Genomic DNA, 56731 nt, shown 5'->3' with positions numbered 1-56731 from the left:
GGCCTCCACCATCGCCGACACGATGCGCCAGACGATCGCCCGCATCTTCCGCGTGCCGCAGGACGGCCGTCCGGTCTGCGTCTTCCAGCTTTCCGGCCTGCCGTCGGAGGTCGTCAATGCAGTAGCCTCGGTGCTCTGCCGCCTAGCGTTCGACCTCGCCACCTCGAGCGACGGCAAGATCCAGACGCTCGTCGTCTGCGAGGAAGCCCATCGCTATATCCCCGCCGACCCGGACGCCGGCTTCTGGCCGACGCGCCAAGCCATTGCCCGCATTGCCAAGGAAGGTCGCAAATACGGCGTCTATCTCGGCGTCATCACCCAGCGTCCCGGCGAACTGGACCCGACGATCCTGTCGCAATGCAACACCGTCTTCGCCATGCGGCTCGGCAATGAGCGCGACCAGCAGATCATCAGGGGCGCAATATCAGGCGCGGCCAGGAGCATGACGAATTTCCTCGCCTCCATCGCCAACCGCGAGGCCATCGCCTTCGGCGAGGCTCTGTCGACGCCGATGCGCATGACCTTCGAGACCATACCCCCGGGCAAGCTGCCGGGCGCGCATATGCAGGAACAGCAGCAATTGATGCGCATGGGCGACCGGCGGATCTCGCTCGAAAGCGTGATCGAGCGGCTGCGCCATTTCGACAATGCCGCTTCCGACACTCCGGAGACTTTCGGCTACCAACCGGCCGTGGAGCCGACAGAAGAGCAACGCCCGTCCATCCCGCCGATCCTGCCGCTCGATCCGGGCCAGCGGGCGCCTGTACCGGAGGCGGAATCCGACTGGCGGATGCGTCACGCCGAAACGCGGGAAGACCATCTCAGAATGCTGGACAAGCAGCAGCCCCGCGCCAACGACCTCGTCCGGTCTTTCCGTAACGACAGGAGCTAGGCACTCCGCCGACCGAGGCCCTCTGCTAGCAATGTGGTCACAAGCATATTGAGCGATACGCCTTCACGCTCGGCGCGGCGGGCCAGGGCAGCGTGCAGCGATTTCGGAACACGCTGACGCCATTGACCACCGTAGACTTCGCCGCTGGCAGGAACCGGACGACCGAGTTCCTGTAAGGTGGCCAGATAGGATTTCAGTGCGTCAACGCCCTCTCTTATAGCCTCCTCCGGCGTTTCCCCGTCCGCAATGCAGCCGGGGTAATCCGGAAACTCAATGAGATAACCTCCGCCTTCCTCTTGCGTCAGCGGGCGGATTTCAAAGCGGGGCAATGTCATTTCAGTTGCCATCGTCTTCTCCTGCGCGGTCTATCAGCTCGAGAAACTTTTTCACGTAAACCGGCTTGATCGGCTTGTGCGCTGGTACTGTCAGCGGCACGTGGCCTGGATAGCTGAATGTCACATGGCTGGTTCCCGGCTGCCGCCAGTCGATTCCTTTCCTGCTGGCCAAGGTTGTAAGATCGTCGATGCTCCAATCCCGAGGATTGTTGCGCATCCGGTCGATCAGTTATCTATCCGCGTCATACCAATATGGTATCATATAAGGAACCATCAAGATTCAATAGAACTGAATATGGCGTCCATTATGGGTCGTCCTCACACACAAACCCGGTCGCGGCCCAGATTCTTGGCGTTATAGAGCAGCTTGTCCGCCCGCCGGTAGAACTCCTGCCAGCTCTCACGCCGGTCCCATACGGCGACGCCGATGCTGGTCGTCACTTTCAGTTGCGCGTCCTCGATCGTGATATTGAGCTCCGAGATGGCCTTGCGGATGCGGTCGGCGAGCTTGGCCAGCAAATCCTTGTCCATATTGGGGGCGACGACGGCGAACTCCTCGCCGCCGAGGCGCGCCACCACATCGTGGTAGCGGGTATAATCCTTCAGACACCGGGCGACCGCGCGCAGCACCGCGTCTCCAACATCGTGGCCGTAGGTATCGTTGATCGATTTGAAATGGTCGAGATCAAGGATCATCAGCCCGACCGGCTTGTTGATGCGGCCGAACTGCGCCAGATATTCCTTCAGCGCCTCGTCGAAATAGCGCCTGTTCTGCATGCCGGTCAGGCCGTCGGTCAGCGCCGCCTGCGCCAGCGATTCGGACCGCGCCGAGAGAATCTGCGTCATCTCCTGCAGCTTGCCATGGTCCTGCGCCTGAATGCGGATCAGCGGATAGATCAGGAAAATGCCGCAGAGCAGCGCTGCAATCAGAAAGAGAGCGGCGAGAGAATTGGCTTCTATGACATAACGAATCAACGCGGTGACGTCCGAATCCACCGAGATCGGCAACAGCATGTCCAGCGCCGTCCTGGCGCGATAGAGCATGATGCCCACGCCGCCCAGGAAGACGATCAGGATAAAGAATGATGTCTCCGACTTATGAAAACGCATGTGCAAGCGCCACCCCCCTGAGCCGCCATATTCAACCTACAGGCGTTTCGGCCCCGTTAATCGCGTCATCCGAATAATCGTTGTTTGCCGCGGCGTCAGGAAAAAGATCGCGTCTGGTTTACATCGCGTAAAATCTGCCAGCCGGAATCGAGCTGATTGCGGAACCAGGTCATCTGCCGCTTGGCATATTGCCGTGTCGCTGCCTTCGTCCGCTCGCAGGCTTCCTCGAACGAGATATCCCCGGCGAGTGCCGCGCCGATCTCGCGCACGCCGATGGCCTTCATCGCCGGCAGCTTGTCGGAGAGCTCCAGTGCTAGCAACGCCTTGACCTCCTCCACAGCACCTTCCCGCATCATCATGTCGAAACGCTGCGAAATGCGCGCCGCAAGCCACGCCCTGTCCGGCAGGATCACCGCCCGATGCGCACTTTCGGCACCGATGAGCGCCCTGCCCCGCTCCTTCTGCCAATCATAAATCGACCGTCCGGAAGCCTCCATCACCTCCAGCGCGCGGACGATCCTCTGCCCGTCCGAAGGCCTGAGGATTTCGGCCGCAACGGGATCCATGTCCTTCAGCGCCCGGTGCAGCGCCGGCGCACCTTCCGCATCGAGGCGCGCCCGCCAATGCTGGCGTATCGCATCCGGCACATCAGGCATCTCCGACAGACCTCCAAGCAGAGCGCGGAAGTAGAGCCCCGTGCCGCCGACGAAGACGGGCACGCGGCCCTGGAGCTCCGGCCGGGCCAGCACCGCCTCGACATCCCTGAGCCAGCGCCCGGTCGAATAGAGCTGCGACGGCGGCACATGGCCGTAGAGATAGTGCGGAACCGCCGCCAGATCCGCGGCCTGCGGCCGCGCCGTCAGGAGGTCGAGCACGTCATAGACCTGCATGGAATCGGCGTTGACGACGTACCCCTCCCGCTCCCTTGCCAGACGCAGCGCCAGAGCCGACTTGCCGCTCGCCGTCGGTCCGGCTATCAGGATCGCGTTCTTGATCGTCACCTTACTCACCTTGCCGGGAATTGTTGTTCATGTCTCTCGTCGCCACGCTGATTGCCAATCCGGCCCGTCCTGTCCTGTCGCCGTCGCTGGGGATTAAAGCCTGCGCCGCGGTGAATGCAACCGGACTTTACTGGCTGGCGGACGGCATCGCCTGCGATCTGGCCCTGAAAGACGGCGCAGTTCCCGCCGAAGCCGCCCAACGCCTGCGGGAGACGATAGATGGCGAGCCGATCGACATCGTCGTGCAGGAACAGGACACGCGACGCAAGAAGATGCTGATCGCCGACATGGATTCCACCATGATCGGGCAGGAATGCATCGATGAGTTGGCCGAGGAAGTGGGCCTGCGCGACGCCGTGGCTGCGATCACCGCCCGCGCCATGAACGGCGAGATCGCCTTCGAGCCGGCGCTGCGCGAGCGTGTAGCGCTGCTGAAAGGGCTCCCCCTATCCGTCATCGACAAGGTGATCGCCAGCCGCGTCACGCTGACGCCGGGCGGCGTCGAGCTGGTGCGCACCATGAAGAAGCATGGCGCCTATACAGCGCTGGTCTCCGGCGGCTTCACCGTCTTCACCCGGCGCATCGCCCAGATGATCGGCTTCAACGAGGACCGCGCCAATCTGCTTCTCGACGATGGCGAGATGCTGACCGGCGAAGTGGCCGAGCCGATACTCGGACGCGAGGCGAAGGTGGAACGGCTGATCGATATCTGCGCCAGGCTCGGAATAACCACCGAGGATGCCATCGCCGTCGGCGACGGCGCCAATGATCTCGGCATGCTGCAGCTCGCCGGCACCGGCGTCGCGCTTCATGCCAAGCCCGTTGTGGCCGAGCAGGCGAAGATCCGCATCGACCACGGCGACCTTTCGGCCCTGCTCTATATTCAGGGCTACCGCAAGACGGATTTCGTCCCATGATCGTCGCGGAAACCAAGCGGCTGATCCTTCGCAACTGGCGGGACGGCGACCGAGTGCTCTTTCATGAGATCAATTCCGACACTGAAGTCATGGAGTTCTTCGGTTTTGTCCGCGATCGGGAGCAGTCGGACGAATTGCTCGACAGATTGAAGCGCGATATCGAGGCGACGGGCTACGGCTTCTATGCGCTCGAAGAGCGCGCCACAGGCATCTGCCTCGGCTTCGCCGGCCTGGCTCTCACGGACCTCGAGCCGCATTTTTCAAAGGGAACCGTCGAGATCGGCTGGCGCCTCGCAAGACCTCATTGGGGCAAGGGCTATGTAACGGAAGCCGGGCGCCGGCTGCTTTCACTGGGTTTTGACGAGCGCGGGCTGGACGAGATCGTCTCCTTCGCCGTCTTCAACAATCACCGCTCCACCGCCGTCATGGAACGCCTCGGCATGAAACGCGATCCGGCCCGTGACTTCGACCACCCGAAGGTGAGCGCCGCCACCCCGCATCTCAAGCCGCACGTCACCTACAGCATTACGCGGCAGGATTGGGCTGGAAACAGAGAGTGAGCATCCGGCGATAAGTGATTCGAAGCGCTGACTAAAGCGTTTCAGCGTCTGACAGAAGCAGCGCTTTTATGCCGAAGCAGCGCTTCTATGCTCCGGCGACAGGCCTCAAGGTGATGGCGGCCTTGGCACTTAGGTCAAGACCTCGCAATTGCGTCATCCTCGGGCTTGACCCGAGACCCCATTCCGAACCGTCGAAACCACATCCATCGTCTGACATGCAGGCGTTACGCCACCGTTCCGGAATGGATCATCGGATCAAGTCCGATGATGACGTCTGTGTGCGTATTCACCGTCTTCTCAACTGCGTCGGCTGCGCGCAATAGCCTGAAGATCGAGCGCTTCCATCAAAACATGAAACGCTCTAAGCTGTCCTTCTCCCGCCTACTCCATCCGCACGGTAACAAAGCGTAATTCGCCGGTCTTCGAGGCGAGCATCAGGAGCGCGTTCTTGCGGCCTTCCTTGCGCAGACCGTCGACGCGCTTTTCCACATCGTCGGGCGACTTAACCGTCTGCTGGCCGATATCGACGATCACCTCGCCTGGCGCGATGCGCTTTTCCGCCGCCGCTGAATTGGGCTCGACTTCCGTCACCACCACGCCCTCGACATCGGACGCGATCTCGAACCGCGTCCGCATCTCCTCATCGAGAGCGGCGAGCTTCATGCCCAGCACATCGACCGATGCGGGCTTGGCCGGCTGTTCGGTGTTCTGGTTGCTTCCTTCGTCGTCGGAGCTGCCCTTCGTTTCCTGCTTCTCGAATTCCTCCAGGCGTCCGAGCTTGACCTTGACGGTCTTCTCCTCGCCCTTGCGGATGACCACCACGTCGACTTCCTTGCCCACCGGGCTCTCGGCCACGATGCGCGGCAGGTCGCGTGCGCTGTCGACAGGTTTGCCATCGAATCTGGTGATGACGTCGCCCGGCTGGATTTCCTTGTTGTCGGCATTGCCGCCCTCGACAAGGCCTGCCACCAGCGCGCCCTTGGTCGACTTCATGCCGAGGCTTTCGGCGACATCGTCGGTGACGGGCTGGATGCGCACGCCGAGCCAGCCGCGGCGGGTCTCGCCGAATTCCTTCAGCTGATCGATGACACTCACCGCCATCTCGGTCGGAATGGCGAAGCCGATCCCGATCGAGCCGCCGGATGGCGAGATGATCGCCGTGTTCACGCCGATGACCTCGCCGTCCATGTTGAACAGCGGCCCGCCGGAATTGCCCCGGTTGATGGCCGCATCCGTCTGGATGAAGCTGTCATAGGGGCCGGAATTGATGTTGCGGTTGCGCGCCGAGATGATGCCCAGGGTCACCGTGCCGCCGAGGCCGAACGGATTGCCGATGGCCATCACCCAGTCGCCGATCCGGGATTTCTGCGAATCGCCGAATTTCACCGCCGTCAGCTTGTGCTTCGTCGGATCGATCTTGAGCACGGCCAGATCGGTCTTGGTGTCCTTGCCCAGCACCTCCGCCTTCAGCTTCGTCCCGTCGTTGAAATTCACCTCCACCTCATCGGCATCCGCGATGACGTGATTGTTGGTGACGACGATCCCCTTCTCCGCGTCGATGACGAAGCCCGAGCCGAGCGATTGCACCCGGCGCGACGGCCCGCCTTCCCCGCCCCGTCCCTGCGGTCCGAAGAAATCGTCGAAGAACTCCTGGAAGGGCGAGCCCTCGGGCATTTGCGGCATGGGCACCTGATCGCCGCCCGGCCCCTTCACATTCTGCGCCGTGGAGACGTTCACCACCGCATCGATCAGCTTTTCCGCGAGATTGGCAACCGATCCCGGGCCTTCGGCAGCCTGGATCGGCGGGATCGACACCTGCGCAATCGCGCCGAATGTCATCGCACCGATGGCGAGCGCCGCAATGCCGCCGCGAAGAAAGCCGGATCGAGTTCCCAAGGCCATAAGCGCAAACTCCGATAATATGTGACAAGCGGTCGGCAACGCCGCGCGCGAGACCGCACCGCTATCATTTCACTGCCCAAAAAATACGGCTTGTTTGCGGCCTTGAAAAGCCGCTCCGGACGAAACAGGGATGAAAAGAACGTTATCCGCGCGCCAGCCAGACGATGACAACGCCGGCAGCGATGGCGAGGATGCCGACGACCCGCAGCACCGTGTCGGGCAGTTCCGCCACATCCCGGGCAAACCGCTTGGCGAGAAATGGAAAGCCGCCGTAAAGCAGCCCTTCGAAGACGAAGAGCAGGCCCACGGCGGCGATGAAGTCGTTCATGAACGGCCGGCTCGCTTATCGTGCCGGCGCCGGAGGATTGGCCGGCGCACCGGCCGCCCCTTCCCTGTTGATAACAGGCACATTACCCTGCGCGTCCTGGAAATAGCGGAAGAATTCCGAATCCGGCGACAGCACCATGGTCGTGCCCGATGTCTCCAGAGCCTGCTCATAGGCCGCCATCGAACGGTAGAAGGCGAAGAAATCGGGGTCCTTCTGGAACACCTCGGCGAAGATACGGCTGCGCTCACCTTCGCCCTCACCACGCAGGATTTCCGATTCCTTTCGCGCTTCGGCGAGAATTTCCACCACCTGGCGATCAGCCACGGCGCGGATGCGCTGTGCTGCTTCACGGCCGCGGGCACGCAGGCGCTCCGCTTCCGCAAGACGCTCTGCCTTCATCCGGTCGTAGGTCTGCTGCGAGACCTCCGCCGTGAGGTCCGTGCGGCGGATGCGTACGTCGGCGATCGTCAGGCCGAGCGACGTGGCGTCGGGCCGCAACTGGTCGCGCACCTCCCGCATCATGTCGCCGCGTTCCTCGGAAAGCGCCGCCTCGAAGCCGCGCAGACCATAGACGCTACGCAATGCTGCATCGAGACGCGTGCGCAGGCGCTGCTCGGCAAGCGTCGTATTGCCCGAAACCGTCTGGCGGAAGCGCCGTGCATCGGTGATCCGGTAAACCAGAAACGCATCGACATCGTAGAACTTGCCACCCGAAACCTGAACCCGGATATCATCGAGATCGAAGCGCAGAAGGCGATCGTCGATCATCTGCACATTATCCGCATCGAAGAAACCGAAAGGCAGCTTGAAATAAAGGCCTGGCTCGGTTTCCACTTTGACGATCTGGCCAAAGCGAAGAACGATGGCTTGCTGACGCTCGTTGACGATGAATATCGACGAATAAAGCAAAAGGGCAGCGATGGCGATGATGCCCGCAATGATGGGAAAACGGTTCTGGTTCATCACTGGCTGGCTCCCGTCGTCACGCTGCTTCCTCCGGTCGTACTCCCGGGCGCCACACTGTTGTTCGTACCGGGTGCACGCTGGCGCATCAGCTCATTGAGCGGCAGATAAGGCACCGTTCCCTGACCCGGCTCGATGATCACCTTGTTGGAGCCTTTCAGAACGCGCTCCATCGTTTCGAGGAACAGGCGCTTGCGCGTCACGTCAGGCGCCTTGACATACTGGTCATAGACCGAGGTGAAGCGCTGTGCCTCACCGGTCGCTTCCTGAACGATCCGGTCCTTGTAGGCAGCTGCCTCTTCGCGGACCTGCGCGCCTTGACCACGGGCCGCGCCGAGTTTCTGGTTCGAATACTGGTTGGATTCCTCGACGAAGCGGTCTTCATCCTGTTCCGCACGCTGCACCTCATCGAACGCGTCGGCCACCTCGGGCGGCGGCGCTGCGTCCTCGATCGAAACGGCATTGATCTGGATGCCGGCATTATAGTTGTCGAGCGCCGCCTGCACGATATCGCGCACGCTGTTCGCGATCGCGGCACGGTTGTCGCGGAACACGTCCTGCGCGGGGCGCCGGCCGACGATCTCACGGATGGCGCTCTCGGAAACCTGCTGCACCATGTTGTCGGGATTCTCCACATTGAAGAGATAGGCGCGCGGCGCGACCACCTGATAGAGCACCGAGAACTGGACATTGACGATGTTCTGGTCGCCGGTCAGCATCAGCCCCTGCGTGGCGCCACGCGTGCCCTGACCGCCGATATTGATCTGCTTTTCGACGATCTGCGCCTTTTCATAGGTTTCGATCGGCCACCAATGGAAATGCAGGCCCGGCTCGGAGATTTCTTCCTTCGGCTTGCCGAAACGCAGTTCGACGGCGAGTTCGTCCGGCTGCACGGTATAGATGCACTTGAAAAGCCAGAAGGCGAGGAGCACGGCGCCGCCGGCGATATAGAGGGCGTAATTGCTGCCACCGCCGCCGGGAATCGCCCGCTTCAGCCGGTCCTGGCCCTTGCGCAGAATATCTTCCAGATCAGGTGGCGTTCCCGGACCGCCGCGTGGCCCCTTCGGCCCCTGTCCCCAGGGTCCACCGCTATTGTTGCCGCCACCGCCCCACGGGCCGCCGCCGCCATTCTGATTACTCCAAGGCATCCTTATCCTCTCATTTCGCACGCAGAGGTAACGTGCGACCTCCCGGCATCAATTGATGTTTCTCGTTTATAGGGATGGTGAAAGCCGCTTTCAACGCAGGCGAGGATTTTTCGATACGGTTTTGGTCAAAACCGCGAAATCGTCCCAATGCGGAGGTATTCCATACAAATTGATGACTCGTCATAAATCAGAAAAGAAATCGAGTTGTTGCTCATCCGCCATAATATCACTATCGGATCGCTCGATCATCGCCACGTATTTATCCCAAACATCTGAAATATCTTTTCCTCTTCCCATAAAGTATTCTTTAGAAAAAAGCCTATGAAGCGGCTTCCTTCTAATCAAACACGAAATTCTAAATGGAAATTGATCGCCATCGCCCTTTAGAAAATCTTTTTCTGAATGAAACCGCCATTCTTTATTATCAAAATCGACATCAAATTTCGCATCACCATTAATGTGACCGCAAAATACTTCAGTAAGAAATACTTTATTTATATATTTCATAAATAGATTGTATATTTCCTCTCCACCAATAATAAAGAATTCTTTTTTCTGCAAAAGAATAGAGTGATAATCAGCCAGCATTAAGGCTGTCTCAGGGGTATCAGCCCATTTTACATTTACCGTATCAGCAATAGGAGACCGGGACAGGATAATATTTACCCGCCTAGGGAGCGGCTTACCTATAGACTCAAATGTTTTCCTCCCCATTATTATGGCATGACCTTGGGTTCGCATACGAAAGTGCTTAAGATCTGTTTTCAGATGCCACGGCAGCGCGTTTTCAACCCCAATAATTCGATCAGGATAACTTCTTGCCACAAGGGATGTAGCAGAAGGCATTCTGATTCTTTTTGTTTGTGCCACGGGTTACCGCCTTGATTTGTAATGCTCGCGCCCCTCAGCGGGAGCCATAGGTAATTGACCGGTGCCTATTCGCAGAAAAGGAACTTTGGAACAAGAGAAGGCATCCACCATCTATAGCGCCCCACCACGGGAATGCCGTCATGTAGCCGTGATGGCGCGTAAGATTCCCATCAAGCGGAGTTGGCAGCGCCAAGACGTCTCCGTGCTGCGCTCATCAGACTGCCACATCCGCCTTGATCGCGGCGTGCGGCTCGTAGCCCGTCACCTCGAAATCATCGATCCTGTAATCGTCGATGCTCGCAGGCTTGCGCAGAAGGCGCATCCGCGGGAACAGCCGGGGCTCACGCGTCACCTGCTCGCGTGCCTGTTCCAGATGGTTCAGATAGAGATGCACGTCGCCGCCCATCCAGATCAGTTCACCGGGGTCGAAACCGGTCTGCTGGGCCACCATCATCAGCAGCGCCGCGCCGCCGACGAAATTGAACGGCGCGCCAAGCTCCAGATCGCAGCTGCGCTGGAAAATCAGGAGGTTGAGCCTGTTTCCTCCGGTGACGTGGAACTGGTAGACCATGTGGCAGGGCGGCAGCGCCATTTCAGGCAGTTCCGGCACGTTCCAGCCGTGGAAGAGCATGCGCCGGCTCGACGGATTGGTCTTCAGCGTCTCGATGACAGTCGCGACTTGGTCGTATTCCTTGCCGTCCGCGCCAAGCCAGCGCCGCCACTGTTTGCCATAGACCGGCCCGAGGTCGCCCCATTTCAACGCGAATTCGTCATCCTCCAAGATGCGCTTCTCGAATTCGGGCTGCGAGATATCCTCACCGGTTGCCTTGCGGTATTTGTCGAGCGGCCAGTCCGTCCATATCCGCACATTCTCCCGCAGGAGCGGCCGGATATTGGTCTCGCCGGTAAGGAACCACAGCATCTCCTTGACCGCCAGCTTCCAATAGACCCGCTTCGAGGTCAGGATCGGCACCGTGCCGTCCGAAAGATCGAACCGCAGCATCGCGCCGAATGTCGAAAGCGTGCCGACGCCGGTGCGGTCGATTCGCCTGTCCCCCTTCTCAAGGATATGGGACATGAGGTCGAGATATTGATATTCGGGATGGCGCGGCATTGTCTTCTCCAAGAGCGGGCCCCCGCTTCCGGGGACTCGCATGTTGGTGCCAAAATAGCAAAACCCCGGCGCGGACGCCGGGGTTTCACATGAGAATCAACAAAAATCAGAGGCTCTCGAGCTTTCCGAGCGCTTTTGCGGTCAGATAATAGAAGGTGACGCGCTGCTTGTCGCGATCGCCCTTCATGAGTTCGCCGACGCTCTGGATCGCCGCATTGGCCTTGTCGACATCGGCAACGCCGAGCTTCTTCTCGACCCAGCTCTTGCGCACGCGCTCGACTTCCGTCGGGTCACTCATCGCTACCAGCGAGGCGTCCCTGCTGCGCAACGCCACGCCGAGATGCTTGACGATCTTCTCGACAACCGCCGGATCCGCACCGGCATCATAGCGGCGGACATCTTCGATATATTCGCTCATTGACCGTTCTCCTTCGACTCTGGCCCCATTATCGGCTGCGGAACAGCCAAATTTGAATGGAATCTTCCGTGCACCCACTATTGCAAAACATTGACTAGCAAAAAACGCCTGTCAATGCGCTTGAGGACGATGCACCCGATTGGACACATAAGAACGTGAAGGAATGCCGAAGAGGCGGGCCGGCAACGGCTAAATGCCGGCATGCCGGCACCGCGAATTCGTGCCGGAACCCCTTCCAATTCCAGAAAGGCGCACTTATATAGGGATTGCCGGCTTCGGCCGGCTATGGTGATAAACGGACGATGTAATAAGCCCATTGGACCCGGGGGCGGTACCCGGCGCCTCCACCAGAATGCAGCCAAGGCAAGTCCAGGAAAAGTGGACAGCGGTTTTCCGTCAGGACTTGCAAAATGAGATGGCTGCCTTCTGGCGGGGGCGAAATAGGATCGACAAGGGTGTAAAGATCGCTCTTTTGCCCGGCATTGTACCACCGTTATCGGGCTAACTCAGTAGTTGCAAACGACAACTATGCGGAGGCACGTCTCGCCGCTTAATGCGGTGCGATAGCTTCAAATCAAGCCTTAGGCCGTCGCAGGTCTAAGCGGGGTTCGGAGGCACCTGGCAACAGAAGCCTCCACTTCCCCCGCTTTTCCCGTTTTATTCTGCCGGCACTTCCGCCGGAATTTCCGTCTGCGTCCTGCCGCGCCGGCGTCCCAGCGACAATTGCGTCAGAAGCAATGCCGCGATCGCGCAGGCAGCGATGCCGCCGACCATCGGCAGCGCCGTTCCGTCAAAGAAGACGCCCGCAATGCCCATGGCGATTGCGGCGGCGACGAATTGCAGTGTCCCCATCAGGGCCGAAGCGGTGCCCGCGATCGCGCCATGGTCCTCGAGCGCCAGCACGCCTGTCGTCGGCAGCACCAGCCCCAGGAAGCCGTAACCGACGAACAGGAACGCCGCCATGACCGGCAGTGACTGAAAGCCCAGGATCATGGCCACCAGCAGCAGCGTCATCGCCGCCGCATAACCGCCGACCGCCATGCGCACCACATGCTTGAGCCCATATCGCCCGGCCAGCCAGCCGGAGAGCTGCGATACGCTGAAGAACGACACCGCGTTGATCGAAAAGGCGATGCTGTATTGCGCCGGCGTGAGCCCGTAATGGTCGATCAGCACGAAGGACGAATTAGCGAGATAAACCAGGAACGACGACAGTCCGAGACCGCCGATGAAGGTCAGCGCCAGGAAATTTCCGTCCTTCAGGAGCAGCCGATAGGCCGCAAGTGCCGCACCGAGGCTGCTTTCCACCCGCATCGCGGGCGGCCGGGTCTCCTTGAGCGAGGTGGCGAGCAGCACCATGCCGACGAGGGCGGCGAGCAGCACGGCCCAGAACACGCCACGCCAGCCGAAGAAGGTGATGATCGCCGTCCCAGTCAGCGGCGCGAGAATCGGCGAAATGCTGAAGACGAGCATCAGGAGCGACATCAGCCGCGCCGCGTCCACGCCCGTATGCAGGTCGCGCACGATGGCGCGCGAAATCACCATGCCGGCGCTGGCGCCGATCCCCTGCAGGAAGCGGAAGGCGACGAGCGTGTCGATATCGCCGGCAAGCGCCGAACCGATGCTGCCGATGGCAAAGAGAATGAGCCCGCCATAAAGCGGTGCCTTGCGGCCGAGCATATCCGAAAGCGGCCCGTAGAAAAGCTGCGACAGCGCCATCGAAATGAAGAAGGCGAGCAGGCTCATCTGCACCGCGCTCGTTTCCGCCGCGAGATCGGCTCCGATCGTCGGCAATGCTGGGAGATACATGTCGATCGCAAAGGGGCCGATTGCAGACAGCAGTCCGAGAATGATCGCTGTTTGAAGAAATCTGGATGACATCACGGAAACTTTCGAAAGGAACGATCGACCGGCGTGGCAATACGCAGGCGACACGGGCTCCGCCGGGTCGGTCGTGATGGGAAATGGAGAAATCCCTGATACCGCCTCCTTTGCGAAGGCGGTGGCAGGCTATATGCATAACGTCCAATTGATTGGACAGTGATGTCAAATTAGACAGTATTGTCTAAATCGTCAACCCGTCTTATCTTTAAGCCATGAATGATACTGACAAATCTGCTGCCACGGCGTTTCGCCCGCCCACCGCTCTCGCCGATGGCGGGCAGGACTTCATACCTTCCGGCAACGGCCAGTGCTACACCCGACCGGGCAGCGGGCAATGCATGAAGCGCAATTCCATCCTGGATGCGGCCGCGCGCACCTTCTGCCGCGACGGCTTCACCGGCGCCAGCATCGACCTGATCGCCGCCGAGGCGGGCGTATCCCGCCAGACCATCTATAATCACTACCGGGACAAGGAGATGCTGTTCGGCGCCGTGGTCGACGATATCATGGGGCGCATGAATGCCATTCTCTACGATATTCTCGCCACTTTTCCCGAGGAATCCGACAATCTGGAAGATGACCTCACCCTTTTTGCCGCCAGACTCGGCAAGAAATTGATGTGCAACAGGGATGGCGAGTTCCTGCGCAGGCTGATCCAGGCGGAAGGCGAGCGTTATCCCCGGTTGCTCGAGACCTGGCGCAAGAACGGCCCCGCCAAGGTCTGGTCGGCGATCGCCGCCAGGCTTGCGCGGCTTGCCCATGGCGGCGCCCTCGATATCGGCGATCCCGATCTTGCCGCGCGCCAGTTCCTGGCCCTGGTCAATGCCGATTTCCAGTTTTGCGGTGTGCTGGGGCAAAAGCCGACGGAACAGGAGATCGAGGACAGCGCGCGCAACGGTGTGCGCACGTTCCTTCGCGCCTTCGCCAGATCATCGGCCAAGGCCGATGCGCCAGCAAGCTCAGACGTGGCGCTTTCCTGACCTCTCCTCCCGTCAATTGACGCTGAGGGCGTTTCCCCGGTCGCAATTGCTGTGGGCTTGCGTCATAATGGCGACGTTTTATGACGCTTTCGCTTCACATCGAACTTGACATCGAACCGCGAATCCGTGGGATAAGCACCTTATGGTCCAGGATCTGATCCGATACGATATTCTTGCTCAGGAAGCGCTCCGCGGTGTCATCCGCAAGGTGCTGTCGGAGGTCGCCAAGGCGGGCTTGCCTGGCAACCACCATTTCTTCATCACATTCCTCACGGAAGCTCCGGGCGTTCGCATCTCGTCGCGTCTGAAGGAGAAATATCCCGAGCAGATGACGATCGTATTGCAGCACCAGTTCTGGGACCTGCAGGTGACGGAGCAGATCTTCGAAGTGGGCCTGTCTTTCGGTGATGTGCCGGAACGTCTCATCATCCCGTTCTCCGCCATCCGCGGCTTCTATGATCCTTCGGTCAATTTCGAGCTGGAGTTCGACGTCTCGACGCAGGAACCGGCCGGCGCCAATGATTCCGATGCAGGGATCACCACCATCGAACCGATGCAGGACGCCGGCGCGCCTGAAGAGACGGTGAAGCCGAAGGCAAGGCCAGCCGGCAAGGCGAAAAAGCCCGCCGCAAAGACATCGGACGACGGAGCGAAGGAGGACGAGACGAAGCCCTCCGCCGATGTCGTCTCGCTCGATGCGTTCCGCAAGAACAAGTAACCTGGCCCGCAGTGGCGATATTGAAGTCCGGCCGCTGGTTGATTGGCGAGGTTCCGGAATGGAAAAACGCTTCATAGTTCGGCTTCAGGCTCCAAGACACTTCATATAAACAGAAGCGCCAACGCCACCCCAAAACAAGGATCCGCTCCGATGAGCGACATCGTCAACCTGCGCCAGTTCAAAAAGCGAAAGGCGCGTGACGAAAAGGAAAAGGCCGCCGCGGAAAACCGCATCCGCCATGGGCGGACGGGCGCCGAGAAGAAGTTCGAGCGCGAGCAGGCGCGAAAGACAGGCGAATTCCTCGACCGCAACCGCCTGGACCCGGCAACGCCCCACCCCGGAAAAGCCGGGGACGAGGATGCATGAGCGCTGACCCCGCATCCGGGTCCGGCAGCATCGTGCGCAAGCGCTCCGTCAGCATTCGCGGCCACGCGACCAGCTTTTCCCTGGAGGACGCCTTTTTCGAGATCATCGAGGCGATCGCGCGTCAGCGCGGCATTTCGCTTGCCGCTCTGGTTGCCGAGATCGACGACCGGCGCGACCGGCGGGCGAACCTCTCCTCCGCCCTCCGTCTCCACGCGCTCGAATGGGTGAAATCCGGCGGCAGGATTGAGCCCTGAGGGCGGCCTACCCTGAATATATGCAAGCGGTTTTACCAATTCCGTTGCGGGTGATCAGGCTGCTTGTACTCCCTTGCCGTGGATCCCCGGGTCAAGCCCGAGGATGACGACTGTAAAAGGCAAAGTGCCTAAAACATCAGGCGCAGAGGCTGACATTTGTTGGTAATGGCAGGCGCAGCCGTTAGAATATTAGCCATTCCGTCCCTACTATCGTCATCCTCGGGCTTGACCCGGGGATCCACGGCAAGGGAGCGGGAATGTTGATGACGATTGCAACGGGATCTAGAAACCTGTGGTGGATTATTCGCGTGCCTCAATGCTGCGCATTAGGGCAACGGCTCTGAAATGCTCGCTACGCTACGGCGACGGCCCTTCCAGCGTCTTCAGGAATTCATCGAGCGACTGGCCATCCTGCGGCAGTTCCGTCTGGCCGTTCCCTGCCGGCGGCCGGTCAGCCGGAATGCTGCCGGACCACGCCGGGACCTGCTGCGCCCGGCGTACCGCTTCCTGCTTGGCCGCCAGACGGGCGGCTTCCGCCCTCGCCCGCGCTTCCTCCTCGGCCTTCCTGCGCGCCTCTTCCTCGGCGCGCTGGCGCTCCTCGGCTCGCGCCTGATAAAGCGCCACCTCGCGGCGCAGCCGCTGCTTTTCCACCAATGCCGCCTGCATCGCCTCCACCCGGTCCTGCTCGCGTTCCAGCGCGCGCTGCGTCAGGAACTGCACGAGCGGTTGGCGATCGAACGTCACTGACGGGTCGCGGTAAGGCCCTTCCATATTGAAGCGCACCACCGGCTCGGCGCCGACGAGCGCCTCCGCACCCGGCTTGAAGGTGAAGGCGCCCTGCGCGCCGATCGTCATGCCGGCAAGGTCGAACCGGAAATCGGAGGAGAGCGCCACCTTATCCGTTTCGAGCTGGAACGACGGCACGCGCGCCGTGCCGCCGGCGACCGTGAATGCCAGCTCTGCCGGCCCGGGGATGAACGCGCCCGAGCCGAGTTGCCCCGCCGCCAGTACGTCGAAGGCGGCCGCCGGCGTATTCGAATCCGCCTTGTCCGCCGCCGCGATGATCGGCTGCAGCGCATCCTGATTGAACCCGTTGATCGACAATCCGTCGACGGCGAGAACGCCGGACCCCGCCATAGATCCCACCAACTCGTCCACGCTTTTGCCGGTGCCGTTGAGCGAGGCGGACAGCTTGACCGTTCCACCGAGCGGCGCCCCGCCATCCTGCAAGCGATAGAGCCCATCGAGTTTGCCGCCCTCCCAGGTGAACTGGGTCGAGGCAAGCGCGGTGCCACCGGTATTGCGCAGACCGAAGGTGCCGCCGAGCTTGCCGCCATGGAGCGTGCCAGCGAGATCGTTGAGATTGAGCGCGTCGCTTCCCTTGACGAGCTTGGCCGAAAACCCGGTCACGGTGCCGAACCAGCCGGCATCGGCGGTTTCTGCGCCAAGCGTCAGATCGGCCAGCAGCGGAAAGGTCGGCGCATTGGCGAACTGGCTATCGGGCCAGACACCGCGTTTCCCGCCGGCTTCGCTCATTTCGAATGCCTGCGGCCCGAGCATGAAGGCGGCAAGCGCTTCGAGATCGAGGCGGCCCGCCTTGACCTCGCCCTTGAGCTGCGGCGCGCCGTCATCGGCGGGGCTTGCCTCAAGCTTCGCCGCAATCGTCTCGCCATTCACCGTCCCCGCCAGGTTGGGCAGGCGCACGATGCCCTTGGCGAACTGGAAATCGGTTTCGAGATCGACGGGCAGCCCCTCGCCGAAGCCCGGCAGCGCATAACCGGCGGCCGCCGCGAAGGGCTGAAGATCGGCGCTCTTCAGCACCGCTTTGCCGCTGCCGGTCAGATCGTCGGGCCGCAGCGTGAAGACGCCGTCGATCGAGCCGGAGCCATCAGGCGCCTTCAGCGTCAATTGCGTCTTCATTCCCTCCGAAGGCACGCCCTGCAGCGAAAGATTGGCGTCGAGCTCCCCGGCAAGGCCAAGCGGCAGCGCCGGAAGACCGATCAACGCCATCAGCGCCTCGCCCTCGGCCGTCTCCGCATCCGCCGTCAGCGACAGTTCCAGCGGCGCGTTCTCCCACAAATTGCCGCGTGCCATGCCTGACACGCCGATCGTCATGCCGCCTGCCTTGCCGTTGGCGCTGAAGGAGAACTCGTTGCCGCCCTGCCTGTCGGCCGCGGCCGCCGATCGCACCGCACTGCCGACCAGCGTGATCTCGCTGTCGGAGAAGAGCCCCGGATAGGCCTCGGCCCGCTTCGCCAACGCCGTGAACAGCGGCACCGTGGGATAACGCTTCGCCAATGTCGCGATCAGGCGCGAGAGATCCTCGGAGAGAATGGTCGCGTCGACCGAACCATTCGGCTCCTGCTTGAACGGCTCGAGCATGCCGGTTGCCGTCAACGTGGCGCCCGCCACGTCGGCTAGGATCAGCCGGTCTATATCGAAACGGCCATCGCGCAGCCGGAAAGCCGTGTCGACCGAAGCCGCCCGGAAACCGCCATGGCTGACAGGCCCGGCCTTCAGCCTCACGTCGATATTCTGGTCGCTGAGACGCGGCGTGCCGCTGTCGCTGGCAAAAAGCGTCGCCAGCGCCTCCAGCGCGTCACCGTCGAGCGCCCCGCCCTCCAGCGCAAGCTGCATCGACGGCAGCGTGCCCTCACCGGACTGGCGCACGAAGGAGCCCTTGAGCGATGCCCCGCCCAGCGCCAGTTCCAGATCGTCGGCGCGCTGCACACCCTCGTGCAGGCTGACCCTGCCTGAGAAGCCCGCCGCCGGAAGCCGCCGTATCGCCTCGTCCACATCGCTCGTCAGCCACGCGGCAAAGCCGGAGGGTTGGCGCGAGGCCATCAAGAGGTCGCCGTCAAAGCCGAAATCCGGCCCGACCACGAGCTTGCCCTTGGCCTCGATCTTGGTGCGGCCCGGAAGATCGGCCTTCAATTGCTTGATATTCCAGCCGTCGCCGCCCGGCTCCGCCTCAACGGTGACGTCGCGGATGGTCGTATCGCCGGCGATGATCGCCGGAAGACTGAGATCGACACTACCCGGAATGGTGGGGATCGGCACCCGGTCCATCAGCCGACGAAAGGCCGCGATGCGCTGCGACAGCGGCACAGCAGGCACTGGCTCGGATACGGCGCCGTCGTCCTGCCCCTCACCCCGCTCCATCAGCCCGATACCGTCGAGCAGCACCTGCTGCCCGTCGGCGCGGATCATGAAGCGTGGATCGCTGCCATAGTCGAACAGTGCATTGCCATTGACCACGTAAGGATTGTCGGCCGGCCCCTGCTCCATGCGGAATTCAGGCATGTCGAGACTGGCATGATCGGCGGAGAAATTGCCCGACACGCGCAGATCGGCGAAAACCGGCTTTTCCTGTGAAACCGTAGCCGGCGAGGCAATGGCGGCCTTGCCGCCTTCCTCCTTGCGCGGTTTCGCCGCTTCCGCCACGTCCGACGAGCGCAGCGCGAATGTTCCGTCATAGGAGAGCTTGCCATCGGCAAGCGCCATGTCGCCGTCGGTCTCGAACACCGCCGCCAGTTCCTGCGGCCGGACGCGGGCGCGCACCCGCAATGTCCCCTCGGGCTTGATCTCGCCGGTCGTCACTTCGAGGCCGGCCTTCTGGCCATCCAGCGCAAGCTGGCCGTCGAAGCGCCAGGGGCCGGCAAGGCTGGTGGCCGCCATCGTCGCGTTGAGATCCGAGATCACATGGTCCCGGCTGTTGCCACGGTCGCGTATCGTGACCGAGCCGTCTGTGATGCGCAGGTTTTCAAGCTCGATCTTCGCCGGTTTCAATGGCGTCGATGGCCGGATCGCCCAGTCGACCTTGCCGGCCTCGTCGAGCGTGATGACCGCATGCGGCTTCTCCATCCGCATGTCGAAAATCAGTATCTGCCCGCGCAGGAAGGGCATGAGCTCGGCATCCATCGAGAATTTCTCGACGGTCATCACCGGCTCGGCGTTCTCGTCGCCGACGCGGACATCGGAGAATGTGACGGAGGGAAACGGCAGGAGCCGGGCATTGGCGCTGCCCGCGACCGTCACCGGGCGGCCGAGGATGCGGCTCGCCTCACGCTCGAAATCGGCCCGGTAGCCTGTCCAGTCGATAAAGGGCGGCACGATCAGCGCCGCCGTCAGGAGCAGCACCAGCACACCGCCGAGAAATACGAAAACGCGCCCCAAACCTTCGCTCCGGAAAAACAACGCTCATCACGCATGCGTGACAACACGCAACATAACGGCACCGATCCGGCGACAACAAGGCAAATCGCAGTTTTTACGGCGAAAATACGTGGGAAGCGCCAAATTCACGGATGAGATGCGTAGTCCATCCATAAAATGTGGAGGACTGATGAAGCGGCACCTGCCGTCTCAGGGTTTATATCGGGTCAGACTGATCCCGCATGCGATTATTCCGGCCGACACAAAGCGCCAGACGCCGAAACCCTCTTTGAGTATAAACGTCGAGATCAGGGCCGCGAACAGGACACTTGTTTCTCTGAGGGCTGAGACGGTGCCAAGTGGCGCATAGGCCATCGCCTATATGATCATCCAGTAAGACCCGACCTGCATACCTCCAGCAAGCATAGACGAGCCCAACTGCGTGTTAACAACGGTCCGCATCTCCCGGACTTTCCAGATCAAGGCGATTAGAAAGGTCAGAAGTCCGTCGCCAATAGTAAGGCAAACGGCAAAGCCCATCACCGATCCCGCCTGTCGTACGCCAAGGCCGTCCACTAGCGTATAGGCGGCAATGCACATCCCGGTTAACAGCGCCAGAAGGACGGCGTGAGGACTGCGCTTGAGACCAGAGGTTCGATCGAACGCGAGGGCCATCACGCCCGCACAAAGAAAAATGACGCCGAAGAGCGAGGCTGTTCCCAGAAACTCCCCAGCAAAAACAGCTGCTCCCAATGTGACGAGCAATGGAGCTGAACCGCGTGAAATCGGATACACCTGCCCAAGATCACCATAGTTGTAGGCGATCGGCAAAGCAAAATGATAGGCTGTATGGAGGACAATCGCCAAAGCGAGAAGCGGCCAACTGGCGGGGTCAGGCAAATCGACAAAAGGCAAGACCATTGAAGAAACGAGCGCGCCCATGAAGGTCACGACCGCCATGGCTGCTATCCGATCGCCGCTGACTTTGATCAGGGCGTTCCACCCTGCATTGAGTGCAGCTGCCAACAGAACGACAAATGCGACTTCTATGCCCATAGCCAAATTGATCACAATCCGAATGGGACGTCCAGCATGATCAGACCGTCAGTGCAAGCCTGCGCTCCTGATTCAATCTCTCAGCCTAGACCCGCAATATCTTGCCCGGATTCATGATATTGTCCGGGTCGATGACGCGCTTGATCGAGCGCATGAAATCCACCGCGCCGCCGAGTTCCAGTTCCAGATATTTCATCTTGCCCTGCCCGATGCCGTGCTCGCCGGTGCAAGTGCCCTCCATGGCGATGGCGCGCAGCGCCAGGCGATCCATGAAGGCCTCGGCCTTTTCGATCTCGGCGGCATTTTCCGTATCGAGCAGCAGTTGCAGATGGAAATTGCCGTCGCCGACATGGCCCACAACAGGCGCGATCAGCCCGGTCTCGGTCAGGTCGGCCTCTGTTTCGCCGATGCAGTCGGCAAGCCGCGAGATCGGCACGCAGACGTCGGTCGCCACCGCCTTGGCGCCGGGGCGCAGCGGCAGCACGGAGAAATAGGCGTCGTGCCGCGCCCGCCACAGCCTATCGCGCTCCTCGGCATTCGCCGTCCACTGGAACGGCCCGCCGCCGTTCTCCGCAGCGATCTCGCCGAAGAGTTCCGCCTGCTCGGCCACGCCCGTCTCGCTGCCATGGAATTCGACGAAGAGATAGGGCTGCGGCTCGTAGGGCAGCTTCGAATAGGCGATCAGCGCCTGCATCTGCAAAGTATTGACCAGTTCGATGCGCGCCACGGGAATGCCCATTTGGATCGTCTCGATCACCGTGCGGCAGGCCGCCTCGACGCTCGGGAACGGGCAGACGCCGCCCGAGATCGCCTGCGGGATACCGTAGAGCTTCAGGGTCAATTCGGTGATGATGCCGAGCGTCCCTTCCGAGCCAACGAGCAGGCGGGTCAAATCATAGCCGGCGGAGGTCTTCTTGACGCGCTTTGCCGTGGTGATCAGCCGTCCGTCCGGCATCACGGCTTTCAGCGCCAGCACGTTCTCGCGCATGGTGCCGTAGCGCACCGCATTGGTGCCCGAGGCGCGCGTCGCCGCCATGCCGCCGAGGCTGGCATTGGCGCCGGGATCGATCGGGAAGAACAGGCCGGTGTCGCGCAGATATTCGTTGAGCTCACGCCTTGTGACGCCGGGCTCGACCACGCAGTCGAGATCGTCGGCGTTGACGCGGATGATGCGGTTCATGCGCGAGAGATCGAGCGAGACGCCGCCGGCCGGTGCATTGACCTGACCTTCCAGCGACGAGCCGGTGCCGAAGGGGACGATCGGAACGCGATGCTCGCCGCAGATGCGCACGACGTCCTGCACCTCTTCCGCGCTCTCGGCGAAGATGACGATGTCAGGCGCCTGGGTCGGCACATAGGTGGTGGTGTGCCCATGCTGCTCGCGGATCGCCTGCCCCGTCTGCGCGCGTTCTCCGAAACGCTGCTTCAGGATGGCGACGGCAGCAGCGATCCCCTCTTCATTGCGTTTAAGCGCGACCGCGTCTTGAAGAGCCAACGCCGTTCTCCCTGCTTGTCAGTTGGATGAAGCCAAAGCCAGCGCGCCGGCATCGGCGCCCAACACCGTCGCCAGCGCCTTGACCACCAGATTGTGATCCTCGCGCTGCGGCAGGCCGGAGACGATCGCCGTGCCGATCACCCCTGCCCCCTTCACGCGGATTGGGAAGCCGCCGCCGGCCAGCGCATAGTCCTCAACGTCAAGCGCCCGGTGCGGCGGGAACATGCGGTCGTCGCGGTCCTGCTCCAGCACCAGGCGATAGCTGCTGGCATGGAAGCGCCTGACGACATTGAACTTGCGGCGCACCCATTCCTGATTGTCCGCCGTCGCGCCCGGCGTCACCGCATAGAAAAGCCGCCGGTCCCACAGGCTGACATCGATTGCGACGCCGAGCCCGTCGGCAAGGGCGAAATCGCGGATCCGGCTTCCGAGCTCGAACGCCGTCGCCTCGTCGAAGGCGTCGAAGACGAGCGTCTTTTCCTGGATGAGGATCTTTTCAATATCTTCGCGATGGCTCATGCGTCGACTCCCTCCAAAACCGGCTTGTCTTTTGCTCTTTCCGGTTGCCGATTGCAATGCCCCTGCGGTACCCCCCATATGCGCCGCCGTCTTTCCCCGCTTGATTGACGGAGCACTTGCCGTTAGTGACGCGCCATGCAGAATAAAATATATAAAAGCACCCTGCCCGATAATCCGGAACTGCACGAATTCGTCGTGACTGCCGTCTTCAAGCGCGACGTGTTTTCCGAGACGCGTGCGGGCTATTTCGTCGGCGATCAGGAAACGCGGGTGATCCGCCGGCTGGTCAGCGCCGCGCCCTGGTGGTCGCGCCCGCTCGCCTGGATCCTGGCGAGGCGCGAGATACGCGGCCTGAAGACGGTGCGCGGGCTGAAAGGCGTGCCGCAGCTGATTGCCACCGACAGGCACGGCCTCTACCGCTCCTGGACGGAAGGCACGCCGCTGCACCTCGCTCGCCCGGCCGACCTGAAATGGTACCGCAGCGCCCACCGCATCCTGCGCGACATGCGCCGCCTCGGCGTCACCCACAATGATCTGGCCAAGCCGCAGAACTGGCTAATGACGCCGGAGGGGGAAGCGGCGGTGATCGATTTCCAGCTCGCCTCCGTCCATCGCCATCGCGGATCGCTCTACCGCATGATGGCGTATGAGGATTTCCGCCACCTGATCAAGCAGAAGCGGGCCTTCGCCAAGCACCTGATGACGCCGACGGAAAAGCGCATCCTGGCGCGCCGGTCGCTTCCCTCGCGCATCTGGCTGGCAACCGGCAAGAGGGTCTATAATCTCGTCACCCGCAATCTTTTCCACTGGTCCGACGGCGAAGGCACGGGCGACCGTATTGACCGGGAAGGCCCGGCGATCATGGCCGCGCTGAAATCGGACCCCCGCGTTCAGGACGTGGCGCTGGCGCTCTATTCGCTGCCCGCCAAGGGCGTCGGCATCTATGCCTTTGTCGAGACGACCAAGGCCGACGAGCGCAGCTTGCGAGCGCGGCTCAAGGACACAAAGGTCGAGCTGATCCAGCCCGTCGCGCATCTGCCGCGCCGCGCCGACGGCACCGTGCGCGACGATATACTGCGCCTCATCGCCATGAACCAGATGACGGAGCTTGACGATCTGCTCGCGCGCGAGCCGGAATTGCGCCCGCTGGTCGAGGCGCTTGCCGCCCACCGCCTGAATTTCACCGACCGGCGGGTGACGCAGTTGGAGCGGTGAATTTCACTCCCTCTGGCCGGCAGGCCAGAGGGAGTGTCGTGAAGCGCTTCAGTTAAAATTGAAACCGCTCACCCCAGATATTTCTTGAAAAAGGCCATCGTCCGCTCCCAAGCGAGATCGGCGGCCTTTTTGTCATAGCGCGCGGCCGACGTGTCGTTGTTGAAGGCGTGGTTGGCCCCTTCATAGATGTGGATTTCGAAGGTCTTGCCGTCCTTTTCCAGCGCCGCCTTGTAAGCGTCGATCCCGGCATTGATGCGCTCGTCGCGCCCGGCATATTGCAGGAGCAGCGGTGCGTTGATCTTCGCCACCTCGTCCGCCTTTGGCTGACGTCCGTAATAGGCGACGGCGGCATCAAGATCGGGCGCGTTGACGGCAAGATCGTTCACCAGCCCGCCGCCCCAGCAGAAGCCGACGGCGCCGATCTTGCCCGACGTCAGATCGTTCTCCTTGAGATAGGCGACGGTCGCAACCGCATTGGCGATAGTCGCCTGCTGGTCGAGCCCGCTGATCATCTCGCGCGCTTTGTCCTCGTCGGCGGGCGTCCCGCCCGAAGGCGACAGGAAATCGGGGGCAAGCGCGACGAAACCTTCCAGCGCCACGCGCCGCGCCACGTCGCGGATATGCTCGTTGAGTCCGCGATTCTCATGGATGACGATGACGGCCGGAAGCTTGCCCGCATCGCCCGCCGGCCGCACCATATAGCCCTTCATCTCGGAGCCGCCGGCGCCGGGATAGGTGATGTCCGAGGCCGTGATGCGCTGGTCATCCGCCGCGACGATCGCGGCCTGCGCGGAATTCGCCGCCAGCATCGGCGCGATTATCGCCGCAGCCGCGCCCGATCCGGCAAGCCTGGTCAGCTTTTCCATGAAGCCGCGGCGATCGAGGGTCAGATGGGTGTATTCGTCATAGGCATCGATCATGGCCTGGGTGATGTCAGGCTTTTCCATCGCTCTTCTCCTGTTCGAAACACTTCCCTCAGGATAAACTGCTTGATATTTCGATCAAGCCGATGCCGTCCGCCACTCCGATCGATCGGCCATGTCGGATTTTATGGTCCATGAGCATATTTTCAGATGCTGCAATGCCTTGAATTGCTGTATGATTTCACCTGAGAATTGACCGAAATCCGCCGGATACGCGCAATATCTGTGCTCTGTTACTGGTGTTCCGGCCCCGAATCACTACATCAGGAGGAAATGTCAGACTTTCCCGACGACATGCCATTCTTTGGAGACCCTGCCGCGCCGCGTGCGCAGGCGGGCGGTTCCGTAGCGCCCGGCGGCATCGCCGCGCGGGCGATGAAGGCGCGTAGCGCTCCGAACTATCTTCAAGGCCTCAATCCCGAACAGCGCCTCGCCGTCGAAACGACGGAAGGCCCGCTTCTGGTGCTGGCCGGCGCAGGCACCGGCAAGACGCGCGTTCTCACCACCCGCATCGCCCATATCCTTTCGCTGGGGCTCGCCTATCCCAGCCAGATCCTCGCCGTGACCTTCACCAACAAGGCCGCGCGCGAAATGAAGGAGCGCATCGGCGTTCTGGTCGGCGGCGCGGTCGAAGGCATGCCCTGGCTCGGCACCTTCCACTCCATCGGCGTCAAGCTCCTGCGCCGCCATGCCGAGTTGGCGGGGCTGAAATCCGACTTCACCATCCTCGATACCGATGACGTCATCCGGCTGATCAAGCAGCTGATCCAGGCCGAAGGTCTCGACGACAAGCGCTGGCCAGCCCGCACCTTCGCCAATATGATCGACGGCTGGAAGAACAAGGGCCTCGGCCCTTCCGAAATCCCGGAAGGCGACGCCCGCTCCTTCGCCAATGGCAAAGGACGCCAGCTCTATCAGGCCTATCAGGACCGGCTGAAGACGCTGAACGCCTGCGATTTCGGCGATCTGCTCTGCCATCCCATCCGCATCTTCCGCGCCCATCCCGATATTCTCCGGGAATATAACGCCCGGTTCAAATACATCCTCGTCGACGAGTACCAGGACACCAACACCGCGCAATATATGTGGCTGCGGCTCTTGGCGCAGCGTCCGGATAATTCGCGCCGACAAAGCGGCAGTCCGATCTCCCCCCTTGCGGGGGAGATTGGCGCCAAGCCCGGTAGATCCACCGTTAATATCTGTTGCGTTGGTGACGACGACCAGTCGATCTATGGCTGGCGAGGCGCTGAGGTCGACAACATCCTGCGCTTCGAGAAGGATTTTCCCGGCGCGGCCGTCGTCCGCCTCGAACGCAACTACCGCTCCACCGCGCATATTCTGGGCGCCGCCTCGCATCTGATCGCCCATAATGAGGGTCGTCTCGGCAAGACGCTGTTCACCGAGGCGCCCAACCCCGACGACGACCGGGTGCATGTCCATGCCGCCTGGGATTCGGAGGAGGAAGCCCGCGCCGTCGGCGAGGAGATCGAACAGGCCCAGCGCAAGGGGCACGCGCTTAACAATATGGCGATACTGGTTCGCGCGTCCTTCCAGATGCGTGAATTCGAAGACCGCTTCGTCACGCTCGGCCTGAATTATCGCGTCATCGGCGGCCCGCGCTTCTATGAGCGGCTCGAAATCCGCGATGCGATGGCCTATTTCCGCGTCGTCGCGCAAGGCGCCGACGATCTCGCCTTCGAGCGCATCGTCAACACGCCGAAGCGCGGGCTGGGCGAGGCCGCCATCCGCCAGGTGCATGATTATGCCCGCGCCCGCGACATTCCGATGCTCGCCGCCGCCGCCGATCTGGTTGCGACCGAGGAGCTGAAGCCCAAGCCCCGCTCGGCGCTGAAGGAAGTGGTGGATAATTTCACCCGCTGGCAATCGCTGCTCGATTCCACGCCGCACACCGAACTGGCCGAAATGATTCTCGACGAGAGCGGCTATACTGCCATGTGGCAGAACGACCGCTCGGCGGAAGCGCCCGGAAGGCTCGAAAACCTGAAGGAACTCATCCGTTCCATGGAGGAGTATGAGAGCCTGCGCGGTTTTCTCGAGCATGTGGCGCTGGTGATGGATGCCGAGCAGAACGAGGAGCTCGACGCCGTCAACATCATGACGCTGCACTCCGCCAAGGGCCTGGAGTTCGAGACCGTATTCCTGCCCGGTTGGGAAGAAGGCCTGTTCCCGCATCAGCGCTCGCTCGATGAAGGCGGCCGCTCCGGCCTGGAGGAGGAACGCCGCCTCGCCTATGTCGGCCTGACGCGCGCCAAGAAGAATTTGCACATCTGGTTCGTCTCCAACCGCCGCATCCATGGCCTGTGGCAATCGACCATTCCGTCACGCTTCCTGGAAGAACTGCCGGAGGCGCATGTCGAGGTGGCGGAGACAGGCAATTCCTATGGCGGCTATGGCGGCTACGGCCAGTCGCGCTTCGACCGCGCCGACCCGTTCCAGAACAGCTATTCCACCCCCGGCTGGCAGCGCGCCCAACAAAACCGGTCCGAAGCCACCCGCTCCAACTGGGGCTCGCGCTCTGGCGCCAATGTCGAGCGCATCGGCTATGGCGAGGCGGATTCGGGCTTCGGCGCCGGACGCGGCTCGGTCAAAGGCCGCACCATCGACGGCGAGCTGGTGGCGAAATCCGTTTCCGACACCCCTTCCGCCTTCAAGCCGGGCGACCGGGTGTTCCACATGAAGTTCGGCAATGGCAACATCGCCGCCATCGACGGCAACAAGCTCACCATCGATTTCGACCGGGCGGGCCAGAAGCGGGTGCTGGACAGTTTCGTTCAACGGGTGTGAGACCGTTACCAGAGCTTTGAATAGAGAGCGTCCCACCGTGGATTGATGCTCTCAATCAGATCAGCCTTCCACTGTCTATACCAGCGCTTTAGTGATTTTTCGCGCGGGATAGCGTCGATAATCCGTTCATGCTCCTCATACCAGACCAGCCGTGTGCATCCGTATTTTGAGGTGAAACCCGGCATCAACCCTTTGCGATGTTCGTAAATATGGCCAGGCCAAGTCAGAGGTTACGCCTATATAAAGCGTCCCATGCTTGTGATTGGTGACGATGTAGACATACCCTGCCATGATAGCCCCTGTCGCGGGCTCGATCAGGGCGCGTGCATTGTCAATGTATTTGATTCGCAGGTCTCGTTGCGTCTGACAAGGCCGTTAGCGCTCCCTTGCCGTGGATCCTCGGGTCAAGCCCGAGGATCCACGGCTGAGGGGCAAAAACAGTTCTGTCATCCTCGCCGGGATCGGAAAGAGCGGACGAGAAATCAGCCCCCACGCCCCCATTATCCTCCTACTGCGGCTTGCCGTTTGCCCAGGTCACATTGCCGGCGAAGAGCGGGATGGTGGAGATCGATGTCTTGGCAGAACCGTCCTGCACCTGCGTCGCGTGGACGAGATAGATCATCGTGTCGTTCTTCTTGTCGTAGATGCGGGTGATGACCAGCTTCTTCCAGATCAGGCTGGTGCGCGAGGAAAAGACGCGCTCGCCCCCCTTGCCCAGCGCGATGTCGCCGACGGTGATCGGGCCGGTCTGCTGACAGGAGATGGAGGCGTTCGACGGGTCCTCGAACCAGTTGCCCTTCTGCAGCCGGTCGATGATGCCACGCTCGAACGAGGCGAGGTGGCAGGTGATGCCCTGCACCTTCGGGTCCTGCACGGCATCGATGACGATATCATTGCCGAGCCAGTCAACGCCAACCTTGCCGACCTCTTCGGCGACGGCAGGTGCGGCCTGGCCCAGAACGGTGCCGGCGAAAAGAGCCATGGCGGCGAGAACATGCTTCATCGAAACCTCCGGTAAGGGCCAGTCAAAAGGAATATGCCCGCGACAGAATTGGGACGCCTGCACGGAGATTGCAAGGACGATGACGGATGGACGGAAAACAGGGTTTCGATCCTGTTTATGCCCATTTGTCGAGAAAATCGGCGATATCGAGCGTCTGCATGTCTGGGATCACCTCGTAGAGCCTGTTCACCGGCCAGTCCCACCAGCAAAGCTTGAGAAGCCGCGCGATGATCGCTTCGTCGAAGCGTGGGCGGATGATGCGGGCCGGGCTGCCGGCGACGATCATGTAGGCGGCCACATCTTTCGTCACCACCGCATTGGCACCGATCACCGCGCCATGGCCGATCGAAACACCGGGCATGATAACCGCGCCATGGCCGATCCAGACATCATGGCCGATCGACACGCGCCGCGCCTGACGGCGGGCGCGAAATTGGCCGTCGACGCCCAGATAGCGGAAATATTCGTTGGGCCGGTAGCTTACTTTGTGGGTCGTAACGCGCTCTATCGGATGTTCCAGCGCGTTGATGCGGGTATTGGCGGCAATCGAGCAGAAACGGCCGATATCGGCATAGATTGCCTCGCCATTGCGCTCGAAATAGCTGAAATCGCCCACAGTCACCTCGCGCAGGATCACCCGTTCGCCGATTTCCGCATAGCGCCCGAGCTTCACCGATTTCAGCTGCGCCGTCGGGTGAATGCGCGGCTCGTCATTCTGGAAGCGCAGGTCGTTTTCGTCGTTCATTTCGGCAAGCTCGCTTGAATTATTGGCGGGATACGCTTTTCGCGGCCCTTCAGACTGCCTATAATGGAGGAATGAAGACGGTGCACGATCATAGTTTGCGGAAATACACGCTCGCCGCCCTGGCGGCGCTCCTCGCCGCGGGCTTCAGCGGCCTGGCCTTTGCCGGATGGCTCAACCATGGCGAGGGCATTTTCCAGTCGATGATCCAGACAGGCCTGTCCTGGTGTTTTTAAGCGAAATGTTTCCGATAGATGCGTAAAGTCCTTCCCGTCTTTTTCATCGCCATGATCGCGGTCCTCGCCGGTGCGCTTGCCTTCAACTTCTGGCGCGACCGCTCCAAGGGCGACGATGCCCCGTTCGGCGGACCGTTCCAGCTCGTCGCCACGACAGGCGAACCGATCACCGAAGAGGCGTTCCGCTCGCATCCCTCGGCGATTTTCTTCGGCTTCACCCACTGCCCCGATGTCTGCCCGACGACGCTTTTCGAGCTCGACGGCTGGCTGAAGCAGCTTGGGCCCGAAGGCGAGAATATCCGCGCCTATTTCGTCACGGTCGACCCCGAGCGGGACAATGTAGAGACGATGAAGGCCTATGTCGGCAATGTCTCCCAGCGCATCATGGGCATCACCGGCGAGCCGGACAAGGTGGCCGCGATGCTGAAATCCTATCACGTCTATTCCCGCAAGGTCCCCGGTGAAAACGGCGATTACACCATGGATCACACGGCCTCGATCTTCCTGCTCGACGCCAAGGGGCGCTTTCGCGGCACCATCGCCTATGGCGAAAACCCCGCTACAGCGATCGGGAAGCTGAAGAAGCTGGCGTCGGGATAGGCGGTTTATTTAATGGAATCGCTTCATCTTGAGGGGTGCCTTTCAAATGATTCCTCCTGAAAACGAAATGTCATAAATGCCGCAAACCCGCCTGTTCCTCGCTGCCGGAAAAGACGAAGCCGAGCGTATCTACAGCCTGATCGAACAGGAGTTCGAGGAGGACGGACTGCCCGTCGCCATCGTCGAGATGGATGAGGAGCGGCAGATCTTCGAAGTCTCGCTCTATGTCGAAGCGGATGCCGACGCCGCGGCGGCGCGCATCGCCGACCGGATCGGCTCCGATGCATTCGGGCTCGAAATCCAGCGGGAGGAGCTGCCGGATATCGACTGGGTGGTCCATTCGCTTGAAGGGCTGAAGCCGGTACGCGCCGGCCGCTTCTTCGTCCACGGCTCGCATGACCGCGACAAGCGCCGGCCCCATGATATCGCCATCGAGATCGATGCCGGCCAGGCTTTCGGCACGGGCCATCACGGCACCACGGCGGGCTGCCTGCAGATGATCGGCGAGATCATCCGCCGCGAGCACCCGCGCAACGCACTCGATCTGGGAACGGGAAGCGCGGTGCTGGCGATCGCCATCGCCAGGTTGGCGCCGATCCCGGTGCTGGCCACCGATATCGATCCGATCGCCACCGCCGTGGCGCAGGAAAATGTCGTGAAGAACGGCGTCGGCTCGCGCGTGCTGACGGCGACCGCCACCGGATTCCATCACCCTGTAATGCGAAACGCCGCGCCCTTCGACCTGATTGTCGCCAATATCCTGGCGCGTCCGCTGATGCAGCTCGCGCCCGCCATGCGCCGGCACCTGGCGCCGGGCGGATCGCTGATCCTGTCGGGCATTCTCGACAGCCAGCGCGACAAGGTGCTGGCCGCCTACCGCACGCAAGGGATTTTCCACCAGCGCACCCTGCACCGTGAGGGCTGGGTGACGCTTCATCTGAAGTGAGCATTTCATTTAAACAGAAACGCTGGCAGGAGAGTACCCGCTATGCCCTCTCCGCCGTCATTCTCGGGACAAGCCCGAGAATGACGGCGGAGAGGGTTTGAGTGTTTCCCTCAAACAGGAACTCTAGGTGAACAAACGAAAAAGGCGGCCCGAGGCCGCCTTTTGAATTTTATCTGATAATCCGATCAGAACGGATAGTAGGAGCCGCGCTTCAGGCTTTCGCGCGAATAGCCATTGGCCTTCAGCGTCTCGTCGTCCATCATCAGCAGCGCGCTGTTGACATAGCGGGCAACCTGCCGGCTGCGTGCGGCGACCAGATTGTCCATTGCGGCCCGGAAGAAGCCGCGCTTTGCACCATTGTTTGCCATCGTCAGATTCCTTCGCCCAATTGAACCAGCTATTCTGGAAGCACTCTTATCTTCTGCGTAAAATGTAGGCGCTTTCGCCTCCCGCATCCATCGACAATGCTGCATGACAGCAATGCGTTTTCGCAAGAGCACAGATAATGCTGCACCGCAAAAGAAACGATCCGGAAAGATCAGCGGTTGAGAATGCGCCGCCTACATTGCGCCGGACGCGCCGGGCGGATAATTTCGCGGGCCTGTCAATAGAGGTTCACGAAATCAGATGTTCCAGTCCTTCGAAGTCACCAGCAATCCGGCCAATGCGGCACCGCGCGTGGCAAAGCTCAGGGCCGAGATGGAAAAGCTCGGCCTCGACGGCTTTCTCGTGCCGCGCGCCGACGAGCACCAGGGCGAATATGTGCCGCCGCGCGCGCAGCGCCTTGCCTGGCTCACCGGCTTCACCGGCTCGGCCGGCGTTGCGCTGATCTTCAAGCATGATGCCTTCATCTTCGTAGACGGGCGCTACACGCTGCAAGTGCGCGACCAGACGGATTTGAGCATTTTCCAGGTCGAGAGCCTGATCGACACGCCGCCCTCCGTCTGGCTGGCCGAAAACGGCAAGGGTCTCGCCATCGGCTTCGATCCCTGGCTGCATACCATCGCCGAAGCCCGCTCGCTGCGCGAGGCGCTGGAGAAGAACGGCGGCAGGCTGGTGCCGGTCACCGACAATCTGGTCGATCTCGTCTGGACCGACCAGCCCTCCCCGCCGCTGGAGCCGGTCACTATCCAGCCCATCGCCTTCGCCGGCAAGGAAGCGCGCGAGAAGCTGGAGGAACTGTCGGAGGCGGTCACCAAGGCGGGAGCCGCGGCCACGGTGCTGACCGACCCCTCCTCCATCGCCTGGGCCTTCAACATCCGCGGCAAGGATGTGAGCAATACGCCGCTGCCGCTTTCCTTCGCCATCATCGCCGCGCATGGCGAACCGTCGGTCTTCATCGACAAGCGCAAGCTGCCGATCGAGACGGAAGCCTATCTGACGCAACTGGCGAAGCTTCGCTCGCCCAACACGCTGGAGGAGTATCTGCAGTCATGCGGAACGCAAGGCGACGCGATACTGCTCGATCCGGCGCTGGCAGCGGAAAAGCTGCGCATGATCGTCGAGGAAGCCGGCGGCAGGGTGATCGAGGGCAAGGATCCGGCGCGCCTGCCCCGCGCTATCAAGAACGAGGCGGAACTCACGGGCTCGCGCCGTGCGCATGAGCGCGACGGCCTGGCCATGGCTTCCTTCCTGTCCTGGCTCGACGAGCAGAAGCCGGGCACGATCGACGAGATCACCGCCGCGACCAAGCTCGAGGAAACCCGCCGCAGCGTCGCCGAAAGCTTCCAAATGCCGCTCGAGGATATCTCCTTCGACACCATCTCCTGCGCCGGGCCTAACGGCGCGATCATGCATTATCGCGTCAATACGGATACGAACCGTATGTTGAACGAAGGCGAGCTCTATCTGGTTGATTCCGGCGGCCAGTATCGCGACGGCACCACCGACATCACCCGTACCGTACCGATCGGTACTGTGTCGGAAGAGCTAAAACGCGCCTTCACGCTGGTGCTGAAGGGCATGATCGCCATTTCCACCGCGCGCTTCCCCAAGGGCACGCGCGGCATGGATATCGACGTGCTCGCCCGCATTGCGCTCTGGAAGCACGGCCTCGACTATGCCCATGGCACCGGCCATGGCGTCGGCTCCTATCTCGCCGTCCATGAGGGGCCACAGAACATCTCGCGGCGCGGCGTGCAGGAGCTGATGCCCGGCATGATCCTTTCCAACGAGCCCGGCTATTACAAGCCCGGCGCCTTCGGCATCCGCATCGAAAATCTTGTTGCCGTCACCGAGGCGGAGGCCATCAAGGGCGGCGATATCTCGATGATGGGCTTTGAGACCCTGACCTTCTGCCCGATTGACCGCCGGTTGATCGACACCTCGCTCCTGATCAGGGAGGAACTGGTCTGGCTCGATAATTATCACGCAGAGGTCCGCGAAAAGCTCCTGCCGCACGCGACCGGCAAGGTGCGCGACTGGCTGGTCACCGCGACCGAATCGCTGGGCGCTAGATCGGAAAGAAATGACGCAGTAGGATGATGAAGGCTGCGCCGGAGAAGAACATCGGCATCATGCTGAAGCGCGTCGCGATCAGCCCGGAGAAAAGCAGGGCGGCGAATTCCTGCCAGCTATTGGTGAAGGCGGGCGGCGCTACCAGTGTGGTCAGCACCGCCGCCGGCACGGCATTGAGCCCCGCTTCGACGCGGTAGTGGATCCGCTCGAAGCGGGAGAGGACGAGATGCCCGCCGACGCGTGTGAGGAAGGTCATGACCGCGGCGGCGAAGATGATCCAGACGATTGTCGACATCGCTCAGTTCTTCCCTGTTTCTGCCGGTTTGGCCAGGATGGCGGCCACCAATATTCCGGCGATGGCGCCGAGGCTGACATGCCAGGGCGAGCCGACGGTGTTGTAGGCGAGAACGGATGCCGCGCCGCTTGCAATCACCACCGGCAGCCATCTCGGCCGCGAGCGGAAGCTCATGACCAGGCCGAGGAAATAGATCGGCAGCAGCACGTCGAGCCCGATCGCATGGGGGTCGGAGATCAGATTGCCGAAGACGGCCCCGATGAAGGCCTCGGCCGTCCACATGACGTAGACGGGCGTGGCAAGGCCCAGATACCAGGCGAAGGTGACGGGCAATCCCGCCTCGCCGCGCTTCTCCGTCTCGGCATATTGCGGATCGACCAGCAGGAAGAAGGCGGCGACCTTCTGCCAGAAGGTGAAGTGGCGGATACGCCGCCCCACGGCAGCCGAATAGAGGACGTGACGGAAATTGACTGCGAAGATCGACAGCACGATCAGCCACGGCGCGATCTTCTGGCCGAAGAGCTCCAGCCCCACCATCTGGCTCGCGCCGGCATAGAGCGTCGCGCTCATCAGCACCGCTTCCGATACCGAGAAGCCGTTGTCGACCGCCACCGCACCGAACAACAGGCCGAACGGCGCGGAAGCAACCATGACGGGAAGCCCCTTGCGAAAGCCTTCCCAGAAGTCGACGCGCGGTCGCCTTGCTGTCTTGGCGCTGACCGCCTGATCCATGATATCTCCCGAAGCCGCCGCATCGGACGCAGGCCGCTTTACTGAAAACAGTGATGTTGTGCCGGAGCAAATCCAGGAAAGGAACGAAACCGGTTTCCTAGCCTGATCTAGATCAGGTTGACGGTGATGTCACATCAGAACTCTTGATGATTAGGTCACAAAATCTTCAATGATCAGGCCGGCACCGTCTTCTCGATCTTCTTGCCCCAGTCGATCAACGGCTTTGCCCGGACGGCGAAATCGAACAGCCTGTCGGCAAGTTCCGGCGAGGTGATGCTGTCGGGATCGATCTCCATGCGCACGAAGAAGTGCTTGTTTTTAACGGCTTCGGCAAGATCCGGCTCCTCGACATGCTCGAAGCCGCGCGGCAGGCGCTTCAGCCGGTCCGTATCGCGGAGCTCCAGCCCGTTGCGCTTCAATGCCTTGACCATCGCCCGGAACTCCTCCGGTTTCTCCACGATCGCCTTGCGCATGGCGAGCAGTAATTCCGGTCTCTGCTGCCACCAGGCGACGCCCGCATAGCAATCGCGCACGCCCGGCAGGCCGATGCAGACATAGAAGCAGCCGCTCTCGACCCGCTTGCTGCCATCGGCCGAAAGCAGCGCCGAGAGATGCCGGTTATAGGGGCTCTTGTCCTTGGAGAAGCGGGCATCACGATAAATGCGGAACTGCGACTTCACCCGATCGCCCCGGAACGGCAGGCCGGCCTCGGCAAACCGCTCCGTCAGATCTTCGACGAGATCGCCGAGCGGCTCCTTCAATTGGCTCTCGAAGAGGCTCTTATTTTCCTGGAACCATTCGCGGTTCTGGTGGAAATCGAGCGCCTTCAGGAAAGGCAGCGCCTTTTCGCCGAAACCCTTGAACTTCCGCTCGCTCATGCTTTCTCTCCAACAAGTGCGAACCACCCGTCCTCGTCGATCACCTCGACGCCGAATTCCTGCGCCTTGGCGAGCTTCGATCCAGCGCCCGGGCCAGCCACCACCAGGTCGGTCTTCTTCGACACCGAGCCTGAAACCTTGGCGCCATAGCGCTCGGCCATGGCCTTGGCCTCGTCGCGCGACATCTTTTCGAGTGAGCCGGTGAACACCACTGTCTTGCCCGCCACAGGCGAGCCGCTGGCGACGCGCACTTCCTCGTCGAGCGGCGTCACTTCCTTCAAAAGCGCGTCCAGCACTTCAAGATTATGCGGCTCGTTGTAGAAATCAACGACCGCCTCGGCGACGATCCGCCCGATGCCCTCGATATCGTTCAGCTCAAGCCAGGCCTCGTTACCCTTGTCGGTTCGATCCGCCGGGTCCTGCGGCGGCTTGGCCTCTCGTACAGCGCGTTCAAAAGCCTCGTAGGAGCCATAGGCGCGGGCAAGGCGCTTGGCGTTGACCTCGCCGACATGCCGGATGCCAAGCCCGAAAAGGAAACGGCTCAGCGCAATGTTGCGGCGTTCATCGATAGCGTCGAACAGCTTCTTCACCGAAACCGCGCCGAACCCGTCAATATTCTCAAGCTTGGTCAGGGAACGGCTCTGCCGCTCCTTCAGCGTGAAGATGTCGGCGGGCGAGCGCACCCGCAGCGCCGGGTCTTCGGCATTGAAGAAGAACTCGACCTGCTTTTCCCCCAGCCCCTCGATGTCGAAGGCATTGCGCGAGACGAAGTGCCGGATACGCTCCACCGCCTGTGCCGAGCAGATCAACCCGCCGGTACAGCGGCGTACCGCCTCCCCTTCCTCGCGCACGGCATGGCTATCGCAGACCGGGCAGCGATGCGGAAATTCGTAAGGAACGGCCGAGGCGGGGCGCTGGTCCATGACCACATCGACGATCTGCGGAATGACGTCCCCTGCCCGCTGTACGATCACCATATCACCGACGCGGATATCACGACCCTCGCGGATCGGCTGGCCACCGCTGCCGATGCCCTTGATATAGTCCTCATTGTGCAGTGTCGCGTTGGTGACGACCACCCCGCCCACGGTGATCGGCTCCAGCCGCGCCACCGGCGTCAACGCGCCGGTGCGGCCGACCTGGATGTCTATACCGGTAAGCCGCGTGAAGGCCTGCTCGGCCGCGAATTTATGCGCCGTCGCCCAGCGGGGCGAGCGCGAGCGGAAGCCCAAGCGGGTCTGCAGGTCGAGCCGATCGACCTTGTAGACGACCCCATCGATGTCATAGTCGAGGTCGGGACGCAGGCGCTCGATCTGGTGGTAGTGCTCCAGAAGCTCTTCCACTGTGCAGAACCGCTTCATCAGCGGGTTGACGGGAAAGCCCCATGCCCCGAAGAGCTCGACCATGCCGAGTTGCGTATCGACCGGCATGGCCGACATCTCGCCCCAGGCATAGGCGAAGAAGCGCAGTTTCCGGCTCGCTGTCACCTTCGGGTCGAGCTGGCGCAGCGAGCCTGACGCCGTGTTGCGCGGATTGACATAGGTCTGCTTGCCCTCGGCCGCCATCTGCGTGTTGAGCGCAAGGAAGTCGCTCTTGGCCATATAGACCTCGCCGCGTATCTCCACGACCTCTGGCACGCCGGCGGGCAGCTCGTTCGGGATCTCCTTGATGGTGCGGATATTTGCCGTCACATTCTCGCCCGTCGTGCCATCGCCGCGCGTGGCGGCGCTGACGAGCCGTCCCCGCTCGTAGCGCAGCGACATCGAAAGCCCGTCGATCTTCGGCTCCGCGGTAAAGGCGATGGAGCTATCCGGCAGTTTGCCCAGGAACCGGTAGACGCTGGCGACGAAATCGCGCACATCCTCGTCCGAAAAAACGTTGTCGAGCGACAGCATCGGGCGGGAATGGACGATCGGCGCGAATGGGCCGGAGGGCGCCGTCCCCACCTTGCGCGACGGGCTGTCGGGCCGGATCAGCGCCGGAAACCGCGCCTCGATCGCATTGTTGCGCTGTCTCAGCGCATCATATTCGGCGTCCGAAATCTCCGGCGCATCCTTGGCATAATAAAGCGCATCATGCCGGGCGAGCTCGCCGGCAAGAAACGCCAGCTCCTCGACGGCTTCGGCTTCGCTCAATTCGCTGACAGGCTTTTGGTTGGTGGGCATGCGTGGAGACTCCGATAATTCGGAATCGTTCTAGCCCAAACCATGATTTTTGAGAACCAGCGCAATGGATGTCCCTCAACCACAAGGCCGCCGAATGAAACCGGCAGCCTTTGATGTCCGGGCATTTTGCGCTCAGACGGCCTTGACTCAGAGCTTGGGACCCGGGCTCGAGCGGCCTTCAGACTTGTGCGGACCCGCCGTCAACGAAGACCTCGCTACCGGTCATGAAGCTGCTTTCGTCCGAGGCAAGGAAGAGCGCCACCGCCGCCGTCTCCTCGGCGCGCCCGATACGGCCGAGCGGTATCTCCGTGGCGAAGCCTTCCAGGAACACATCCTCCTCTCCGGCCTTTGCCAAGCCCTTGAGGCCGGGCGTCTCGGTGGCGCCGGGAGAGAGCACGTTCACGCGGATGCCTGTCCCTTTCAGATCCAGCGCCCAGCTTCGGGCAAAATTACGGATCGCGGCCTTGGTCGCGCTGTAGACGCTGAACGCAGGCGTTCCCGTCGAACCGGTGGTCGAGCCGGTCAGGATGATGGATCCACCGGTTCGCATAAGCGGCAGAGCCTTTTGCACCGTGAACAGCGTTCCCTTGACGTTGACGTCGAACGTCAAGTCGAACGACGCCTCGTCGATAACGCCAAGCGGAGCCAGCTTTCCAAGTCCGGCATTGGCGAAAAGAATGTCTATTCGCCCGCTCTTCGCACGCACCGTCGCAAACAGCCGATCGAGATCGTCCAGACGCGAAACGTCGCCCTGCACCGCCGTCACTCCGGAGCCGATCGCCTCCACTGCTTTGTCCAGTTCCTCCTGCCGACGGCCGGTAATGAAAACCTCGGCCCCTTCCGCCACAAACCGCTTGGCGGTCGCCAGACCGATGCCGCTGTTGCCGCCGGTAATGACAGCGATTTTACCTTCAAGTCTGCCCATCTCGATCTCCTAAGGAATATGATGACCGACTCGAAATAGAGACTTGCTTTTCTTTCTTCCAGTATGCACCTTTTGGTAAGTACCTATTGGAGCATGAGAAATGACCACATCAGGCTTTAACTGCGGGCTGGACGCCGCGTTGGCTGTCATCGGCGGAAAGTGGAAGCCCTTGATTCTGTTCCACCTTGCCCACGAATCTCGACGCTATGGCGACCTGCGGCGTGCCATCGGCAATGTCAGTGACAAGATGCTCATCCAGCAACTCAGGGAGTTGGAGGCCGATGGGATCGTCGATCGGCTCGACTTCAAGGAAATTCCGCCGAAAGTCGAATATTCCCTTACTGCGTTCGGCCAGACCCTCGCTGAAGCCCTGAAGCCCCTCTGCGCCTGGGGAACGGAACATATGACCGAGGTTGAGAAACTGATGTCACGGCGCGGCACGTCCGCGGCGGAGAACGCAGCCTGACTTTCCGAATGTGCTGGACGAGCTATGGCGCGCGACAGCGTGGATAAAGCGCCCGGTAGGCTGTGAAGACCACTACGGCGCCTTTCCTTTCCAATCGCGGCAACCGGGGCCTTTGCCTGAACTCCCTTACCCCGCCCCGCTCAACAGCCTCGCCGCCGCCGCGCGCGCCTCGTCGGTGACCGAAGCGCCAGCGAGCATACGGGCGATCTCCTCGGTGCGGGCCTCATGATCCATATGCGCCACACGGGTGACGATCATGTCCGAAGCCTCGCCGGTCGGGCCCTTGGAGATCAGCATATGCGTGGTGGCGCGCGCCGCGACCTGCGGCGCGTGGGTGACGGAGAGAACCTGCACATTGGCCGAAAGGCGGGAGAGCCGCTGGCCGATAGCGTCGGCCACCGCACCCCCCACGCCGGTATCGATCTCGTCGAAAACAAGCGTCGGCGCAGAGCCGCGATCGGCGAGCGCCACCTTCAGCGCCAGCAGGAAGCGTGAGAGCTCGCCGCCCGAGGCGACCTTCATCATCGGCCCTGCCCGCGTGCCGGGATTGGTCCGTACCCAATATTCGACCGTGTCGATGCCCTCCGCGCCACGCGCTTCCGCATCGCTTTTCATCTCCACGATGAACTCGGCGCGCTCCAGCTTCAACGCCGGCAGCTCGGCCATGACGGCGGCTTTCAGATGCTCCGCCGTCTCCCGCCTATCGGCAGAAAGCCGCGCGGCGGCCTCGTCATAAGCGACACGAGCAGCAACGGCTTCCTTTTCGAGCACGGCAAGACGCTCCGCCCCGGCGTCGAGATCGGCGAGATCCGCATCCATCCGGTCGCGCAGCGCCGCCAGATCGTCGACAGGCACGGAATATTTCCGCCCGGCGGCCCGAAGCGCGAAAAGCCGCTCCTCCACCTGCTCCAGCACACGCGGATCGAAATCGATCGCCCGCATCGCTTCCTCGATACCGCTCTGCGCATCGCTTAAGCTATCGAGTGCCTGGTCTATCGCCTTGATCACGGGCTCCAGCAATTGCGGCGCCTCGCCGGCCTTGCGCTCCAGCCGCCGCACTAGGCTCGCGAGCGACGGCACGGGCGAAGCCGAACCGGACAGGATCTCGTTCGCCTCGTTGACATCGGCCGCGATCTTTTCCGATTTCATCATCGTCGCCCGCTTTTCGGCGAGCGTTTCCTCTTCCTGCGGCTGCGGGTCGAGCTTTGAGAGTTCGTCCACCGAGGCGCGCAGATAATCCGCCTCGCGCGCCGCCGCCTCGACCTTCGCCCGATGGCGCGACAACGCCTGCTCGGCGTCGCGCCAGACCCGATAGCGGCTGCGGACAAGCGAGACATCCGGCTCCAGCCCACCGAAGGCGTCGAGCAGCGTGCGGTGAATATCGGTGTCGATCAGTGCCCGGTCGTCATGCTGGCCGTGGATTTCCACGAGCCGGCGCCCGACCTCGCGCAACAGCGACACGCTCGCCGCCTGATCGTTGATGAAAACGCGGGTGCGCCCGTCCGCCGTCTGCACCCGGCGCAGGATGACGTCGCCGTCGTCATCGATATCGTTCTCGCGAAGGAAGGCTCTTGCTGGATGATTGCCGGGAACGTCAAAGGCTGCGATCACCTGCCCCTGCTCCGCACCATGGCGCACGAGCGAGGCATCGCCCCGCGCGCCAAGCGCCAGCGAAAGCGCGTCAAGCAGGATGGATTTGCCGGCGCCCGTCTCGCCGGTCAGCACCGAAAGACCGCCGCGAAACTCAAGATCGAGCCTCTCGATCAGGACGATATCGCGGATCGACAGGTGCGACAGCATCAGAGCCTCTAAGTTGAGCTTATGCGCCGCCGCCGGTGATCAGCGTGGCCGCCTTCGACAGCCACGAACCGGCATTCTGGCGCGGTTCCAGCCCGCCACTCTGCAGAAGCTTGTAGGAATCCTTGTACCACTGGCTGTCCGGGAAGTTCTGTCCGAGCACCGCCGCCGCCGTCTGCGCTTCAGAGACGAGGCCCAACGCGTAATAGGCTTCGACGAGACGTGCCAGCGCTTCCTCGACATGGCGGGTGTTGGAATATTCCTCGACCACGGTGCGGAACCGCTTGATCGACGCCAGATATTCCTTGCGTTCGAGATAATAGCGTCCGATCTGCATCTCCTTGCCGGCGAGTTGATCACGGGCGAACCGGATCTTCGCCTTGGCATCCTCGACATATTCGGAATCGGGATAACGCTCGACCACTTCGTTCATCGCCGCGATCGCCCGCCGCGTCTGCCCCTGGTCGCGCGTGACGTCGGGGATCTGCCGGAAATAGCTGAGGCCGATGATATAATAGGCATATGCCGCTTCCTGCGACGTCGGATAGAGCGTCGTGTAGCGCTTCGCCATATTCACGGCTTCGTCGTAATTGCCCTGCCGGTAATTGGTGAAGGCAGCCATCACCAGTGCCTTGCGGGCATATTCCGTGTAGGGGTGCTGGCGGTCGATGGCCGCGAACTTCTTCGCCGCCTCGTTCAGGCGGCCGGCTTCGAGATTCGCAAGGCCCTGATTATAGAGCGTATCGGCGGGATCGATCGTCTCGACATATTTGCTGAGATCGACGTCGTCATTTTTGCTGGCGCAGCCCGAAAGCGGGATCGCAAGGGCAAGCACACCCGTCAGAACCACCTTGCGCAGCATTTCATTGCGCTGAAGATCAGGATTGGCTTGGGGCCCAAGCGCAACGTTCACCGGCAAATTCGAACTCGTCATGCTGTCTCCGGCCCTTCGGCACTCTCAAATCGTGCTAGCATTCGGTCGCCCATAAACCACAAGCCAGGGAAATCGGCAATGTCGTTGCCGGTGATTAGCCCGATTTTGTGATCCAGCGCCTCACCCCGTCAATCATCCGTTGACGGCTCAATTATGGCCAAGCCGCCGCCGATCGCCACGACAGGCGCAATCCACAGGATATTCGGTGAGTTAAAGTACCCAGGGAGCGTGAACGGGAGCGTTCACCGCGACCAGGTCGGCGGACCGGCCGCCAGTCCGCTTGCCCGACGATTCGACGATATCGAATGCCGAATGATCGGAAAGAAGCGCGCGCAGGGCGGCGGCGTTCAGGCGGTGACCGCTGCGATAGGAGCGGAAGCAGCCGATGAACGGCGCGCCGGCAAGTGCGAGGTCGCCCACCGCATCGAGCGTCTTGTGCCGCACGAACTCGTCGGGAAACCGCAGCCCGCCCGGATTGATCACGGAATTATCGTCGCCGATGACGAGCGAATTGTCGAGCGAAGAGCCGAGCGCATGGCCGGATGCCCATAGCTTCTCGACATCCTTCATGAAGCCAAAGGTGCGCGCGCTGGCGATCTCGCGGCGGAACACCTGCGCATTCATGTCGCTGGAGAAGCCCTGCCGGCCGATCAGCGGGCATTCGAAATCGATCTCGACCTCAAAACGCGTCCCATCATAGGGACGGAACTCGGCCCAGGAGCCGCCGGTTTCCACGCGCACGGTCCTGGTGACGCGGATGAAACGGCGCTTGGCCGGCTGCGAGACGAGCCCCGCCTGCTCGAACGCCTCGATGAAACAGGTGGACGTGCCGTCGAGGATGGGAACCTCGGAACCATCGATTTCGATGACGAGATTGTCGATCTCCATGGCCATCAGCGCAGCCATCAAATGCTCGACCGTATCGACCTTGACGCCGCGATTGCCGAGCGAGGTGCAGAGATCCGTCGCGCCGATTTCCGAAGCAAGCGCCTTGATCACATGCAGCTTGCCATCCGCATCCTTGCGATGAAAGACAATGCCCGTATCGGGATCGGCCGGAAGGAAGCTGGCCGTCACCGGCTTGCCGCCATGTACGCCTATGCCAGACAGGGTAACCGGCTTTGCCAGTGTCTTCTGATAGCCCAAAACGATCCCCATGGATGCCTACCCCGGTTGCAGATTGGCAGACGTGGCTGTCATGTCCAGCGCCAACTTTTCGTTGTCCCCAACCGGACATCGTTCCAAAGCGAGTCTGTTGGGTCGAGTGCTCTGCAGCGCCCTGCCGTTTGGAATGCGCGGAGGTTGCTGCGGATTAATAAATTCGCGCACCAAATACTCCGAAAAACCGATTCCGGCCCGGCCGATGCGCTGCCTGGAAGATAATGTTCGCTCCCTAATGGTCCAAATCACGGTTCCTTACCATTTATTACATGGTTTCCACATGAGGAGACAGGGAAATTATCCAATGATTTCAAATGAATGAAAAGAAGAACCCCCGCCGATCCTAAGATCGACGAGGGTTGCTTTGTGACGAAATTGCGAAATCCGTATCGGTCCGGAGAAAAACCGGCCCTTTACCGTCTCGGCTTTAGTTAGCCTGGCGGCGCAGGAAAGCCGGGATTTCCAGCTGATCCTCTTCCGAGACCTGGCGCGGCTGCGGGCGACCCTGCTCGTCGAGCTGTCCACGGCGCGGTGCATAGATCGATGCATCCTGCGAAAGCGGGCGGCGGGGTTCGGCCGGACGCATCGCCGGCTCGCGGTGCTGCGCGGGCTCGAGCCGTGCCGCTGGTTCTTCCTCGCGGCGCGACAGACCATGGGTCAGACGTTTGAGGAGACCCATCGGACCACGATCCTCGGCAACGGGGTTGTGCTGCGCATTCAGTTCCGCCTGAACCACCGGCGGAAAGTCAGCGACATCCGGCATACGCGGTGCAAGCCGCTGCACCGGAGCGGGAGCCTGCTCCGCACGGTGCATCGGGTGATGCTGCGGCTGGGGCTGCGGCGCCATGGCAGGCTGCGCGTGCTGCTGCATCTGCGGACGCGGTGCGACGGCTGCAGCGGCGGGCGCGCGGGTTTCGAGCGCTTCCGGCGCGGGAGCCTGGAAGATGCGGCTCTGCGGACGGAATTCCTGCTCCACGGCAGACGGCTGTGCGTGCTGCGGCACTTCGGCCTCGGCGGCCTGGATCGCCTGGGCGACAGGATCCGCCGGGCGCTGCTGGGCAACCGCCGGCTGCTCTACAGGACGCTGGACAGGCGCCTGGGCGGCGGGCTTTGCGACAGGCTTCATTGCCTGGCGAAATTCCAGCGGCGCAGGCGCCGCGTCTCCGATCTGCTTGTCGATGCCAGTTGCCACGACCGAAACGCGGATAACGCCTTCCAGCCCTTCGTCGAAAGTTGCGCCGAGAATAATGTTCGCCTCGGGATCGACCTCCTCGCGGATGCGGGTCGCCGCTTCATCAACCTCGAACAGCGTCATGTCGCGGCCGCCGGTGATCGAGATCAGCAGGCCCTTGGCGCCGCGCATCGAGGTTTCGTCGAGCAGCGGATTGGCGATCGCTGCTTCGGCAGCGGCCATCGCGCGACCATCGCCGGAAGCTTCGCCGGTGCCCATCATCGCCTTGCCCATCTCGCGCATCACCGAACGCACGTCGGCGAAGTCGAGATTGATCAGGCCTTCCTTGACCATCAGGTCGGTGATGCAGGCGACACCCGAATAGAGCACCTGGTCCGCCATCGCGAAGGCATCGGCGAACGTCGTCTTGTCATTGGCGATGCGGAAGAGGTTCTGGTTGGGGATGACGATCAGCGTATCGACGTTCTTCTGCAGTTCGTCGATGCCCATGTCGGCGGTCTTCATGCGCCGCTGACCCTCGAAGTGGAACGGCTTGGTGACCACGCCGACGGTGAGGATACCCTTCTCGCGCGCCGCACGCGCCACGACGGGAGCCGCGCCGGTGCCCGTGCCGCCGCCCATGCCGGCGGTGACGAAGCACATATGCGTGCCCGACAGATGATCGTTGATCTCGTCGATGCATTCCTCGGCTGCCGCGCGCCCGACCTCGGGCTGCGAACCGGCGCCAAGGCCCTCGGTGACGGCGGTGCCGAGCTGGATCAGGCGCTCCGATTTCGACATGGCCAGCGCCTGTGCGTCGGTGTTCGCCACCACGAAATCGACGCCGCGCAGGCCGGCATTGATCATGTTGTTGACGGCGTTGCCGCCGCCGCCGCCGACACCGAACACGGTGATGCGCGGCTTAAGCTCGGTGATGTCCGGCTTTTGCAGATTGATAGTCATCGTTCCTCGTCCTTTTCGCCTTTTTTCACCGCTTCGCCGCCGCGGTGCCGAATGAGTTGTTGTTGCCGAATTGCGTTGCTTGCCCTATTCAAAAACTTTCTCTCAGCCATTGGCCCACACGGTGGAAACGCCCGCCCGTTCCCGTCATGCGGCTGGTTGAACCCGCCTTCACCGACCGCTCCTCGATGCCTGCGATCTGCGGATAGATCAAAAGCCCGATGGTGGCCGCGAATGCTGCTCCCTTGGCTGCCTCGGGAAGCCCCGCGACGCCCAGGGGCCGCCCAATCCTGACATTGCGCGCGAGAATCCGGCGCGCCACTTCGGGCATGCCGGTCAGCTGGCTTGCGCCGCCCGTCAGCACCACCCGTTTTCCAACGATATGACCGAGACCCGACTGGTTGAGCCGGTCGCGCACCAGTTCCAGCGTCTCCTCGACACGGGCGCGGATGATGCGGGTCAGCACCGAACGCGGATACTGGTTCGGCACATCCCGATCGTCCTCGCCGATCGGCGGAACGCTGATGAGATCGCGGTCATCAGCCGCACTCGGCAGCGCCGAGCCGTACATCACCTTGAGCCGCTCCGCGTCGTCCATGCGGGCGGAGAAGCCGCGCGCCACATCCATCGTCACGTGATTGCCGCCGATGGCGATGGCATCGGCATGAATGAACTTGCCCTCGGAAAAGACGGAGATTGTCGTCGTGCCGCCGCCCATGTCGATGCAGGCAGCCCCCATCTCGGCCTCGTCGTCGACGAGTGCGGAGAGGCCGCTCGCATAGGGTGTGGCGACAATCGCCTCGACCGAAAGATGGCAGCGGTTGATGCAGAGTTCCAGATTGCGCAGCGGAGCTGCGTCGGCGGTCAGCACATGCATGTCGACGCCGAGCGTATCGCCCAGCATGCCGAGCGGATCGCGTATGCCGCGCTCGCCATCGAGCGTATAACCGACCGGCAGCGAGTGCACGAGATGACGTTCGGCGGCTAGCGCCTGCTTGGCTCCGGCAGCGAGAACCCGGCGGATATCCGCCCGGTCGATCTCATGGCCGCCAAGGCTGACGCTGGCGCTGAATGTCTCGCTCCTGAGCCGCCCGGCGGAAATGTTGACGATGAGCGAATCGACGGTGAGCCCCGCCATGCGTTCCGCCGCATCGACGGCCAGGCGGATGGACTGCTCCGCGACATCGAGATCGACGATGACGCCGGATTTCACCCCACGCGACTTCTGGTGCCCGATCCCGAGCACCTCGATGCGATGGGTGCGGCCGGGCAGGAACGAGCTCTCCTCGCGCGGCTTCAGCTTTGCGATCACGCAGGAAACCTTGCTGGAGCCGACGTCCAGAACGGTCAGCAGGCGCACGCGACGCCCTGAAGATCCAGCCGGAGATGTGGTTTTGCCGCCAAGAATACTCATACAGGCTTCCTCGCACGGGCCAATTGCTTGTCACGATCCTTGAGCGCTTGCTCCCGGCGCTCCATTGCATCAGGCGTCAGGCGCACGCTCACCCGATCCTGGATACGCATGTCGACGGCGAGAATGTCGCGCGACAACAGCCCCTTCTCCTGATCGAGCCTGTCCACAGCCGCCAGCGTCGCCGGAACGTCGTCTTCCGGCAGCATGACCCTGACGCCATTTTCGAGCAGGAGATCCCAGCGGCGGTCGGCTACGCGGATATAGGCGCGTATCTTGGCCGAGAGATGCGGGAAGGCCGCAACCTGCGCAACGAAATCCTTTGCCGTCGTCTCGGCGCCGCCGCCGACGACCAGAGGCAATTCAGCATGGCGACCGGAGAACGGAACGATGGCGTCGCCCTCGCTGTCGATCAGCGTCAGATCCCTGTCGCGCTGCCAGATCGCAAAGGCCTTGCGCTCTCGGATCGCAACATGAACCGTCCCGGGATAGACCTTGCGCACATCGACGGATTCGACCCACGGCAGCGCGGCGATCGCCTCGCGCGCACCCTCGGCGCTCATGCCGATCAGCGATGTCTCGCCGTCAAGCGCAAGCGCGCCCAGCACATCGATATCGGAGGTTTCGCGATTGCCCGCCACATCGACCTTTTCGATCGCGAAACCGAAGGTGGACGTGGTCGCCTTGACGACCTCCGGCGTATGCCCGCCCATCACCATGCCATAGAGACCGGTAAGACCGAGAAAGCCCAGCACCCCGACCGTTCCGAAATGACGCGGGATCGCAACGCTACCCTCGAAAAGCCGGACAGCGAGGCGGAATGGCTTGCGCAGGAATTTCGGCAGAACGAAAGCGCCGGGCACCGCCCCCGATGCCTGACGCATCGCGGCCGCACGCTTGGCGCCAGAAGCTCTGCCGTTCAACGCAAACACGATGCGTCCTCCACCATCCAACTCAACAATTCGCCGAAGGAATGCCCTGCAGCCCTGGCAATATCCGGCACCAGCGATGTCGACGTCATGCCCGGCTGGGTATTGATTTCCAGCCAGACAAGCTCGCCATCTTCCGAAAAACGGTCATCGTAACGGAAGTCGGAACGGCTCACGCCCTTACAGCCAATCGCTTGATGTGCCTTGAGCGCCATTGTCTGTATTTTTTGGTAAATTTTCGGTGAAATTTTTGCCGGGCATTCGTGTTTTGATGCGCCGGCAACGTATTTCGAGTCATAGTCATAGAACTGATGACCGACCGGAATGATCTCGCAGACCCCGAGCGCCACGTCGCCCATCACCGCGCAGGTCAATTCGCGCCCAGCGACATAGTGCTCGACCATGACGGAATCGCCATACCCCCACTCCGGCGACGATATGATCTGCGGCGGATGCGGCTGATCCTCCTTGACGATCACCACGCCGAAGCTCGAGCCCTCGCGCACCGGCTTGACCACATAGGGCGGCTCCATCGGATGACTGGAAGTGAACTCAAAGCGGTTCATCAGCTTCGACGAAGCAACCGAGACGCCGGCGGCGGCGGCAATCACCTTCGCCCGCCCCTTGTCCATGGCAAGCGCCGAAGCGAGCACGCCGGAATGCGTATAAGGTATCTGCAGATATTCGAGGACACCCTGGATCGCGCCATCCTCACCGAAAGGCCCATGCAGGGCATTGAAAGCGACATCCGGCTTGAGCTCGGCGAGCACGCCCGCCACGTCACGGCCAACATCGACCCGCGTCACGCGGTAGCCTTCCGCCTCCAGGGCGTCAGCGCACGCCGCACCCGACGAGAGGCTCACCGGACGCTCCGATGAAAATCCGCCCATCAAAACTGCTACATGTTTCGCCATTCAAGAATCCCCTCAGCGGTCCCCGGCGCACACCGAAAAGAGGCTGAATCGGACCTGCCCGGCGACATGGAAATCGCAGACACCCGAGACAGGCGAAATGCCTGCCGACTCAAATCAGTTAACGCTTGTCCCTAAAGAATCAGAGAGTTGAATCTCTGGCAACCCCTGTCAGCATTCCTCTTTGCTAAAACATGCTTTTTGTTATGAAATCAGGCCGGATCCGGCTGGGTGGGAATACGCCGCCCAAGGCGCGCAGCCGCCCCGACGCAGGGAATCAAAACCCCGAACTCAGCGCTTCAGGGATGCGAGAATCGCATCGGTGGAACTGATGCGGGAGACGCGCGGCAGCACCTTCTCGATGGCAAAGCGATGCATGGCTTCCTCGAAGCTCGCCGCCACGTCCTCGGCGATGATGACGGAATAGTTGAGCTGCCAGGCGTCGCGCGCCGTCGATTCCACGCCGAAATTGGTCATCACGCCGCCGAGCACGATGGTTTCGATGCCGCGACGGCGCAGTTGCAGGTCGAGCTCCGTGCCGAAGAATGCGCTCCATTGCCGCTTGGTGATCACCACGTCGGCCTCGATCGCCGCGATCTCCCGGGCAAATTCCATCGCCCTTTCCGACATACCGCCTTCCGGCCTGCGGATCGGGACATCGACATCGGCAGGCGGCGCGTCTGCGAAATCGCTGGAAAAGCCGACGCGGACCAGAACCAGGAGCGAGCCGGCCTCTTTCATCTTCCCGGCAAGCCTTGCAGCATTGTCGACCACCTGCTCCGCCGTATAGGGCGCCATCGGCATGCCAAGCGTCCATTGCTGCAGGTCGATCAGGACGAGCGCGGTCTTGCGTGGATCCAAATCGGGCATGAAACTATCTCCGGTAAAGAAAAAACGTCCTGGCCGAACTGTGGCCCTCAGATGATCTGCCCCAGGAACTCCTGAACCTCCTGCCCCTGCCGGAAGAGCCCGAGGCGCTTGATCTCCCAATGCAGGCGGATGCCGGAATTCTCCAGCACCCGGGCGCGAACCGTCTCGCCCAGCGTTTCCAGATCATGGCCGCTCGCCTGGCCGGTGTTGATCATGAAATTGCAATGCATCGGCGACATCTGCGCCCCGCCGATCATGCGCCCGCGGCAGCCGGCCTTGTCGATCTCCTTCCAGGCCGACGAGCCCTCGGGGTTCTTGAAGGTCGAGCCGCCAGTCTTCTCGCGGATCGGCTGCACTGTCTCGCGGTGATGCTGCACGGCGTCCATCGCCGCCTTGATCTCCTCCTGCTCGCCCGGCATCCCCTCGAACAGTGCCGAGGTGAAGATCAGATCCTTCGATGCGGAGGAATGGCGGTAGGCATAACCCATGTCCGCATTGGAGAGGATATGCAGTTTGCCCTTGCGGTCGAGCGCCCTGACTTCGACCACGCGCTCGCGCGTCTCCACCCCGTTGGCACCGGCATTCATCCGCAGCGCGCCGCCGATCCCGCCGGGTATACCGTGGTAGAAATGGAAGCCGGCAATGCCCGCCTCAAGTGCGGCCGCCGCAAGCCGCTTGTCCGGCGTCGCGGTTCCGGCGCGAAGCTGTGTCTCCGACACGCGTTCGATCTCGCCGAAGCCCTTGGCCGAAAGCCGGACGACAAAGCCCGGAATGCCGCCGTCACGCACCAGGAGATTGGAGCCGATGCCGACCACCATTACCGGGATTTCCTCCGGTACGGCGCGGAGAAAAGCCGCCAGATCCTCTTCGTCAGCCGGCTGGAACAGCACCTCCGCCGGTCCGCCGACGCGGAACCATGTGACCTTGTCCATGCCCGCATTGGACGTCATCCGCCCGCGCAGCCCGGAGAGCTTGTCACCCAGTTTCGCGATAAGCGCTTCGCCGTCACTGATCATCAACATTCTCCTGTAAATACCACGCCCTAGCATCTTCTCTTTTCAAATGGAAAGGCTGGCGGGACAGTACCCCCCTCTGCCCTGCCGGGCATCTCCCCCACAAGGGGAGAGATCGGGCTTCATCGATGGCCAGCATCAATCGCAAGCGTTGAGAGATGAGAGGCGAAAGCCCCATCAGCCAATCTCCCCCCTCGTGGGGGAGATGGCGGGCAGGACAGAGGGGGGTGCCTGGCGATTCCATCAAAATATGATCCGCTCTGGCGCGGTTGAGATTCAGTCTTTGGCCAATTCCTTCGGCAGCGCGTAAGCCCATTGGGTAATATTGCCCGCGCCGAGGCAGACGACGAAATCGCCCGGCTCACCCACCGAGGCGACCAGCGGCGCCAGCGCTTCCGGGCCGGTGACATAGCGCGCATCCCGGTGCCCAGCCGTCTTGATGCGGCTGACCAGGGCCTCGGAATCGACGCCCTCTATCGGCTCCTCTCCCGCAGTATAGACCGGCGCGACGGCGACGATATCGGCATCGTTGAAGCAGGCGGCGAAATCATCGAAGAGGCTGGAAAGGCGGGTGTAGCGATGCGGCTGAACAATCGCGATGACACGTCCCTTCGCCGCTTCCCGCGCCGCCTTGAGCACGGCCTTGATCTCGACGGGATGATGGCCGTAATCGTCGAATATCTCGACGCCGTTCCATGAGCCGGTATGGGTGAAGCGCCGCTTGACGCCGCCGAAGGATGCCAGTCCCTTCTTGATGTCCTCGTCCGAAATGCCGAGCTCATGCGCCACGGCGATAGCGGCCGTCGCGTTGGAGACGTTGTGGCGTCCCGGCATCGGCAGGCGCAGCCCCTTGATTTCCGAGATCTCGCCGCCCTTGCGGCTGCGGATCACCACGTCGAAATTCGAGGCCGGGCCGTCGATGACGTGATTGACGAAGCGCACATCGGCCTGCGGGTTCTCGCCATAGGTGATCACCCGGCGATCCTCGATGCGGCCGACCAGCGCCTGCACCTCCGGATGATCGAGGCACATCACGCCGAAACCGTAAAACGGCACGTTCTCGACAAACTGGCGGAAGGCCTCGCGCACATTGTCGAAGGAGCCGTAATGATCGAGATGCTCCGGGTCGATATTGGTGACGACTGCGATATCGGCGGGCAGCTTCAGGAAGGTGCCGTCACTCTCGTCGGCCTCGACCACCATCCAGTCGCCCTTGCCCATGCGGGCATTGGTGCCATAGGCGTTGATGATGCCACCATTGATGACGGTCGGATCGAGATTGCCGCCCTCGAGAAGTGCGGCGACCATGGAGGTCGTGGTCGTCTTGCCATGCGTGCCGCCGATGGCGACGGCCTGGCGGAAGCGCATCAGCTCCGCCAGCATCTCGGCGCGGCGCACCACCGGCAAAAGCTTTTCGCGCGCGGCGACCAGTTCCGGATTGTTCTTGCGAATGGCGGTCGAGACGACGACGACTTCCGCATCGCCCAGGTTCTCGGCGACGTGGCCGACGAACACCTCTATACCCTTCTCGCGCAGGCGCTGGACATTCGCCCCGTCGGCCTGATCCGAGCCCTGAACGCGATAGCCGAGACTGTGCAGGGCCTCGGCGATACCGCTCATGCCGATGCCGCCGATGCCGACGAAATGCACAAGCCCGATATTCAGCGGCATCTTCATGGCCGCTCTCCTTCTTTGAATTCCGAAATGGGTTTACCCGCTGCAATAGCCTCTGCGAGATCGGCAAGCAACCGCGTGGCATCAGGCTGGCCCACAGCCTGCGCCGCACTCGCCATTCTCGCCAGCCGCTCCGGTTCGGCCATGGCCCGGGTGATGATTTCGGCCAGACGCGCCGGATCGAGCTCCGTCTGGCGGATGACCTCGGCCCCGCCTGCGGCTTCGAGGGCTGCGGCATTGGCCGCCTGGTCGTGGTCGAGCGCGTGAGGAAACGGCACCAGCACCGCGGGCCGGCCGATGGCGGCGATCTCCGAGACGGTCGAGGCGCCGGAGCGCGAGATGACGAAATGTGCCTCGGCGATGCGCGTTGGCAGGTCCCCAAAGAACGGCGCCACCTCGGCCTCAATGCCGAGCTCCTCATAGGCCGCCCTGACCTCGGCCTCATCCTCGGGACGGGCCTGCTGCGTCACCTTGAGCCGGCGCTTCAGATCGTCGGGCAAAAGCCGGATCGCCGCCGGAATGGCGCTGGAGAAGAACCCCGCGCCCTGACTGCCGCCGAACACCAGCAGCCGAAACGGTTCGCCTGGCCGTACCGGCTGGTACGGTTTGCCGGTCTCGGCCAGCACGGCGGGGCGCACCGGATTGCCTGTCTGCACGGTCTTGGCGGAAAAACGCCCCCCCGTCTCGGGCAAAAAGCCCCCCGCAATGGCATAGACACGGGGGGCTAAACCCCTGTTGGCCCGCCCCATCACCGCGTTCTGCTCGTGGATGAAAGTCGGGATTCCCATCCGCGTCGCGGCATAGAGCGGCGGCAATGTCGGATAGCCGCCGAAGCCCGCGACCAGCTTCGGCTTCAATTCGCGGAAAAGTTTTCGGGCATCGAGATTGCCCTGCCAGAGCCGCCACATCGTCCGGGTGATCGCCACCGGATTGCGCCCGGAAATCGTCGCAGAGCGGACGACATGCACACCCCTAGCCGGAAACGCGCCGGCAAAGCGCTGCGCCCGCGTGTCGGTCGCCAGATGCACCTCCCAGTCGCGCGCCGTCAGCTCGTGCGCCAGCGCTTCCGCCGGAAACAGATGTCCGCCGGTGCCGCCGGCGCAAAGGATGATGACCCCCTTCGACATCGCCGCTGCCTCAGGACGCGGAGAACCGGCGGCCTGCGCCGCCGAAATCGAGCGTGGCGGACATACGCGCCTCCGGCCTGCGCCGCGTCAGCGCGAGCAGAATGCCCATCGAAATCGCCACCGCGACGAGCGACGAGCCGCCATAAGAAATGAACGGCAGCGTCATCCCCTTGGCCGGCATCAGATGCAGATTGACCGCCATGTTGATGATCGACTGGAAGCCGAGCAGGATGACGATGCCGGAAACGGCGAGACGGGTGAACTCGTCCCGCTCCTTCAGCGCGATCGAGAGGCCGCGGATCACGATGAAGGCGAAGATCAGCATGATCAGCAGGCAGAGCACGATCCCATATTCCTCCGCCGCCACCGAGAAGATGAAGTCGGTATGGCTGTCGGGAATGATGCGCTTGATGGTCCCCTCGCCCGGCCCTTGGCCGAACCAGCCGCCGCGGACGATCGCTTCGCGCCCGGCGTCCACCTGGAACGTGTCGCCTTCGCCGGTCAAGAACCGGTCGATGCGCCCCGCGACGTGCGGAAAGACCGTATAGGCGCCGAAACCGCCGACGAGCGCGCCGGCGCCGAGAACGACGATCCAGAACCACGGCACGCCGGCCATGAAGAACATCGCTCCCCATGTCGCCGCCGTCAGCATCGTCTGGCCGAGGTCCGGCTGCGCCACCAGAAGTGCCGAGACCAGCGCGAACAGCAGCATGGCGAACAGATTGCCCGGTATGTCGGGACGACGCTCATGTTCGGCGAAAAGCCAGGCGCAGATGACGACGAAGGCCGGCTTCATGAACTCCGATGGCTGGATCGACACACCCAGAAGCGAAATCCAGCGCCGCGCGCCCTTGACCTCGACGCCGAAGAAAAGCGCGGCGACCATCGCCAGGACTGACAAGGCCAGCAGGATCAGCGAGAAACGCCTGATCTCCCGCTGCGCCAGGAAGGAAACCGCTATCATCACCACCAGCGCCGGGACCATGAACACGATCTGGCGCTCGACGAAATGAAAGCTGTCGAGGCCGATACGCTCAGCCACCGCCGGGCTCGCCGCGAAGGACAAGAGGATGCCGAGCCCCATCAGAGCCAGGCAGGCTGCGAGGAAATAACGGTCGATCGTCCACCACCAATTGGCGACCGGCCCGCGATCAACACGGCTTACCATTGGCTTTCTCCCTTGATGGGTTGCGGTTTGCTAGGATGAATTGAGGCTTGTCGGAACAGTTGAAACGTCGGGGGCACAACACTCTGTCTGCCTGCCTGGCCGTTTTCCCTTCCTTCCATCGTCATCCTCGGGCTTGACCCGAGGATCCACGGCAAGGAGGCGAATACGACACCATCGTCCGCAACTGAATTATTGATTGCAAAGCGGAATATCGATCGCTGACCCGACGCTATCGTTGCTGGCTGAAATCCGTTGGTGGAGCGGCAACGCCCGCGCTCCCCTGCCGTGGATGCTCGGGTCAAGCCCGAGGATGACGATGGGAGAGGCAGACGGTGCCTAACGGGCCAAAAGGGGGTGTTTCCAGCAAGCGTTTCCATCTAAATTCGCACCGCTTCCAGCGCCATCACAGCCTGCCGAAACGCATCGCCGCGTTTCTCGAAATTCTGGAACTGGTCGAAGCTGGCGCAGGCGGGCGACAAAAGCACCACCGGCTCCGCACCGTTATCGGCTTCCGCGTCGCGCGCCGCATGTTCCACGGCCGCCGCGATCGTACCGGAGATCTGGTAAGGCACCGCCTCGCCGAGCGTCGCCGCGAATTGCGGCGCCGCCTCGCCGATCAGATAGGCCTTGGCGATGCGCGGGAAGAAACCCGAGAGCGAGGCGATGCCGCCCTCCTTGGGCAGTCCGCCGGCAATCCAGTAGATGCGCTCGAAGGATGAAAGCGCCGGCGCTGCGGCATCCGCATTGGTCGCCTTGGAATCATTGATGAACAGCACCCGGCCCACGCGAGCCACCTGCTCCATGCGATGGGCAAGGCCGGGAAAGGATTTGAGGCCCGCGCGGATTTCCTCGACGCTGAGGCCGACGGTCAGGCACGCGGCAAGTGCGGCAAGCGCGTTCTGCGCATTGTGCTCGCCGCGCAAGGAGCCGATCCCCTCGATCGAGGCGATCTCCTCGGTCCTGCCGGCACTGGCGTGCATCAGCTTCGAACCTTCGGCGAAAAACCCTTCCGCCACGGGCTGGCGCTTGGAAATGCGGATGACCGGCTTGCCGGTGCGCTCCAGGCGATCGGCGATCTGGGCGCAGTAAGCGTCGTCCACGCCGACGATCGCCGTGTCGCTGCCGGCCACCAGCCGCTCCTTGATGTCGGCATAATGCTGCATGGTGCCGTGCCGGTCGAGATGATCCGGCGTCAGGTTGAGCAGGATTCCGGCCGCCGGATTGAGCGAGGGCGCAAGATCGATCTGGTAGGAGGAGCATTCGACGACATAGTGCCTGTCATCGGCGGGCGGCGCCAGCGTCATCACCGCCGTGCCGATATTGCCGCCGAGTTGCATGTCGCGGCCCGACGATTTGATGATATGCGCGATCAGCGCCGTCGTCGTCGATTTGCCGTTGGTTCCGGTGATGGCGATGAACGGGCAACCGGGTGCGGCACGGTTGCGCTCGCGCACGAAAAGTTCGATATCGCCGATGATCTCGACGCCCGCGCCCCTGGCCAGGTCGACCGTCCAATGCGGGCGCGGATGGGTGAGCGGCACGCCCGGCGAAAGCACGAAGGAGGAAAAGACCTTCCAGTCCGCCTGCCGGAGATCGCCGGTCGTGATGCCCGCCGCAATGGCGCGCTCCACGCTTTCCGGGTTGTCGTCCCACGCCAGTATGTCGGCCCCGCCGGCCATGATCGCCTTCGCGGTGGCGATACCCGAACCGCCGAGCCCGAAGAGCGCGACGGTCTTGTTTTTCATGGAATGGGCGGGAATCATGCGCTCTTATCTCAGCTTCAGGGTGGACATGCCGATCAGGGCGAGGATGATCGCCACGATCCAGAACCGGATCACCACCTGGCTTTCCGTCCAGCCCTTCTTTTCGAAATGGTGGTGGATCGGCGCCATCAGGAAAACGCGCTTGCCCGTCATCTTGAACGAGGCGACCTGAATGATGACGGAGAGCGCCTCGACCACGAACAGGCCGCCGATGATCGCGAGCACGATCTCATGCTTGGTGGCCACCGCCACCGCGCCGAGCGCGCCGCCGAGCGCCAGCGAGCCGGTATCGCCCATGAAGATGGCGGCGGGCGGCGCATTGAACCAGAGGAAGCCGAGCCCCGCGCCGATGACGGCGCCAAGCACCACGGCAAGCTCGCCGGTGCCGGGGACGAAATGGATCTGCAAATAATCGGCGAAGATCGCATTGCCGGAGAGATAGGCGATGAAGCCGAAGGAAGCGGCCGCG

The 56731-nt window shown here is 62.1% G+C and carries 54 protein-coding genes, 1 other RNA gene and 1 pseudogene (2 of these 56 cut by a window edge); 15 read left to right on the top strand and 41 right to left on the bottom strand.

Annotated features, from left to right (window positions below; all coding sequences use genetic code 11):
- A protein-coding gene (locus tag ATN84_RS15080; protein ID WP_068882455.1) for an ATP-binding protein crosses the window boundary here: on the top strand, nt 1-892 show its 3' end. The gene continues 1031 nt to the left of window position 1, outside the view; only the last 892 of its 1923 coding nucleotides appear in the window; its start codon lies beyond the left edge, outside the window; the stop codon is at nt 890-892.
- Here the strand turns inward: ATN84_RS15080 and ATN84_RS15075 are convergent.
- From ATN84_RS15075 to miaA, 4 genes are all read right to left on the bottom strand, one after another.
- The gene (locus ATN84_RS15075; RefSeq protein WP_068882454.1) at nt 889-1239 is read right to left on the bottom strand and encodes a type II toxin-antitoxin system HicB family antitoxin; all 351 of its coding nucleotides are present in this window, start codon (nt 1237-1239) and stop codon (nt 889-891) included. The genes ATN84_RS15080 and ATN84_RS15075 overlap by 4 nt on opposite strands.
- Nucleotides 1229-1444 carry a hypothetical protein gene (locus tag ATN84_RS15070; protein WP_068882453.1) on the bottom strand — a complete coding sequence of 72 codons (216 nt, stop codon included), beginning with the start codon at nt 1442-1444 and terminating at the stop codon, nt 1229-1231. Before ATN84_RS15070 ends, ATN84_RS15075 begins: the two co-directional genes overlap by 11 nt.
- Nucleotides 1445-1545: 101 nt before the next feature.
- Nucleotides 1546-2337 (bottom strand): GGDEF domain-containing protein, encoded by a 792-nt coding sequence (locus ATN84_RS15065; RefSeq protein ID WP_068882452.1) that lies wholly within the window; start codon nt 2335-2337, stop codon nt 1546-1548.
- A gap of 95 nt (nt 2338-2432) precedes the next feature.
- Nucleotides 2433-3347 (bottom strand): tRNA (adenosine(37)-N6)-dimethylallyltransferase MiaA, encoded by a 915-nt coding sequence (miaA, locus tag ATN84_RS15060; RefSeq protein ID WP_068882451.1) that lies wholly within the window; start codon nt 3345-3347, stop codon nt 2433-2435.
- A 20-nt stretch (nt 3348-3367) separates the two neighbouring features.
- On the opposite strand from miaA, the gene serB reads away from it, so the two are divergent.
- Entirely contained in the window at nt 3368-4255 is an 888-nt protein-coding gene (gene serB, locus ATN84_RS15055) for a phosphoserine phosphatase SerB (RefSeq protein WP_068882450.1), read from the top strand.
- Nucleotides 4252-4815, top strand: a complete 564-nt coding sequence (locus tag ATN84_RS15050; protein WP_068882449.1) for a GNAT family N-acetyltransferase — start codon at nt 4252-4254, stop codon at nt 4813-4815. Before serB ends, ATN84_RS15050 begins: the two co-directional genes overlap by 4 nt.
- 381 nt (nt 4816-5196) lie before the next feature.
- Here the strand turns inward: ATN84_RS15050 and ATN84_RS15045 are convergent, their stop codons facing one another.
- The 7 genes from ATN84_RS15045 to ATN84_RS15015 all read right to left on the bottom strand — a co-directional run bounded on the left by ATN84_RS15045 (nt 5197) and on the right by ATN84_RS15015 (nt 11558).
- Nucleotides 5197-6717, bottom strand: coding sequence for a DegQ family serine endoprotease (locus ATN84_RS15045; protein WP_068882448.1), 1521 nt, complete (start codon nt 6715-6717; stop codon nt 5197-5199).
- 142 nt (nt 6718-6859) lie between these two features.
- Nucleotides 6860-7045, bottom strand: coding sequence for a DUF2065 domain-containing protein (locus ATN84_RS15040; RefSeq protein WP_068882447.1), 186 nt, complete (start codon nt 7043-7045; stop codon nt 6860-6862).
- A gap of 15 nt (nt 7046-7060) precedes the next feature.
- Entirely contained in the window at nt 7061-8008 is a 948-nt protein-coding gene (gene hflC, locus ATN84_RS15035) for a protease modulator HflC (protein WP_068882446.1), read from the bottom strand.
- On the bottom strand, nt 8008-9156 hold the full coding sequence (hflK, locus tag ATN84_RS15030; protein WP_068882445.1) for an FtsH protease activity modulator HflK: 1149 nt from the start codon (nt 9154-9156) through the stop codon (nt 8008-8010). Before hflK ends, hflC begins: the two co-directional genes overlap by 1 nt.
- Nucleotides 9157-9336: 180 nt before the next feature.
- Nucleotides 9337-10026, bottom strand: a complete 690-nt coding sequence (locus tag ATN84_RS26220; protein ID WP_153020254.1) for a dihydrofolate reductase — start codon at nt 10024-10026, stop codon at nt 9337-9339.
- 214 nt (nt 10027-10240) lie between these two features.
- Nucleotides 10241-11140, bottom strand: a complete 900-nt coding sequence (thyA, locus tag ATN84_RS15020) for a thymidylate synthase (RefSeq protein ID WP_068882443.1) — start codon at nt 11138-11140, stop codon at nt 10241-10243.
- A gap of 106 nt (nt 11141-11246) precedes the next feature.
- Nucleotides 11247-11558 (bottom strand): DUF2853 family protein, encoded by a 312-nt coding sequence (locus tag ATN84_RS15015; RefSeq protein ID WP_068882442.1) that lies wholly within the window; start codon nt 11556-11558, stop codon nt 11247-11249.
- A 229-nt stretch (nt 11559-11787) separates the two neighbouring features.
- Between ATN84_RS15015 and ssrA the strand changes: the two genes are divergently transcribed.
- Nucleotides 11788-12197: a transfer-messenger RNA gene (gene ssrA, locus ATN84_RS15010) on the top strand.
- 18 nt (nt 12198-12215) lie between these two features.
- Here ssrA and ATN84_RS15005 read toward each other — a convergent pair.
- Nucleotides 12216-13439: a multidrug effflux MFS transporter gene (locus ATN84_RS15005; RefSeq protein ID WP_068882441.1), complete on the bottom strand. Its 1224-nt coding sequence runs from the start codon at nt 13437-13439 to the stop codon at nt 12216-12218.
- A 341-nt stretch (nt 13440-13780) separates the two neighbouring features.
- Here ATN84_RS15005 and ATN84_RS15000 point away from each other — a divergent pair, with 341 nt between their 5' ends.
- From ATN84_RS15000 to ATN84_RS14985, 4 genes are all read left to right on the top strand, one after another.
- Entirely contained in the window at nt 13781-14422 is a 642-nt protein-coding gene (locus ATN84_RS15000) for a TetR/AcrR family transcriptional regulator (protein WP_068882440.1), read from the top strand.
- Between the two features lie 142 nt (nt 14423-14564).
- Nucleotides 14565-15140 (top strand): SspB family protein, encoded by a 576-nt coding sequence (locus tag ATN84_RS14995; protein ID WP_068882439.1) that lies wholly within the window; start codon nt 14565-14567, stop codon nt 15138-15140.
- A gap of 150 nt (nt 15141-15290) precedes the next feature.
- A complete protein-coding gene (locus tag ATN84_RS14990; RefSeq protein ID WP_068882438.1) occupies nt 15291-15506 on the top strand; it encodes a DUF4169 family protein in 216 nt (71 codons plus the stop codon).
- A complete protein-coding gene (locus ATN84_RS14985; protein WP_068882437.1) occupies nt 15503-15760 on the top strand; it encodes a ribbon-helix-helix domain-containing protein in 258 nt (85 codons plus the stop codon). The genes ATN84_RS14990 and ATN84_RS14985 overlap by 4 nt, the downstream gene beginning before the upstream one ends.
- Nucleotides 15761-16117: 357 nt before the next feature.
- Here the strand turns inward: ATN84_RS14985 and ATN84_RS14980 are convergent, their stop codons facing one another.
- From ATN84_RS14980 to ATN84_RS14965, 5 genes are all read right to left on the bottom strand, one after another.
- On the bottom strand, nt 16118-19936 hold the full coding sequence (locus tag ATN84_RS14980) for an AsmA family protein (protein ID WP_068882436.1): 3819 nt from the start codon (nt 19934-19936) through the stop codon (nt 16118-16120).
- Between the two features lie 189 nt (nt 19937-20125).
- The gene (locus ATN84_RS28155) at nt 20126-20290 is read right to left on the bottom strand and encodes an EamA family transporter (RefSeq protein WP_201026380.1); all 165 of its coding nucleotides are present in this window, start codon (nt 20288-20290) and stop codon (nt 20126-20128) included.
- A gap of 3 nt (nt 20291-20293) precedes the next feature.
- Nucleotides 20294-20977, bottom strand: a complete 684-nt coding sequence (locus tag ATN84_RS14975; RefSeq protein ID WP_201026379.1) for an EamA family transporter — start codon at nt 20975-20977, stop codon at nt 20294-20296.
- Nucleotides 20978-21056: 79 nt separating this feature from the next.
- A complete protein-coding gene (locus ATN84_RS14970; RefSeq protein ID WP_068882435.1) occupies nt 21057-22466 on the bottom strand; it encodes an FAD-binding oxidoreductase in 1410 nt (469 codons plus the stop codon).
- Between the two features lie 18 nt (nt 22467-22484).
- Nucleotides 22485-22985, bottom strand: a complete 501-nt coding sequence (locus ATN84_RS14965; protein WP_068882434.1) for a heme-degrading domain-containing protein — start codon at nt 22983-22985, stop codon at nt 22485-22487.
- Between the two features lie 135 nt (nt 22986-23120).
- Between ATN84_RS14965 and ATN84_RS14960 the strand changes: the two genes are divergently transcribed.
- Nucleotides 23121-24200, top strand: a complete 1080-nt coding sequence (locus tag ATN84_RS14960) for a serine/threonine protein kinase (protein ID WP_068882433.1) — start codon at nt 23121-23123, stop codon at nt 24198-24200.
- Between the two features lie 68 nt (nt 24201-24268).
- Here ATN84_RS14960 and ATN84_RS14955 read toward each other — a convergent pair whose 3' ends face one another.
- The gene (locus ATN84_RS14955; protein ID WP_068882432.1) at nt 24269-25147 is read right to left on the bottom strand and encodes a dienelactone hydrolase family protein; all 879 of its coding nucleotides are present in this window, start codon (nt 25145-25147) and stop codon (nt 24269-24271) included.
- A 249-nt stretch (nt 25148-25396) separates the two neighbouring features.
- Here ATN84_RS14955 and ATN84_RS14950 point away from each other — a divergent pair, with 249 nt between their 5' ends.
- Nucleotides 25397-27928: an ATP-dependent helicase gene (locus ATN84_RS14950; RefSeq protein WP_068882431.1), complete on the top strand. Its 2532-nt coding sequence runs from the start codon at nt 25397-25399 to the stop codon at nt 27926-27928.
- Between the two features lie 5 nt (nt 27929-27933).
- Here the strand turns inward: ATN84_RS14950 and ATN84_RS27830 are convergent.
- From ATN84_RS27830 to ATN84_RS14940, 3 genes and pseudogenes are all read right to left on the bottom strand, one after another.
- Nucleotides 27934-28219: pseudogene (locus ATN84_RS27830) on the bottom strand (GIY-YIG nuclease family protein).
- A gap of 217 nt (nt 28220-28436) precedes the next feature.
- Nucleotides 28437-28931 carry a CreA family protein gene (locus ATN84_RS14945; protein WP_068882430.1) on the bottom strand — a complete coding sequence of 165 codons (495 nt, stop codon included), beginning with the start codon at nt 28929-28931 and terminating at the stop codon, nt 28437-28439.
- A 115-nt stretch (nt 28932-29046) separates the two neighbouring features.
- Entirely contained in the window at nt 29047-29676 is a 630-nt protein-coding gene (locus ATN84_RS14940; protein WP_068882429.1) for a DapH/DapD/GlmU-related protein, read from the bottom strand.
- An 80-nt stretch (nt 29677-29756) separates the two neighbouring features.
- Here ATN84_RS14940 and ATN84_RS27495 point away from each other — a divergent pair, with 80 nt between their 5' ends.
- The 3 genes from ATN84_RS27495 (at nt 29757) to ATN84_RS14925 (ending at nt 31455) form a co-directional block, all read left to right on the top strand.
- The gene (locus ATN84_RS27495; protein ID WP_201026388.1) at nt 29757-29909 is read left to right on the top strand and encodes a hypothetical protein; all 153 of its coding nucleotides are present in this window, start codon (nt 29757-29759) and stop codon (nt 29907-29909) included.
- Between the two features lie 18 nt (nt 29910-29927).
- Entirely contained in the window at nt 29928-30509 is a 582-nt protein-coding gene (locus tag ATN84_RS14930) for an SCO family protein (protein ID WP_068882427.1), read from the top strand.
- A gap of 76 nt (nt 30510-30585) precedes the next feature.
- Nucleotides 30586-31455, top strand: a complete 870-nt coding sequence (locus ATN84_RS14925) for a 50S ribosomal protein L11 methyltransferase (protein WP_068882426.1) — start codon at nt 30586-30588, stop codon at nt 31453-31455.
- A 185-nt stretch (nt 31456-31640) separates the two neighbouring features.
- Here the strand turns inward: ATN84_RS14925 and ATN84_RS14920 are convergent, their stop codons facing one another.
- A complete protein-coding gene (locus tag ATN84_RS14920; protein ID WP_068882425.1) occupies nt 31641-31823 on the bottom strand; it encodes a hypothetical protein in 183 nt (60 codons plus the stop codon).
- A gap of 259 nt (nt 31824-32082) precedes the next feature.
- Between ATN84_RS14920 and ATN84_RS14915 the strand changes: the two genes are divergently transcribed.
- A complete protein-coding gene (locus tag ATN84_RS14915) occupies nt 32083-33939 on the top strand; it encodes an aminopeptidase P family protein (protein ID WP_068882424.1) in 1857 nt (618 codons plus the stop codon).
- Here the strand turns inward: ATN84_RS14915 and ATN84_RS14910 are convergent.
- From ATN84_RS14910 to ATN84_RS14890, 5 genes are all read right to left on the bottom strand, one after another.
- On the bottom strand, nt 33908-34207 hold the full coding sequence (locus ATN84_RS14910) for an AzlD family protein (RefSeq protein ID WP_068882423.1): 300 nt from the start codon (nt 34205-34207) through the stop codon (nt 33908-33910). The two genes, ATN84_RS14915 and ATN84_RS14910, sit on opposite strands and share 32 nt — an antisense overlap.
- A gap of 3 nt (nt 34208-34210) precedes the next feature.
- Nucleotides 34211-34939: an AzlC family ABC transporter permease gene (locus ATN84_RS14905; RefSeq protein ID WP_068882422.1), complete on the bottom strand. Its 729-nt coding sequence runs from the start codon at nt 34937-34939 to the stop codon at nt 34211-34213.
- A 173-nt stretch (nt 34940-35112) separates the two neighbouring features.
- On the bottom strand, nt 35113-35817 hold the full coding sequence (locus tag ATN84_RS14900; RefSeq protein WP_068882421.1) for a DUF2461 domain-containing protein: 705 nt from the start codon (nt 35815-35817) through the stop codon (nt 35113-35115).
- The gene (gene ligA / locus ATN84_RS14895) at nt 35814-37982 is read right to left on the bottom strand and encodes an NAD-dependent DNA ligase LigA (RefSeq protein ID WP_068882420.1); all 2169 of its coding nucleotides are present in this window, start codon (nt 37980-37982) and stop codon (nt 35814-35816) included. Before ligA ends, ATN84_RS14900 begins: the two co-directional genes overlap by 4 nt.
- Before the next feature lie 178 nt (nt 37983-38160).
- Entirely contained in the window at nt 38161-38907 is a 747-nt protein-coding gene (locus ATN84_RS14890; protein WP_068882419.1) for an SDR family NAD(P)-dependent oxidoreductase, read from the bottom strand.
- A gap of 100 nt (nt 38908-39007) precedes the next feature.
- On the opposite strand from ATN84_RS14890, the gene ATN84_RS14885 reads away from it, so the two are divergent.
- Nucleotides 39008-39373, top strand: coding sequence for a winged helix-turn-helix transcriptional regulator (locus ATN84_RS14885; RefSeq protein WP_068882418.1), 366 nt, complete (start codon nt 39008-39010; stop codon nt 39371-39373).
- Between the two features lie 126 nt (nt 39374-39499).
- On the opposite strand, the gene recN is transcribed toward ATN84_RS14885, so the two are convergent.
- The 14 genes from recN to mraY all read right to left on the bottom strand — a co-directional run.
- Nucleotides 39500-41173 (bottom strand): DNA repair protein RecN, encoded by a 1674-nt coding sequence (gene recN, locus ATN84_RS14880; protein WP_068882417.1) that lies wholly within the window; start codon nt 41171-41173, stop codon nt 39500-39502.
- Between the two features lie 19 nt (nt 41174-41192).
- On the bottom strand, nt 41193-42032 hold the full coding sequence (locus ATN84_RS14875; RefSeq protein ID WP_153020268.1) for an outer membrane protein assembly factor BamD: 840 nt from the start codon (nt 42030-42032) through the stop codon (nt 41193-41195).
- A gap of 282 nt (nt 42033-42314) precedes the next feature.
- Nucleotides 42315-43262, bottom strand: a complete 948-nt coding sequence (gene lpxC, locus ATN84_RS14870; protein ID WP_068882415.1) for a UDP-3-O-acyl-N-acetylglucosamine deacetylase — start codon at nt 43260-43262, stop codon at nt 42315-42317.
- Nucleotides 43263-43692: 430 nt separating this feature from the next.
- The gene (gene ftsZ, locus ATN84_RS14865; protein ID WP_068882414.1) at nt 43693-45399 is read right to left on the bottom strand and encodes a cell division protein FtsZ; all 1707 of its coding nucleotides are present in this window, start codon (nt 45397-45399) and stop codon (nt 43693-43695) included.
- Nucleotides 45400-45487: 88 nt separating this feature from the next.
- Nucleotides 45488-46810, bottom strand: a complete 1323-nt coding sequence (gene ftsA, locus ATN84_RS14860; RefSeq protein ID WP_068882413.1) for a cell division protein FtsA — start codon at nt 46808-46810, stop codon at nt 45488-45490.
- Nucleotides 46807-47739, bottom strand: a complete 933-nt coding sequence (locus ATN84_RS14855; RefSeq protein ID WP_068882412.1) for a cell division protein FtsQ/DivIB — start codon at nt 47737-47739, stop codon at nt 46807-46809. The genes ftsA and ATN84_RS14855 overlap by 4 nt, the downstream gene beginning before the upstream one ends.
- Complete coding sequence (locus tag ATN84_RS14850; protein WP_068882411.1) at nt 47727-48650, bottom strand: D-alanine--D-alanine ligase; 924 nt, start codon at nt 48648-48650, stop codon at nt 47727-47729. The genes ATN84_RS14855 and ATN84_RS14850 overlap by 13 nt, the downstream gene beginning before the upstream one ends.
- A 288-nt stretch (nt 48651-48938) precedes the next feature.
- Nucleotides 48939-49517, bottom strand: a complete 579-nt coding sequence (locus ATN84_RS14845; RefSeq protein WP_068882410.1) for a hydrolase — start codon at nt 49515-49517, stop codon at nt 48939-48941.
- 47 nt (nt 49518-49564) lie between these two features.
- Nucleotides 49565-50533, bottom strand: a complete 969-nt coding sequence (murB, locus tag ATN84_RS14840) for a UDP-N-acetylmuramate dehydrogenase (protein WP_068882409.1) — start codon at nt 50531-50533, stop codon at nt 49565-49567.
- A 273-nt stretch (nt 50534-50806) separates the two neighbouring features.
- Nucleotides 50807-52207, bottom strand: a complete 1401-nt coding sequence (gene murC, locus ATN84_RS14835) for a UDP-N-acetylmuramate--L-alanine ligase (RefSeq protein WP_068882408.1) — start codon at nt 52205-52207, stop codon at nt 50807-50809.
- Entirely contained in the window at nt 52204-53331 is a 1128-nt protein-coding gene (murG, locus tag ATN84_RS14830) for an undecaprenyldiphospho-muramoylpentapeptide beta-N-acetylglucosaminyltransferase (protein WP_068882407.1), read from the bottom strand. The genes murC and murG overlap by 4 nt, the downstream gene beginning before the upstream one ends.
- 10 nt (nt 53332-53341) lie before the next feature.
- The gene (gene ftsW, locus ATN84_RS14825) at nt 53342-54499 is read right to left on the bottom strand and encodes a putative lipid II flippase FtsW (RefSeq protein WP_068882406.1); all 1158 of its coding nucleotides are present in this window, start codon (nt 54497-54499) and stop codon (nt 53342-53344) included.
- Between the two features lie 377 nt (nt 54500-54876).
- Nucleotides 54877-56262, bottom strand: a complete 1386-nt coding sequence (murD, locus tag ATN84_RS14820) for a UDP-N-acetylmuramoyl-L-alanine--D-glutamate ligase (protein WP_068882405.1) — start codon at nt 56260-56262, stop codon at nt 54877-54879.
- Between the two features lie 6 nt (nt 56263-56268).
- A protein-coding gene (gene mraY / locus ATN84_RS14815; RefSeq protein ID WP_068882404.1) for a phospho-N-acetylmuramoyl-pentapeptide-transferase crosses the window boundary here: on the bottom strand, nt 56269-56731 show its 3' end. The gene runs 620 nt beyond the window's last position; only the last 463 of its 1083 coding nucleotides appear in the window; its start codon lies off the right edge, out of view; the stop codon is at nt 56269-56271.

It is taken from the genome of Paramesorhizobium deserti, assembly GCF_001558695.1.
Classification (GTDB): Bacteria; Pseudomonadota; Alphaproteobacteria; order Rhizobiales; family Rhizobiaceae; genus Paramesorhizobium; species Paramesorhizobium deserti.
The sequence above is the reverse complement of the archived record's forward strand: the minus strand, read 5'-3'. Positions and strand labels throughout refer to the sequence as shown.

Bases quoted from the DNA above. Each gene is read 5' to 3' on its own strand.
- ATN84_RS14945 (WP_068882430.1), bottom strand. From the start codon at position 28,931: ATGAAGCATGTTCTCGCCGCCATGGCTCTTTTCGCCGGCACCGTTCTG.
- ftsA (WP_068882413.1), bottom strand. From the start codon at position 46,810: ATGAGTATTCTTGGCGGCAAAACCACATCTCCGGCTGGATCTTCAGGG.
- hflK (WP_068882445.1), bottom strand. From the start codon at position 9,156: ATGCCTTGGAGTAATCAGAATGGCGGCGGCGGCCCGTGGGGCGGTGGC.
- ATN84_RS28155 (WP_201026380.1), bottom strand. From the start codon at position 20,290: ATGGCCTATGCGCCACTTGGCACCGTCTCAGCCCTCAGAGAAACAAGT.
- ATN84_RS15045 (WP_068882448.1), bottom strand. From the start codon at position 6,717: ATGGCCTTGGGAACTCGATCCGGCTTTCTTCGCGGCGGCATTGCGGCG.
- ATN84_RS14900 (WP_068882421.1), bottom strand. From the start codon at position 35,817: ATGAGCGAGCGGAAGTTCAAGGGTTTCGGCGAAAAGGCGCTGCCTTTC.
- ATN84_RS15015 (WP_068882442.1), bottom strand. From the start codon at position 11,558: ATGAGCGAATATATCGAAGATGTCCGCCGCTATGATGCCGGTGCGGAT.
- murC (WP_068882408.1), bottom strand. From the start codon at position 52,207: ATGAAGATGCCGCTGAATATCGGGCTTGTGCATTTCGTCGGCATCGGC.
- ATN84_RS14950 (WP_068882431.1), top strand. From the start codon at position 25,397: ATGTCAGACTTTCCCGACGACATGCCATTCTTTGGAGACCCTGCCGCG.
- ATN84_RS14915 (WP_068882424.1), top strand. From the start codon at position 32,083: ATGTTCCAGTCCTTCGAAGTCACCAGCAATCCGGCCAATGCGGCACCG.
- lpxC (WP_068882415.1), bottom strand. From the start codon at position 43,262: ATGGGGATCGTTTTGGGCTATCAGAAGACACTGGCAAAGCCGGTTACC.
- ATN84_RS15070 (WP_068882453.1), bottom strand. From the start codon at position 1,444: ATGCGCAACAATCCTCGGGATTGGAGCATCGACGATCTTACAACCTTG.
- ATN84_RS15050 (WP_068882449.1), top strand. From the start codon at position 4,252: ATGATCGTCGCGGAAACCAAGCGGCTGATCCTTCGCAACTGGCGGGAC.
- ATN84_RS14850 (WP_068882411.1), bottom strand. From the start codon at position 48,650: ATGGCGAAACATGTAGCAGTTTTGATGGGCGGATTTTCATCGGAGCGT.
- serB (WP_068882450.1), top strand. From the start codon at position 3,368: ATGTCTCTCGTCGCCACGCTGATTGCCAATCCGGCCCGTCCTGTCCTG.
- ATN84_RS14890 (WP_068882419.1), bottom strand. From the start codon at position 38,907: ATGGGCAGACTTGAAGGTAAAATCGCTGTCATTACCGGCGGCAACAGC.
- murB (WP_068882409.1), bottom strand. From the start codon at position 50,533: ATGATCAGTGACGGCGAAGCGCTTATCGCGAAACTGGGTGACAAGCTC.
- ATN84_RS15000 (WP_068882440.1), top strand. From the start codon at position 13,781: ATGAAGCGCAATTCCATCCTGGATGCGGCCGCGCGCACCTTCTGCCGC.
- ATN84_RS14875 (WP_153020268.1), bottom strand. From the start codon at position 42,032: ATGCTGCGCAAGGTGGTTCTGACGGGTGTGCTTGCCCTTGCGATCCCG.
- ATN84_RS14985 (WP_068882437.1), top strand. From the start codon at position 15,503: ATGAGCGCTGACCCCGCATCCGGGTCCGGCAGCATCGTGCGCAAGCGC.
- ATN84_RS15075 (WP_068882454.1), bottom strand. From the start codon at position 1,239: ATGGCAACTGAAATGACATTGCCCCGCTTTGAAATCCGCCCGCTGACG.
- hflC (WP_068882446.1), bottom strand. From the start codon at position 8,008: ATGAACCAGAACCGTTTTCCCATCATTGCGGGCATCATCGCCATCGCT.
- ATN84_RS14885 (WP_068882418.1), top strand. From the start codon at position 39,008: ATGACCACATCAGGCTTTAACTGCGGGCTGGACGCCGCGTTGGCTGTC.
- ligA (WP_068882420.1), bottom strand. From the start codon at position 37,982: ATGCCCACCAACCAAAAGCCTGTCAGCGAATTGAGCGAAGCCGAAGCC.
- ftsW (WP_068882406.1), bottom strand. From the start codon at position 54,499: ATGGTAAGCCGTGTTGATCGCGGGCCGGTCGCCAATTGGTGGTGGACG.
- murD (WP_068882405.1), bottom strand. From the start codon at position 56,262: ATGATTCCCGCCCATTCCATGAAAAACAAGACCGTCGCGCTCTTCGGG.
- ATN84_RS14990 (WP_068882438.1), top strand. From the start codon at position 15,291: ATGAGCGACATCGTCAACCTGCGCCAGTTCAAAAAGCGAAAGGCGCGT.
- ftsZ (WP_068882414.1), bottom strand. From the start codon at position 45,399: ATGACTATCAATCTGCAAAAGCCGGACATCACCGAGCTTAAGCCGCGC.
- thyA (WP_068882443.1), bottom strand. From the start codon at position 11,140: ATGCCGCGCCATCCCGAATATCAATATCTCGACCTCATGTCCCATATC.
- ATN84_RS14965 (WP_068882434.1), bottom strand. From the start codon at position 22,985: ATGAGCCATCGCGAAGATATTGAAAAGATCCTCATCCAGGAAAAGACG.
- ATN84_RS14925 (WP_068882426.1), top strand. From the start codon at position 30,586: ATGCCGCAAACCCGCCTGTTCCTCGCTGCCGGAAAAGACGAAGCCGAG.
- recN (WP_068882417.1), bottom strand. From the start codon at position 41,173: ATGCTGTCGCACCTGTCGATCCGCGATATCGTCCTGATCGAGAGGCTC.
- ATN84_RS14920 (WP_068882425.1), bottom strand. From the start codon at position 31,823: ATGGCAAACAATGGTGCAAAGCGCGGCTTCTTCCGGGCCGCAATGGAC.
- ATN84_RS15040 (WP_068882447.1), bottom strand. From the start codon at position 7,045: ATGAACGACTTCATCGCCGCCGTGGGCCTGCTCTTCGTCTTCGAAGGG.
- ATN84_RS14905 (WP_068882422.1), bottom strand. From the start codon at position 34,939: ATGGATCAGGCGGTCAGCGCCAAGACAGCAAGGCGACCGCGCGTCGAC.
- murG (WP_068882407.1), bottom strand. From the start codon at position 53,331: ATGTCGAAGGGGGTCATCATCCTTTGCGCCGGCGGCACCGGCGGACAT.
- ATN84_RS14960 (WP_068882433.1), top strand. From the start codon at position 23,121: ATGCAGAATAAAATATATAAAAGCACCCTGCCCGATAATCCGGAACTG.
- ATN84_RS14940 (WP_068882429.1), bottom strand. From the start codon at position 29,676: ATGAACGACGAAAACGACCTGCGCTTCCAGAATGACGAGCCGCGCATT.
- ATN84_RS14930 (WP_068882427.1), top strand. From the start codon at position 29,928: ATGCGTAAAGTCCTTCCCGTCTTTTTCATCGCCATGATCGCGGTCCTC.
- ATN84_RS14995 (WP_068882439.1), top strand. From the start codon at position 14,565: ATGGTCCAGGATCTGATCCGATACGATATTCTTGCTCAGGAAGCGCTC.
- ATN84_RS14955 (WP_068882432.1), bottom strand. From the start codon at position 25,147: ATGGAAAAGCCTGACATCACCCAGGCCATGATCGATGCCTATGACGAA.
- ATN84_RS15005 (WP_068882441.1), bottom strand. From the start codon at position 13,439: ATGTCATCCAGATTTCTTCAAACAGCGATCATTCTCGGACTGCTGTCT.
- ATN84_RS15065 (WP_068882452.1), bottom strand. From the start codon at position 2,337: ATGCGTTTTCATAAGTCGGAGACATCATTCTTTATCCTGATCGTCTTC.
- ATN84_RS14845 (WP_068882410.1), bottom strand. From the start codon at position 49,517: ATGCCCGATTTGGATCCACGCAAGACCGCGCTCGTCCTGATCGACCTG.
- ATN84_RS14910 (WP_068882423.1), bottom strand. From the start codon at position 34,207: ATGTCGACAATCGTCTGGATCATCTTCGCCGCCGCGGTCATGACCTTC.